Source organism: Pseudomonas sp. JZ134, assembly GCF_051027695.1.
Taxonomy (GTDB): domain Bacteria; phylum Pseudomonadota; class Gammaproteobacteria; order Pseudomonadales; family Pseudomonadaceae; genus Chryseomonas; species Chryseomonas luteola.
The window spans coordinates 1,093,836-1,150,812 of the sequence record NZ_CP069250.1; the positions used below are offsets into that span (position 1 = coordinate 1,093,836).

54 protein-coding genes, 1 tRNA gene and 1 other RNA gene (2 of these 56 only partly in view) are annotated in these 56,977 nt (G+C 54.5%); 36 read left to right on the forward strand and 20 right to left on the reverse strand.

What is annotated here, in order from left to right; genetic code table 11:
* Together JQR86_RS04960 and JQR86_RS04965 are read right to left on the reverse strand one after the other, a co-directional pair.
* A protein-coding gene (locus JQR86_RS04960) for a GGDEF domain-containing protein (RefSeq protein ID WP_037030444.1) crosses the window boundary here: on the reverse strand, positions 1–580 show its 5' portion. The gene continues 359 nt to the left of window position 1, outside the view; 580 of the gene's 939 nt are visible here — the first part of the coding sequence; the start codon lies at positions 578–580; the stop codon falls past the left edge of the window.
* Between the two features lie 205 nt (positions 581–785).
* Positions 786–1,445: an alpha/beta hydrolase gene (locus JQR86_RS04965; protein WP_125887746.1), complete on the reverse strand. Its 660-nt coding sequence runs from the start codon at positions 1,443–1,445 to the stop codon at positions 786–788.
* A gap of 402 nt (positions 1,446–1,847) precedes the next feature.
* Here JQR86_RS04965 and JQR86_RS04970 point away from each other — a divergent pair, with 402 nt between their 5' ends.
* From JQR86_RS04970 to JQR86_RS04995, 6 genes are all read left to right on the forward strand, one after another.
* Positions 1,848–2,876 (forward strand): amino acid ABC transporter substrate-binding protein, encoded by a 1,029-nt coding sequence (locus JQR86_RS04970; RefSeq protein WP_074824850.1) that lies wholly within the window; start codon positions 1,848–1,850, stop codon positions 2,874–2,876.
* Between the two features lie 71 nt (positions 2,877–2,947).
* Positions 2,948–4,123, forward strand: a complete 1,176-nt coding sequence (locus JQR86_RS04975; RefSeq protein ID WP_434154432.1) for an amino acid ABC transporter permease — start codon at positions 2,948–2,950, stop codon at positions 4,121–4,123.
* A 9-nt stretch (positions 4,124–4,132) separates the two neighbouring features.
* On the forward strand, positions 4,133–5,230 hold the full coding sequence (locus JQR86_RS04980; protein ID WP_150346835.1) for an amino acid ABC transporter permease: 1,098 nt from the start codon (positions 4,133–4,135) through the stop codon (positions 5,228–5,230).
* 13 nt (positions 5,231–5,243) lie between these two features.
* Complete coding sequence (locus tag JQR86_RS04985) at positions 5,244–6,011, forward strand: amino acid ABC transporter ATP-binding protein (protein ID WP_010795352.1); 768 nt, start codon at positions 5,244–5,246, stop codon at positions 6,009–6,011.
* Positions 6,012–6,142: 131 nt separating this feature from the next.
* Positions 6,143–6,409 carry a GIY-YIG nuclease family protein gene (locus JQR86_RS04990; protein ID WP_434154844.1) on the forward strand — a complete coding sequence of 89 codons (267 nt, stop codon included), beginning with the start codon at positions 6,143–6,145 and terminating at the stop codon, positions 6,407–6,409.
* Positions 6,410–6,462: 53 nt separating this feature from the next.
* Positions 6,463–7,398: a glutathione S-transferase family protein gene (locus tag JQR86_RS04995; protein ID WP_434154433.1), complete on the forward strand. Its 936-nt coding sequence runs from the start codon at positions 6,463–6,465 to the stop codon at positions 7,396–7,398.
* Positions 7,399–7,441: 43 nt separating this feature from the next.
* Here JQR86_RS04995 and yejK read toward each other — a convergent pair whose 3' ends face one another.
* From yejK to JQR86_RS05030, 7 genes are all read right to left on the reverse strand, one after another.
* Positions 7,442–8,449: a nucleoid-associated protein YejK gene (yejK, locus tag JQR86_RS05000; protein WP_434154434.1), complete on the reverse strand. Its 1,008-nt coding sequence runs from the start codon at positions 8,447–8,449 to the stop codon at positions 7,442–7,444.
* Between the two features lie 84 nt (positions 8,450–8,533).
* On the reverse strand, positions 8,534–9,523 hold the full coding sequence (gene rlmF / locus JQR86_RS05005; RefSeq protein WP_434154435.1) for a 23S rRNA (adenine(1618)-N(6))-methyltransferase RlmF: 990 nt from the start codon (positions 9,521–9,523) through the stop codon (positions 8,534–8,536).
* 16 nt (positions 9,524–9,539) lie between these two features.
* A complete protein-coding gene (locus JQR86_RS05010; RefSeq protein WP_010795347.1) occupies positions 9,540–9,836 on the reverse strand; it encodes a winged helix-turn-helix domain-containing protein in 297 nt (98 codons plus the stop codon).
* A gap of 74 nt (positions 9,837–9,910) precedes the next feature.
* Positions 9,911–12,730, reverse strand: a complete 2,820-nt coding sequence (locus JQR86_RS05015) for a valine--tRNA ligase (RefSeq protein ID WP_434154436.1) — start codon at positions 12,728–12,730, stop codon at positions 9,911–9,913.
* A gap of 94 nt (positions 12,731–12,824) precedes the next feature.
* Entirely contained in the window at positions 12,825–13,193 is a 369-nt protein-coding gene (locus tag JQR86_RS05020) for a hypothetical protein (RefSeq protein ID WP_010795345.1), read from the reverse strand.
* 5 nt (positions 13,194–13,198) lie between these two features.
* Complete coding sequence (locus tag JQR86_RS05025) at positions 13,199–13,627, reverse strand: DNA polymerase III subunit chi (protein ID WP_010795344.1); 429 nt, start codon at positions 13,625–13,627, stop codon at positions 13,199–13,201.
* Positions 13,628–13,696: 69 nt separating this feature from the next.
* Positions 13,697–15,196 (reverse strand): leucyl aminopeptidase, encoded by a 1,500-nt coding sequence (locus tag JQR86_RS05030; protein WP_239381386.1) that lies wholly within the window; start codon positions 15,194–15,196, stop codon positions 13,697–13,699.
* 156 nt (positions 15,197–15,352) lie between these two features.
* On the opposite strand from JQR86_RS05030, the gene lptF reads away from it, so the two are divergent.
* Positions 15,353–16,465, forward strand: coding sequence for an LPS export ABC transporter permease LptF (lptF, locus tag JQR86_RS05035; RefSeq protein ID WP_010795342.1), 1,113 nt, complete (start codon positions 15,353–15,355; stop codon positions 16,463–16,465).
* On the forward strand, positions 16,458–17,519 hold the full coding sequence (lptG, locus tag JQR86_RS05040; protein ID WP_010795341.1) for an LPS export ABC transporter permease LptG: 1,062 nt from the start codon (positions 16,458–16,460) through the stop codon (positions 17,517–17,519). Before lptF ends, lptG begins: the two co-directional genes overlap by 8 nt.
* 50 nt (positions 17,520–17,569) lie before the next feature.
* Here the strand turns inward: lptG and JQR86_RS05045 are convergent, their stop codons facing one another.
* From JQR86_RS05045 to JQR86_RS05060, 4 genes are all read right to left on the reverse strand, one after another.
* Positions 17,570–18,049 (reverse strand): RDD family protein, encoded by a 480-nt coding sequence (locus JQR86_RS05045; RefSeq protein ID WP_434154437.1) that lies wholly within the window; start codon positions 18,047–18,049, stop codon positions 17,570–17,572.
* 79 nt (positions 18,050–18,128) lie between these two features.
* The gene (locus JQR86_RS05050) at positions 18,129–19,049 is read right to left on the reverse strand and encodes a bestrophin family protein (RefSeq protein ID WP_074824824.1); all 921 of its coding nucleotides are present in this window, start codon (positions 19,047–19,049) and stop codon (positions 18,129–18,131) included.
* A 56-nt stretch (positions 19,050–19,105) separates the two neighbouring features.
* Positions 19,106–19,348 (reverse strand): hypothetical protein, encoded by a 243-nt coding sequence (locus JQR86_RS05055; RefSeq protein WP_010795338.1) that lies wholly within the window; start codon positions 19,346–19,348, stop codon positions 19,106–19,108.
* Positions 19,349–20,115: 767 nt separating this feature from the next.
* Positions 20,116–20,202: transfer RNA gene (locus tag JQR86_RS05060), tRNA-Leu, on the reverse strand.
* Between the two features lie 103 nt (positions 20,203–20,305).
* Here JQR86_RS05060 and queA point away from each other — a divergent pair.
* The 6 genes from queA (at position 20,306) to JQR86_RS05090 (ending at position 26,298) form a co-directional block, all read left to right on the forward strand.
* The gene (queA, locus tag JQR86_RS05065) at positions 20,306–21,349 is read left to right on the forward strand and encodes a tRNA preQ1(34) S-adenosylmethionine ribosyltransferase-isomerase QueA (RefSeq protein ID WP_434154438.1); all 1,044 of its coding nucleotides are present in this window, start codon (positions 20,306–20,308) and stop codon (positions 21,347–21,349) included.
* Between the two features lie 10 nt (positions 21,350–21,359).
* Positions 21,360–22,478, forward strand: a complete 1,119-nt coding sequence (gene tgt, locus JQR86_RS05070; protein ID WP_037030442.1) for a tRNA guanosine(34) transglycosylase Tgt — start codon at positions 21,360–21,362, stop codon at positions 22,476–22,478.
* Between the two features lie 30 nt (positions 22,479–22,508).
* Complete coding sequence (yajC, locus tag JQR86_RS05075; RefSeq protein ID WP_010795334.1) at positions 22,509–22,847, forward strand: preprotein translocase subunit YajC; 339 nt, start codon at positions 22,509–22,511, stop codon at positions 22,845–22,847.
* 63 nt (positions 22,848–22,910) lie between these two features.
* Entirely contained in the window at positions 22,911–24,779 is a 1,869-nt protein-coding gene (gene secD, locus JQR86_RS05080; RefSeq protein ID WP_286787456.1) for a protein translocase subunit SecD, read from the forward strand.
* 9 nt (positions 24,780–24,788) lie between these two features.
* Entirely contained in the window at positions 24,789–25,697 is a 909-nt protein-coding gene (secF, locus tag JQR86_RS05085) for a protein translocase subunit SecF (RefSeq protein ID WP_010795332.1), read from the forward strand.
* Between the two features lie 55 nt (positions 25,698–25,752).
* Positions 25,753–26,298, forward strand: coding sequence for a glycine zipper 2TM domain-containing protein (locus JQR86_RS05090; protein ID WP_010795331.1), 546 nt, complete (start codon positions 25,753–25,755; stop codon positions 26,296–26,298).
* 50 nt (positions 26,299–26,348) lie between these two features.
* Here the strand turns inward: JQR86_RS05090 and JQR86_RS05095 are convergent, their stop codons facing one another.
* The 4 genes from JQR86_RS05095 to JQR86_RS05110 are packed head-to-tail and all read right to left on the reverse strand — an operon-like array spanning position 26,349 to position 29,661.
* Entirely contained in the window at positions 26,349–26,921 is a 573-nt protein-coding gene (locus JQR86_RS05095) for a BON domain-containing protein (RefSeq protein WP_010795330.1), read from the reverse strand.
* Complete coding sequence (locus tag JQR86_RS05100) at positions 26,918–27,511, reverse strand: phosphoheptose isomerase (RefSeq protein WP_010795329.1); 594 nt, start codon at positions 27,509–27,511, stop codon at positions 26,918–26,920. The genes JQR86_RS05095 and JQR86_RS05100 overlap by 4 nt, the downstream gene beginning before the upstream one ends.
* 27 nt (positions 27,512–27,538) lie before the next feature.
* Positions 27,539–27,910 (reverse strand): YraN family protein, encoded by a 372-nt coding sequence (locus tag JQR86_RS05105; protein ID WP_407362161.1) that lies wholly within the window; start codon positions 27,908–27,910, stop codon positions 27,539–27,541.
* Positions 27,907–29,661, reverse strand: a complete 1,755-nt coding sequence (locus JQR86_RS05110; RefSeq protein WP_407362160.1) for a penicillin-binding protein activator — start codon at positions 29,659–29,661, stop codon at positions 27,907–27,909. The genes JQR86_RS05105 and JQR86_RS05110 overlap by 4 nt, the downstream gene beginning before the upstream one ends.
* Before the next feature lie 122 nt (positions 29,662–29,783).
* Between JQR86_RS05110 and rsmI the strand changes: the two genes are divergently transcribed.
* The 18 genes from rsmI to lpxC all read left to right on the forward strand — a co-directional run bounded on the left by rsmI (position 29,784) and on the right by lpxC (position 49,052).
* Positions 29,784–30,632, forward strand: a complete 849-nt coding sequence (rsmI, locus tag JQR86_RS05115) for a 16S rRNA (cytidine(1402)-2'-O)-methyltransferase (RefSeq protein ID WP_150346847.1) — start codon at positions 29,784–29,786, stop codon at positions 30,630–30,632.
* Between the two features lie 51 nt (positions 30,633–30,683).
* Positions 30,684–31,041, forward strand: an RNA gene (gene rnpB / locus JQR86_RS05120) — RNase P RNA component class A.
* A 289-nt stretch (positions 31,042–31,330) separates the two neighbouring features.
* The gene (gene mraZ, locus JQR86_RS05125) at positions 31,331–31,786 is read left to right on the forward strand and encodes a division/cell wall cluster transcriptional repressor MraZ (protein ID WP_010795325.1); all 456 of its coding nucleotides are present in this window, start codon (positions 31,331–31,333) and stop codon (positions 31,784–31,786) included.
* Positions 31,787–31,788: 2 nt separating this feature from the next.
* Positions 31,789–32,727 carry a 16S rRNA (cytosine(1402)-N(4))-methyltransferase RsmH gene (gene rsmH, locus JQR86_RS05130; protein WP_010795324.1) on the forward strand — a complete coding sequence of 313 codons (939 nt, stop codon included), beginning with the start codon at positions 31,789–31,791 and terminating at the stop codon, positions 32,725–32,727.
* Entirely contained in the window at positions 32,724–33,017 is a 294-nt protein-coding gene (gene ftsL / locus JQR86_RS05135; RefSeq protein ID WP_010795323.1) for a cell division protein FtsL, read from the forward strand. Before rsmH ends, ftsL begins: the two co-directional genes overlap by 4 nt.
* Positions 33,014–34,762 (forward strand): peptidoglycan D,D-transpeptidase FtsI family protein, encoded by a 1,749-nt coding sequence (locus tag JQR86_RS05140; RefSeq protein ID WP_019366780.1) that lies wholly within the window; start codon positions 33,014–33,016, stop codon positions 34,760–34,762. Before ftsL ends, JQR86_RS05140 begins: the two co-directional genes overlap by 4 nt.
* Positions 34,759–36,222 carry a UDP-N-acetylmuramoyl-L-alanyl-D-glutamate--2,6-diaminopimelate ligase gene (locus tag JQR86_RS05145; RefSeq protein ID WP_434154846.1) on the forward strand — a complete coding sequence of 488 codons (1,464 nt, stop codon included), beginning with the start codon at positions 34,759–34,761 and terminating at the stop codon, positions 36,220–36,222. Before JQR86_RS05140 ends, JQR86_RS05145 begins: the two co-directional genes overlap by 4 nt.
* Positions 36,215–37,582: a UDP-N-acetylmuramoyl-tripeptide--D-alanyl-D-alanine ligase gene (locus JQR86_RS05150; protein WP_026004074.1), complete on the forward strand. Its 1,368-nt coding sequence runs from the start codon at positions 36,215–36,217 to the stop codon at positions 37,580–37,582. Before JQR86_RS05145 ends, JQR86_RS05150 begins: the two co-directional genes overlap by 8 nt.
* Entirely contained in the window at positions 37,582–38,664 is a 1,083-nt protein-coding gene (mraY, locus tag JQR86_RS05155; protein WP_019366777.1) for a phospho-N-acetylmuramoyl-pentapeptide-transferase, read from the forward strand. Before JQR86_RS05150 ends, mraY begins: the two co-directional genes overlap by 1 nt.
* A gap of 7 nt (positions 38,665–38,671) precedes the next feature.
* Positions 38,672–40,018, forward strand: a complete 1,347-nt coding sequence (gene murD, locus JQR86_RS05160; protein ID WP_434154439.1) for a UDP-N-acetylmuramoyl-L-alanine--D-glutamate ligase — start codon at positions 38,672–38,674, stop codon at positions 40,016–40,018.
* Positions 40,018–41,217 (forward strand): putative lipid II flippase FtsW, encoded by a 1,200-nt coding sequence (gene ftsW, locus JQR86_RS05165; protein ID WP_019366775.1) that lies wholly within the window; start codon positions 40,018–40,020, stop codon positions 41,215–41,217. The genes murD and ftsW overlap by 1 nt, the downstream gene beginning before the upstream one ends.
* Positions 41,207–42,277 (forward strand): undecaprenyldiphospho-muramoylpentapeptide beta-N-acetylglucosaminyltransferase, encoded by a 1,071-nt coding sequence (murG, locus tag JQR86_RS05170; RefSeq protein ID WP_019366774.1) that lies wholly within the window; start codon positions 41,207–41,209, stop codon positions 42,275–42,277. The genes ftsW and murG overlap by 11 nt, the downstream gene beginning before the upstream one ends.
* Positions 42,270–43,724, forward strand: coding sequence for a UDP-N-acetylmuramate--L-alanine ligase (gene murC, locus JQR86_RS05175; protein ID WP_010795315.1), 1,455 nt, complete (start codon positions 42,270–42,272; stop codon positions 43,722–43,724). The genes murG and murC overlap by 8 nt, the downstream gene beginning before the upstream one ends.
* Positions 43,721–44,671 carry a D-alanine--D-alanine ligase gene (locus tag JQR86_RS05180; RefSeq protein ID WP_407362158.1) on the forward strand — a complete coding sequence of 317 codons (951 nt, stop codon included), beginning with the start codon at positions 43,721–43,723 and terminating at the stop codon, positions 44,669–44,671. Before murC ends, JQR86_RS05180 begins: the two co-directional genes overlap by 4 nt.
* A 1-nt stretch (position 44,672) precedes the next feature.
* Positions 44,673–45,533, forward strand: a complete 861-nt coding sequence (locus JQR86_RS05185) for a cell division protein FtsQ/DivIB (protein WP_010795313.1) — start codon at positions 44,673–44,675, stop codon at positions 45,531–45,533.
* Between the two features lie 24 nt (positions 45,534–45,557).
* Entirely contained in the window at positions 45,558–46,805 is a 1,248-nt protein-coding gene (gene ftsA / locus JQR86_RS05190; protein ID WP_010795312.1) for a cell division protein FtsA, read from the forward strand.
* Between the two features lie 53 nt (positions 46,806–46,858).
* A complete protein-coding gene (gene ftsZ, locus JQR86_RS05195) occupies positions 46,859–48,031 on the forward strand; it encodes a cell division protein FtsZ (RefSeq protein WP_010795311.1) in 1,173 nt (390 codons plus the stop codon).
* 109 nt (positions 48,032–48,140) lie between these two features.
* Complete coding sequence (lpxC, locus tag JQR86_RS05200) at positions 48,141–49,052, forward strand: UDP-3-O-acyl-N-acetylglucosamine deacetylase (protein ID WP_010795310.1); 912 nt, start codon at positions 48,141–48,143, stop codon at positions 49,050–49,052.
* Between the two features lie 40 nt (positions 49,053–49,092).
* Here lpxC and JQR86_RS05205 read toward each other — a convergent pair whose 3' ends face one another.
* On the reverse strand, positions 49,093–49,557 hold the full coding sequence (locus JQR86_RS05205; protein WP_010795309.1) for a DciA family protein: 465 nt from the start codon (positions 49,555–49,557) through the stop codon (positions 49,093–49,095).
* 205 nt (positions 49,558–49,762) lie between these two features.
* Between JQR86_RS05205 and secA the strand changes: the two genes are divergently transcribed.
* The 4 genes from secA (at position 49,763) to JQR86_RS05225 (ending at position 55,483) form a co-directional block, all read left to right on the forward strand.
* The gene (gene secA / locus JQR86_RS05210) at positions 49,763–52,504 is read left to right on the forward strand and encodes a preprotein translocase subunit SecA (RefSeq protein WP_434154440.1); all 2,742 of its coding nucleotides are present in this window, start codon (positions 49,763–49,765) and stop codon (positions 52,502–52,504) included.
* A 90-nt stretch (positions 52,505–52,594) separates the two neighbouring features.
* On the forward strand, positions 52,595–53,812 hold the full coding sequence (argJ, locus tag JQR86_RS05215) for a bifunctional glutamate N-acetyltransferase/amino-acid acetyltransferase ArgJ (protein ID WP_434154441.1): 1,218 nt from the start codon (positions 52,595–52,597) through the stop codon (positions 53,810–53,812).
* Positions 53,813–53,903: 91 nt separating this feature from the next.
* Positions 53,904–54,542, forward strand: a complete 639-nt coding sequence (locus JQR86_RS05220; protein WP_434154442.1) for a glutathione S-transferase family protein — start codon at positions 53,904–53,906, stop codon at positions 54,540–54,542.
* Positions 54,539–55,483, forward strand: coding sequence for a Nudix family hydrolase (locus tag JQR86_RS05225; RefSeq protein ID WP_434154443.1), 945 nt, complete (start codon positions 54,539–54,541; stop codon positions 55,481–55,483). Before JQR86_RS05220 ends, JQR86_RS05225 begins: the two co-directional genes overlap by 4 nt.
* Positions 55,484–55,522: 39 nt before the next feature.
* Here the strand turns inward: JQR86_RS05225 and JQR86_RS05230 are convergent, their stop codons facing one another.
* On the reverse strand, positions 55,523–56,578 hold the full coding sequence (locus tag JQR86_RS05230) for an ion transporter (RefSeq protein ID WP_434154444.1): 1,056 nt from the start codon (positions 56,576–56,578) through the stop codon (positions 55,523–55,525).
* Positions 56,568–56,977: the 3' portion of a cob(I)yrinic acid a,c-diamide adenosyltransferase gene (locus JQR86_RS05235; protein WP_434154445.1), read on the reverse strand. The gene runs 181 nt beyond the window's last position; only the last 410 of its 591 coding nucleotides appear in the window; its start codon lies off the right edge, out of view — the gene reads right to left on this strand; the stop codon is at positions 56,568–56,570. The genes JQR86_RS05230 and JQR86_RS05235 overlap by 11 nt, the downstream gene beginning before the upstream one ends.

Genomic DNA, 56,977 nt, shown 5'->3' on the forward strand with positions numbered 1-56,977 from the left:
TGAAATGATCCACATCGAGCATCAACAGGCAAAGCGGCTGCTGGTTGAATGCGCAGCGGGTACTTTCGCGCTCATAGAGTTGTTCAAGGCGCCTGCGATTGAACAGGCCGGTAAGCGTGTCGACATTCGCGTTACGCTCGGTATCCAGAATGATTCGATTGTTCTGGCGGACACGCTCACACAGGATTTCAAGCAGGTTCTGAGTGGTTTTAGGAGAATGCTCCATCAGTTGGAACAGGTCCTTGCGGTGCAGGCCTATGACTTCACAGACTTCATCGGCGATCACGTACGCCGTTGGCTTGTGATTGTCGAGAAAGCTGACCTCACCTGCACAGTCGCCCTCACTCAGAACGGATACAGGTTGATTATCCAGCGACTCCAGATGAACCCTGAAGCGGCCCTGGACAATCATATAAAGGTAGTGATTATGTTCGCTGGGCGACAGAAGCATCTCGCCTGGATTCAGAACACGCTTGGTCAGCGTGCGGGCCAGTTTTTCAAGGTGCGACAGATCAACATCCCGGAACAACCGTAGATGGCGTATATGCTGAAGGTTTTCCTGCCACTGAGGAATAGCCATCATCAGCATGGCATTACAAGAGTGAAAACGGCGCCAGAAGGCATGGTCGCTCCAAAACTACAGAAAGCGGACGTATAGAGATCACTTCTTGACTGAGATAAGTAAAGAAAGTTCTTCATCCATTGTTCAGTACTGTGAGCGTTATCTTGTTTTGTATATGAACTGGTACAAAGGCTCAACGACAACAGCCGTTAAGCCGTCCCTCTCAAGCCAAACGGTCCTGTAACCACTGAGCGATCAGGGCGATTTCTTCCTGTGTTACTTCATGGCCCATGGGGTAGTCCTGCCATTGAACAGGCACCTGCTCTTTGGCGAGAAAATCATAGGCTTCACGTCCCAACCCCAGTGGTACAACATCATCGAGCGTGCCATGAATGCATAGCACCGGAATGTCTCGCTGAGCCTCACTGGCAAGCGTTTCCTGGAAGCCGGGTGCATAGGTCGAAAGAGCCAGTACGCCACCCAGAGGTTTGTGGGCAATGGCGAAAGCAGTATGAAACACGACTGCTCCGCCTTGTGAAAAGCCTGCTAGCACAATGCGTCGGGCATCAATGCCCATGTCCATCTGCTGCGTGATCAACTCATCGACATAGCGGGCCGACTCATCCAGTTGTGAATGATCAATGGCGCGTGCAGGTGACATGGCCAGGATGTCGTACCAAGACGGCATGGCCCAGCCGCCATTGATACTGACTGGGCGTGAAGGGGCCTGAGGCAGTACAAAACGGGTCGTCGTGAGCACGCGCTGCACTATTTCGGCCACCGGCTGAAAATCGTAACGGTCTGCGCCCAGGCCGTGTAGCCAGATCACGCATGAGTCTGCGGGTTGAGGGGATTCGATGATCAGCGGAGTTATTTCAGGCATGTGTGCTCCATAAGAGTGCGTTCTGATCGGCAGCGGTAACAAATGGTGCGTTAAGGGAATGTCGCATTTATATAAATTCTTTTGCAGTCTCAGTGAAGTTTACTAAGCCGCTTCGATTCTGCCATGTCGCTATAAGTGGTCCGCCTTTTGCTGTATCTGCAATGTGTGCTTTTTGATGCACCGACAGGTAACACAACGTTGTCATGTTGTCTGGTGTATTAAAGGCCACTCGGTCAAGCAAATAAAAACAAATATTTCCAGCAGCGAGCCGAGAGCGAAGGGGTTGAACCTCTCAATTCCTCGATGGTTCTTGCGATGTATACGTTGCTCTCATGGCTGCGTACAAGCCCTAGAGGGCAAGCGGGACCGGATGCTGACTTTTATAACAACTGGAGGTTATCGATGAAAATGGTGAAATCCACCCTGGCGATTCTGACCACTGCGGCTGTATTGGGTGTCAGTGGCTTCGCCCATGCAGGTGCGACCTTGGATGCCGTGAAGAAAAAGGGCTTCGTGCAGTGCGGTATCAGTGATGGTCTGCCTGGCTTCTCCTATGCAGAGGCGGGTGGCAAGTATGCAGGTCTTGATGTTGATGTATGCCGGGCAGTGGCTGCTGCCGTATTCGGTGACGCCGAGAAAGTCCGCTATTCACCATTGACTGCCAAGGAGCGTTTCACGGCGTTGCAGTCTGGCGAAATCGATATTCTCTCCCGTAATACTACCTGGACCAGTTCACGGGACGCTGGCATGGGTATGAATTTCACGGGCGTAACGTACTACGACGGCGTTGGTTTTTTGGTCAATAAGAAGCTAGGTGTGTCCAGCGCTAAAGAACTCGATGGTGCAACGATCTGCATTCAGGCAGGTACCACGACCGAACTGAACGTGTCTGACTACTTCCGTGCCAATGGCATGAAGTACACCCCGATCACTTATGATCGTTCTGACGAAAGCGCCAAGTCCCTTGAAGCCGGACGTTGTGACGTACTGACGTCCGACCAGTCTCAACTCTATGCCCAGCGCATCAAGCTGGCGAACCCGGACGATTACGTGGTCCTGCCGGAAGTGATCTCCAAGGAGCCTCTCGGTCCTGCTGTACGTCGGGGCGATGATGAATGGTTTGCCATTGCAAAATGGTCACTATTTGCCATGATCGGCGCTGAGGAACTGGGTATTACCTCTGCCAACGTGGAAGACATGGCCAAGAACGCCAAGAATCCTGATGTGGCTCGTATGCTGGGTGCCGAAGGCAACTTTGGTAACGACCTGAAGCTGCCCAAAGATTGGGCGGTTCAGATCGTCAAGCAGGTTGGTAACTATGGCGAGGTCTTCGAGCGTAACGTCGGCATGGGTAGTGCGCTCAAGATCAAGCGCGGCCTGAATGCTCAATGGAACAAAGGCGGCATCCTGTACGCACCTCCCGTGCGCTGATTTGCCTATCGCCGCGGCCTGGTTAATAGCCAGGTCGCGGCGTTTTGTTTCATCGCATCTCGGAAAACATCATGTCTAAATCAATAGGCACGTCTGGGTCGTTGATCAACGATCCGCGCGCTCGCGCCTGGGCGTTTCAGATACTGGCTATTGTGGCGGTCGCTGCACTTGGCTGGTACTTATTCAACAACACACAAACCAACCTGGAACACCGGGGAATTACCTCCGGTTTTGCTTTTCTTGAGCATAGCGCAGGCTTTGGCGTTAGCCAGAGTCTGATCGACTACAAGGAATCAGATTCTTATGGACGACTCTTTCTGGTCGGCCTGGCGAATACGCTTCTGGTATCCATCCTGGGTATCATCCTGGCCACTGTGCTGGGCTTTATCATCGGTATTGCTCGTCTTTCGCCGAACTGGCTGGTACGTAAACTCGCCGCGATCTATATCGAGACCTTTCGCAACATTCCGCCACTGCTCCAGATATTCTTCTGGTATTTCGCTGTGTTGCGTCTGGTGCCTGGACCCCGACAGAGTCTCGGCTTCTTCGACACGTTGTTTTTGAACAACCGAGGACTGTACGTTCCAGCACCCGTGTCGGCAGAAGGTGTCGTACCGTTCCTGGTGGCGATTGCGCTAGCTGTTGTGGCCAGTATTGCCCTGGCGCGCTGGGTAAAGGTTCGGCGTGACAGGACCGGAAGAGGCTTTCCGCTGCTGATCTCGATTATCGCTTTGCTGATCGTTCTGCCAGGTTTGGCAGCCCTGATATTTGGTGCACCGTTCCATTGGACTGTTCCGCAGCTCAAAGGCTTCAACTTTCAGGGCGGCTGGGTGGTGATTCCTGAGCTGTTCGCCTTACTGGTGGCACTCTCCGTTTATACCGCAGCATTCATTGCTGAAACGGTACGTTCGGGTATCCAGTCGGTGAGCCATGGGCAGACCGAAGCAGCCAATTCCCTGGGGCTGAAGCCTAGTCGGACGCTACGCCTGGTCATCATTCCCCAGTCCATGCGGGTCATCATCCCGCCACTGACCAGCCAATACCTTAACCTGACTAAGAACTCATCATTGGCTGCCGGTATTGGCTATCCGGACATGGTGTCGCTGTTTGCCGGTACGGTACTGAACCAGACCGGGCAGGCGATCGAGACCATTGCTATCACGATGTCAGTCTATCTGGTTATCAGCCTGAGCATTTCGCTGTTAATGAACGTGTACAACAAGCGAATGGCTTTGCGTGAGCGATAAGAGGCGATCATGACTACACATACGTTCAAACCTGATCTGCCGCCGCCGAATCGCTCGATCGGTGCGTGGGCCTGGATGCGGACCAATCTGTTTTCCAGCGTTTACAACACGCTGCTTACGTTACTTGCTCTGTATCTGGTCTGGCTGTTGGTTCCGCCCATGATCAAATGGGCTTTCCTGGATGCAACGTTCAGCGGGACCGAGCGTTCCGACTGCACGCCAGGAGGCGCATGCTGGGTATTCATCAAGATGCGCTTTGGTCAGTTCATGTACGGGTTTTACCCGCCGGAACTGCGCTGGCGTGTGGATGTGGCGCTGGTTCTCGCGGTTCTGGGTGCTGCACCGCTGTTCATCAAAGCGATGCCCCGAAAGGTAGTTTATGGCATCGTTTTTCTGATCGTTTATCCCGTTGTTGCCTGGGTGTTGCTGCATGGCGGCGTGCTGGGGCTCGACGCGGTGCCTACCAGCCGTTGGGGCGGCCTGACGCTGACACTGGTCATTGCCTCTGTAGGTATTGCCGGTGCGCTGCCGCTGGGTATATTCCTGGCATTGGGACGTCGTTCGGAAATGCCGGCCGTACGCGTGTTGTGCGTGACCTTTATCGAGTTCTGGCGGGGTATTCCGTTGATCACGGTGTTGTTCATGTCATCCGTCATGCTGCCGTTGTTCCTGCCTGAAGGCATGAGCTTCGACAAACTCTTGCGGGCACTGATTGGCGTTATCCTGTTCCAGTCAGCTTACATTGCCGAAGTCGTGCGTGGTGGTTTGCAGGCGATCCCGAAAGGGCAGTACGAAGCGGCGTCAGCCATGGGACTGGGCTACTGGCGCGCCATGGGGCTGGTCATACTGCCTCAGGCATTGAAGCTGGTGATCCCGGGAATCGTGAACACGTTTATCGCGCTGTTCAAGGATACCAGTCTGGTGATCATCATTGGTCTGTTCGATCTCTTGAACAGCCTGCACCAGGCTACCGTTGATCCAGCCTGGCTGGGTATGTCGACCGAAGGCTATGTCTTTGGCGCATTGATTTATTGGGCTTTCTGTTTCGGTATGTCGCAGTACAGTCAGCGTCTGGAACGCCGTCTCGACACCGGCCATCGCCGCTAAGGAGCGAATCAGCATGAGTGAAAATGCCAAGACTCTGGGCATCGGTGACAAGATCATGATCCAGATGCAAGACGTGAACAAATGGTACGGTCAGTTCCACGTGCTTAAGGACATCAACCTGACGGTCCGACAGGGCGAGCGTATCGTGCTCTGCGGCCCGTCAGGGTCGGGCAAGTCGACCACGATCCGCTGTATCAATCGCTTGGAAGAGCATCAGAAGGGCAATATTGTCGTTGATGATGTAGAGCTTAATGGGGACCTGAAAAACATCGAGGCCATTCGCCGTGAAGTCGGTATGGTCTTCCAACATTTCAATCTGTTCCCTCATCTAACGGTACTGGAAAACTGTACGCTGGCCCCTATCTGGGTACGTAAGCTACCGAAGAAGGAAGCCGAAGAAGTCGCGATGCATTATCTGAAGCGCGTACGCATTCCAGATCAGGCTCACAAGTATCCGGGACAGCTCTCCGGTGGTCAGCAACAGCGTGTGGCCATTGCCCGTGCGTTGTGTATGAAGCCCAAGATCATGCTGTTTGACGAGCCTACCTCAGCGCTTGACCCGGAAATGGTAAAGGAGGTGCTCGATACCATGATCGGTCTTGCTCAGGATGGTATGACCATGCTGTGCGTGACTCACGAAATGGGTTTTGCCCGAACGGTAGCAAACCGTGTGATTTTCATGGACAAGGGTGAAATCGTGGAGCAGGCCCCGCCGGATCAGTTCTTCGATAACCCTCAAAACGAGCGTACCAAGCTCTTCCTGGGTCAGATCCTTCATTGATCTATCAAGAAAGGCGCCTCAGGGCGCCTTTCTTATAGGCTGTTCTTTTACCGGGCCAGGCGGGAGAATACAGCTACGCTCTCTGGTTGAATGGCTTGCTGTACGTGGACGCCTTACCCTTATCCTTGACCATGACTCATCCGCTGCGGCCATGGTTCGTCTATCTGGTCAGAGCTGAAAATGGCTCACTCTACTGCGGCATCAGCAATGACCCTCAGCGCCGTTTCAAGGCTCACCAACAAGGCAAGGGGGCTCGTTTTTTTCATTCAAGCCCTGCCAAGGCACTGGTCTATACGGAGCCGTGTGTAGACAAATCTGCAGCGCTTCGCCGTGAACGCGCCATTAAAAAATTCAAAAAGAACATCAAGGAAGCCATGATAGTGGCTCAGGGAGGATAGTCTTCAAGGGGGAGGGCGGTTACTCTGCGCTTCTCCAATAAGAGGGCGTGCGCATGACTGATCTCATCCTGCATCACTACTGGACCTCTCCGTTTGCCGAAAAAGTTCATCTGCTGATGGGTTTCAAGCAGCTGTCCTGGCGCTCCGTCATCATTCCCCGTGTCATGCCAAAGCCGGATCTCACCGCATTAACCGGCGGCTATCGTAAGACGCCTGTGCTTCAGGTTGGGGCAGATATCTATTGTGATACGGCGCTGATCGCGCAGCGCCTGGAGCAGGCTAAGGCCACTCCCACGCTCTTTCCAGAGGGCCAGGAGTTTGCCTGTCGCGCCTTTGCAGCCTGGGCCGATAGTGTAGTGTTCCAGCACGCCGTGGCATTGATTTTCCAGCCCGACGTCATCGCCGAGCGCATGGCCAATGTTCCGCCTGAGCAGGCTCAAGCGTTCATGGCGGACCGTAAGGCGCTTTTTGAAAAGGGAAATGCACCTCGGGTTACGGCAAGGCAGGCGGCCCAACATTGGCCCACCCTAATGGCACGACTTGAGGAGCAATTGGCGCGCAGCAGTGGCGAATACCTCTTCAATGCTCCCTCTATCGCAGATTTCTCGCTGGCGCATTGCCTCTGGTTTTTGCAGTCGGCCCGTCAGACTGCGCCTCTGGTGGACACTTATCCTGAAGTATCCGCCTGGCTAGGCCGCGTGCAGGGGTTCGGTCATGGCACTTATTCCGACCTGAGCGCAGAGGAGGCCATACGCATTGCGTATGATTCCGATCCTGCCCCTATTCCAGAAGGGGAAATGTTCTTGCCGGCGGGCCTTACTCAAGGCGATCGTGTAGCGATTTCAGCTCAGGATTATGGCCTGGAGACTGTAGAAGGTGAGTTGCTGTACGCAGGGGTGGAGGAAGTCATTTTAAGGCGCAGGGACGAGCGTGCCGGCACTGTGCACGTTCACGTTCCTAAAATAGGATTCAATATCGAAGCGTTATGAGTCTGGCAGGCAGAGCGATCAAACGTGTCGCCCTGCCTGGCGGTTAGTCCTTGCGACGCTTGATCTGATCCTTTAGCTGGGTAGGGACCTGCCGGATGATCAATACGTCCTGAGACTCGTCGTATTCTACCTTGGAGCCAAGCAGGTGAGCCTCGAAGCTGATGGACAGGCCCTCGGCGCGCCCCGTAAAGCGGCGGAATTGATTAAGGGTGCGCTTGTCTGCCGGGATTTCAGGCGCAAGTCCGTAGTCCTTGTTGCGGATGTAATCATAGAAGGCCTTGGGCTGCTCTTCACTCATCAGCTCCGACAGTTCATCCAGGGCAATGGGCTCGCCAATACGGGCCTGGGTGCTGGCATAGTCGACCAGGGTGTCGGTTTTTTCCTTGGCTTTCTCCTCAGGCAGGTCTTCGCTTTCTACATAGTCGCTAAAGGCCTTGAGCAGGGTGCGCGTCTCGCTGGGCGCATCGACACCTTCCTGGCAGCCAATGAAGTCACGAAAATAATCCGAGACCTTCTTGCCGCCCTTGCCCTTGATAAAGGAGATGTATTGCTTGGACTGCTTGTTATTACGCCATTCGGAAATATTGATGCGTGCCGCCAAATGAAGCTGCCCGAGGTCCAGGTGTTTGGCGGGCGCTACGTCCAGGGTGTCGGTTACGGTTACGCCTTCACTATGATGCAGCAGGGCAATGGCAAGGTAATCCGTCATGCCTTGCTGATAATGGGCAAAGAGAACATGGCCGCCTGTTGAAAGGTTTGAGCCTTCCATAAGCTGCTTGAGGTGCTCGACGGCCTGCTGGCTTAATGCAACAAAGTTCTTGCCGCCGTCCAGATACTCATTGAGCCAGCCACTGAAGGGATAGGCACCAGACTCCTCATGGAACAGCCCCCAGGCCTTGTTGGGTTTGGCGTTATAGCTTTCGTTGAGATCGGCCATCAGGTTTTCGATGGCCTGGGATGCCTCGAGCTCGGCTTCACGGGCATGCAGCGTAGCGGGCTGACCGTCGGGTTTCTTGTCGATCAGGTGAACGATAGCGTGGCGAATGGGCATGGGACTCTCTATCAATGAAGCGCAGGCGACATTGCCGCGAAAATCAGATGTGGCCTGATAGTGTAGCGCACCCGTGCGACGGGCTTAATCGGCATTCTTGATCCAGCGTGTGCGGCGCCATTGGTCTTGAGCATCCGGTGAAAGAAAAGTCCAGGCCACCAGCCGGCTACGTTTCTGACCTTGGGACATGTCGATCGTACGGATATCTACCGCATGGACCTGCTTTAGAGCAGCCACCAGACTGTCGACATTAGAAACCTTGGACACCAGAGTACTAAACCAGAACACCTGCGGACCATAGCAGGCACTGTCTTCTGCCAAGGTGCGTACAAAGCGGGCTTCACCGCCCTTGCACCATAGCTCAGCGCCCTGACCGCCGAAGTTGAGTACGGGCAACTTGCGTTTCGGATCCAGTTTGCCAAGGTTTTTCCACTTGCGCTGACTGCCGCTGCGTGCCTCTTCCAGAGAGGTATGAAAGGGCGGATTGCAGAGGGTTATATCGAAACGATCATCTGGGGCGATGATGTTTCGAAACGTGCGGTTCGGCTCGGTCTGCTGCCGTAACGATATAGCCTTGGTCAGCTGATTGCTTTGCAGGATGGTCTTGGCGGAGGCCAGCGCCGTTGCGTCGATATCGGCCCCAACGAAATGCCAGCCGTACTCGTGATGGCCAATCAGCGGATAGATGCAGTTGGCGCCAACCCCTATATCCAGCGCCTTGATCATGGCGCCACGAGGAACAATATCCTCATTACGTTCAGTCAGCAGGTCTGCCAAGGAATGAACATAATCTGCGCGGCCTGGAATAGGGGGGCATAAATAGCCTTCCGGGATGTCCCAGTGGGCAATTCCATAATATTGCCGGAGCAGGGCGCGATTGAAGACTTTGACAGCGGCAGGATCGGCAAAGTCGATGCTTTGCTTGCCGTAGGGGTTGATGATGACGAAGGGCGCCAGTTCAGGACAGGCCTTGATCATCTTGGCAAAATCATAGCGCCCCTGGTGACGGTTGCGGGGATGCAGAACCCCTTTATTCAGGTTGGGGGCAGCGGGGCGCTTGGGTGGCTGAGTCATGAAAAGGCTCGAACGATTAGGGGTAGCCCAGCAGGGCTTTTATGGTGGGGAGGTTGGAGCGGATCCAGCGCTTATCGATAGCGCCCCAATCACGGATGACATAATGTCCTGCATGGTTGCGAGCGCCTTCGGTCTGCTCAAATGCACAGTCGATATCCAGATCGCTCAACGCCGAAAGGGTGTCCTGTGCAGTACGTCTGGGCATGCCTGTCGCTTCCATCAGGGCCGGTACACTCGTTGCGACTCCAGAGTCGACCAGCCAGGCGACGTACAGGCGGCGGTAGAAGCTTGTCTTGGTTTTGCTTACGTCCATTGTCCAATCCTTGAGCATCCATCGATAACAAATCAAAAGGCCCGCCTAAGCGGGCCTATGGTGGCATTCAGCCGTTACAGGCTGGCGATTCGTCCACGCTGTTCGGCCAGCTTGGCGAGCGCCTGCTCGGCTTCGGCCAGCTTGGCGCGTTCTTTGGCAATCACCTCGGCTGGCGCCTTGTCCACGAAGCCGGCGTTGTTCAGCTTGCCTCCGACGCGCTTTACCTCGCCTTCCAGACGCTGGATTTCCTTATCCAGACGACCCAGTTCAGCAGCCTTGTCGATCAGACCTGCCATCGGTACCAACACTTCCATCTCGCCAACAAGCGCTGTAGCAGAAAGCGGTGCCTCTTCATCGGCAGCCAGAATGCGGATCGACTCGAACTTGGCCAGCTTCTTGAGCAGGGGCTCGTTTTCGCTCATGCGTCGCTGATCTTCAGCGCTAGCATGCTTGAGCAGAATGTCGATGCGCTTGGCCATGGAGATGTTCATCTCACCACGAATCTGACGCACTCCTAGCATCAGCGCCTTGATCCACTCGATATCACCCTCAGCCGCGCTATCGATACGGGCCTCATTGGCAACGGGCCAAGTCTGCAGCATGAGGGTTTCGCCCTGTTGGCCGGCAAGCGGTGCGATGCGATGCCAGATTTCTTCCGTGATGAAAGGCATGAACGGATGCGCCAGACGCAGTGCAACCTCCAGCACACGTACCAAGGTACGGCGTGTGCCGCGCTGACGTTCGATAGAAGCGTTTTCATCCCACAATACCGGCTTCACTAGCTCCAGATACCAAGCGCAGTATTCATCCCAGATGAATTCATAGAGTGCCTGAGTAGCCAGGTCGAAGCGGAACTGTTCCAGCTGGCGAGTCACTTCAGCTTCTGTACGCTGCAGTTGAGAGATGATCCAGCGATCCACAGAAGACAATTCGACCGGTTCGTCATTGACGCCACAGTCCTTGCCTTCGGTGTTTTCCAGCACGAAGTTGGCCGCATTCCAGATCTTGTTGCAGAAATTGCGGAAGCCTTCGACACGGCCCATATCGAATTTGATATCGCGGCCGGTGGAGGCCAGGGAGCAGAATGTGAAACGCAGGGCATCAGTACCGTAGCTGGCAATGCCTTCCGGGAATTCAGCACGGGTCTGCTTGGCAATCTTTTCCGCCAGCTTGGGCTGCATCATGCCGCTGGTGCGCTTCTGCAGCAGGCTCTCCAGATCAATGCCATCGACGATATCCAGCGGGTCAAGCACGTTGCCCTTGGATTTGGACATCTTCTGGCCCTGACCGTCGCGTACAAGACCGTGAACGTAGACGGTTTTGAACGGAATCTGCCCAGTCAGGTGAGTAGACAGCATGATCATCCGGGCGACCCAGAAGAAGATGATGTCAAAGCCGGTTACCAGAACGTCGGTGGGGTGGAACGTCTTTAAAAATTCGGTCTGTTCCGGCCAGCCGAGGGTAGAGAATGTCCACAGACCCGAGCTGAACCAAGTGTCGAGTACGTCGTCGTCCTGGCGCAGCGCGATCTCGCCCAGATTGTGCTTGCTGCGGACTTCCGCTTCATCGCGACCAACATAGACGTTGCCAGCCTCGTCATACCACGCCGGAATACGGTGACCCCACCAGAGCTGACGGCTGATGCACCAATCCTGAATATCACGCATCCAGGAAAAGTACATGTTCTCGTACTGTTTGGGTACGAACTGAATAGAGCCGTTTTCCACGACCTCAATGGCTTTTTCAGCCAAAGGCTTGGTGGAGACGTACCATTGATCGGTCAGCCACGGCTCAATAACAGTGCCGGAGCGATCGCCCTTGGGTACTTTCAGCGCATGGTCTTCAATTTTTTCTAGAAGACCGGCAGAGTCGAAGGCCGCTACGATCTGCTTGCGGGCTTCGAAACGATCCAGGCCTGCGTATGCGGACGGAATCCCTGCGTCGACTTCAGTGTTTACGCTGCCATCCAGGTTGAATACTTGTGCTGTAGCAAGTACCGCTGCGTTTTTGATCAGGGGCAGGTTATGGCGCTTGCCGACCTCATAGTCATTGAAGTCGTGAGCAGGGGTGATCTTGACGCAACCTGTGCCAAATTCTGGATCACAATAGTCGTCGCCCACGATCGGGATGCGACGGCCTACCAGCGGCAGCTCGATGAATTTGCCGATCAGTGCCTTGTAGCGCTCATCTTCAGGATGTACCGCTACGGCGGAGTCGCCCAGCATGGTTTCCGGGCGGGTCGTGGCAACGATCAGGTAATCCTTGCCCTCTGCTGTCTTGGCACCATCAGCCAGGGGATAGCGCAGGTTCCACAATGAGCCTTTCTCATCATGGTTCTCGACTTCCAGATCGGAGATAGCCGTATGCAGCTTGGTATCCCAGTTGACCAGGCGCTTGCCGCGATAAATCAGGCCGTCCTCGTGTAGACGGACAAAGGCCTCCTTGACTGCTTCAGACAGACCGTCATCCATCGTGAAGCGTTCGCGTGACCAGTCTACGGAAGAGCCCAGGCGACGAATCTGGCGAGTGATGTTGCCGCCAGACTCGTTTTTCCATTCCCAGACTTTCTCTAGAAACTTCTCGCGACCCAGATCATGACGGCTGACGCCCTGCGCACTCAATTGGCGCTCCACCACCATCTGGGTGGCAATGCCTGCGTGGTCCGTGCCGGGCTGCCACAGGGTATTGCGGCCCTGCATGCGGCGGAAGCGGATCAGGGCGTCCATGATGGCATTGTTAAAGCCATGGCCCATGTGCAGGCTGCCGGTGACGTTGGGCGGCGGAATCATAATGGTATAGGGCTCGCCGGAGCCCTGAGGCGCGAAGTATCCCTTGGATTCCCAGGTCTGGTACCAAGAGGTTTCGATGTCGTGTGGCTGGTAAGTCTTGTCCATGTACGTTGGCAAAGGCGTCTGAAGAGGGAAAGCCTTTGAGTATAACGGGGATAACGGTCAGGTGCGATTGATCGCAACACTGACCGTCTTGTAATCAGACCTGCTCGCGCTGCCTGATCAGTTCATCGAGGCGGGCATCCAGGCGTTTTTGCAGTTCGGCTTCAACTTTAGGTGCGAATTCGGCAATGACCTCCTGGAGTATGAGGCGCGCTTCCTGGCGAAGTAGCTCCTCCAGGGATTCCTCATCCTGTCGAGAAACGCGCTCCGGCTCGATCTGATCAAGCAGCGGAGGAATAGCGCTTAGCCGTTCAATAGAGGGTACGACTACATCGGACAGTACAGGAATACCATCCTGGTCCAGCCGGTCGGTAAGCATGGGAAGGTCGTGTTTATCCAGTAGCTGGCGGATCGATTCCAGATCATTCATGAGATGTGCCGGGCGAGGCGGGAGGTCTTTGTCCATGATTGTCAGACTCGCGGCAGACGATGGTCTTGTAAAGCATAGCCGCGCTCTCGGTAAAAGCGGAAATTCTCACGAGCCGCTTTGCGTATTGAAGCCTCTTCGATGACCAGTTCGGCAATTCTGCTGAAGCCGGCAAAAAAAGCAGGAATACGAGTATCCAGGTTGATCAACAGTTCGCCGGTTCGCTCCTGTTGGGTGTCAATACCCAGCAGGACTGGGCTATCCGGCTTGTCCTCGGCAAAATCGTGAGGCAGGAAGCTGTCGGGACGGAAGTCCCAAAGCCGTTCGTCCAGCTGACTGCGTTGGGCTTCGTCAGCGCAATGGATATACGTCTGCATCTGCTGTCTCCACGCTTTTTCGGCGAGGCGGCATGCAAACGTCAGTCGGGCGTCAGGGTCGTCGCTGGGAAGAACATAGAAGTCGACACGGGTCATGTCTGGCTCCGGAGTATGGCTGGCAGCAGCGGCGCGATAGGGAAGCGAACCCTATCGCGCTGCACCGATTCAGCCTTGGCTGCGGTCTAGCAGATACTGCATAAGCAATGGGACGGGGCGGCCGGTAGAGGCCTTGTCCTTGCCACCACTGATCCAGGCTGTGCCAGCGATATCCAGGTGAGCCCATTTGTAGTTCTTGGCAAAGCGCGACAGGAAGCACGCTGCCGTAATGGTGCCTGCTTTAGGGCCACCAATGTTTGCGATATCAGCGAAGGGACTGTCGAGTTGCTCTTGATACTCATCATGCAGAGGCAACTGCCATACGCGGTCATCAGCCGCATCGCCGGCGGCTTTGATCTGCTGGATCAGGTTGTCATCGTTACCTAGCAGGCCAGAGACAACCGACCCCAGGGCTGTGACGCAGGCGCCGGTCAGTGTAGCGATATCGATCACGGACTGGGGCTTAAAGCGCTCGGCATAGGTTAGTGTATCGCACAGCACCAGACGGCCTTCAGCGTCTGTGTTGAGGATTTCCACCGTCTGACCGCTCATGGTTGTGACGATGTCGCCAGGGCGGGTCGCCGTTCCACTAGGCATGTTTTCGGCGCAAGCCAACAGGCCTACCAGGTTGATTGGGAGCTTGAGCTCGAGCGCGGCACGGAATGTACCCAGTACGCTGGCAGCACCACACATGTCGTATTTCATCTCATCCATGCCCTGGCTGGGCTTGATGCTGATGCCGCCGGTATCGAACGTAATGCCTTTGCCGACCAGAACATGGGGGGCTGTGTCTTTTGCAGCACCCTTGTATTGAAGCACTACCAGGCGGGGCGGTTGCTCGCTGCCTTGTGCCACGGCGAGAAACGAACCCATGCCCAGCTCGCGCATCTTCTTTTCGTCCAGTACATCGACTTTGAGGCCGGTTTCCTTGTACTGCTTGCCAAGTGCTTTGGCTTCGTCCGCAATGTAGGCGGGGTTACAGATGTTTGGCGGCAGGTTGCCAAAATCCTTGGCATAGGCAACGCCTGCAGCAATGGCCTGGGCATGGACAAGGCCTCGCTCCATATCAGCTTGAGCGGCCTTGCTGCCTGCCAGAATGATTTTCTTCAGAGCACGAGGCTCGGCTTTCTTGCTCTTGAAACGATCAAAAACATACAGGCCATCCGCCAGCGTTTCAGCCAGCAGGCGAGCCTTCGCATAGCCGTCACGCTGTTTGACGTTGACATCGCCGAGGAGGAAGGCGGCATCAGTACCGCCCAAACCTTTGAGTACGCCTAATGCTGCGCTGACCACTTTGCGATACGTGCGATCGCCCAGGCCTTCTTCGGTATTTCCAGTGCCCACCAGCAAAACGCGCTCGGCTTTCAGACCGGTAAGGCCGGTCAGCAGCAGCGTCTGCCCCGGTTTGCCTGCCAGATCACCGCGCTTGACTGCAGCGCTCAGGGCGCCACCGGTAGCGGTATCGACCGTGGCCGCCGAAGCGTCCATATAACCATGTTCACCAACAGCAAGAACCAGTGTGGCTGTTTTCAGTGTTTCCGGACTTGCACTTTTAACGAGAAATTCCATTACGAGAAGCTCCCCAAGACAAACGAGTAGGTTTGCAGGATAATGCCAGCTATTTTCGCCGGGGCCGCCCTGCGGGCTGCCTTGCGCGGGTCGGTTTAGCAACGGCGGCTAGTTTGAGCGTACGCGCCTGAGCCTGACAACCCTGGAGAGCCTTGTTTGATCGTCTTTCGTTATCTAGCACGTGAAGTTCTCACCACCATGGGCGCGGTAAGCGCCGTTTTGCTGGTGATCATCATGAGTGGTCGCTTTATTAAATATCTGGCTCAAGCTGCGCAGGGTATCCTGGATCCTGGCGCCTTGATGATGATCATGGGATACCGGATTCCCGGTTTCCTAGAGCTGATTCTGCCGCTTGGTCTATTTTTGGGGATTCTGCTCTCCTATGGCCGTCTGTACCTGGAAAGTGAGATGACGGTCCTTTCCGCTACCGGAATGAGTCAGCAACGCCTCCTGGCCTATACGATGGCACCGGCAACACTCATTGCGCTTGTTGTTGCCTGGTTGAGTCTGTCGCTGACCCCTATGGGCGTTCAGCGTGTGGGTGAGATCCTGAATCAGCAGGATGCGCTGACCGAGTTCGACACCCTGGCGCCCGGTCGCTTCCAGTCGCTGCGTGATGGCTCGCGGGTGACCTATACCGAAGCGCTCAGCAATGATCGTACCCAGCTCTCGGGCGTCTTTATTTCTGAAAAGAATGAAGCCAAGGCCGGGTCTGATCGGGGCATTGGTGTGCTGATCGCCGATAAGGGCCACCAGGAAATCCATTCCGATGGCAGTCGTTACCTGATTCTGGAAAATGGTTTCCGGTATGACGGTACCCCAGGCCAGGCGGACTATCGTGCGGTTCAATACGATACCTACGGAGTGTTGCTTCCTAAACCTGAAGTCAGTACGGATGTAGGTGCACGCGAAGCGATTCCGACACGTGCCCTGATGTCCAGTGATGACATCCGTCAGAAGGCCGAGCTGCAGTGGCGTCTTTCCATTCCGGTGCTGGTTTTCATCGTGACGCTGATTGCCGTGCCGTTATCGCGTGTCAATCCACGTCAGGGACGCTTCCTTAAACTACTGCCCGCCATCCTGCTTTATATGGCCTACCTTTCCCTGCTGATTGCCGCCCGTGGCTCGCTCGATAAGGGCAAGCTTCCGCCTGCCATCGGTCTTTGGCCGGTTCATCTGTTGTTTCTTGCGTTAGGTTTGCTGCTGGCCTTCTGGGAGCCGTTGCGCCTGTCCATGCGCCGCCGTGCTACGGAGAGAGGTCATGAGTAAACTCGATCGTTATATAGGTCGCTCGGTTCTAGTCAGTATTCTGGCTGTTCTTGGCGTTATTCTTGGATTGGCCTTGCTGTTTGCCTATATCGATCAGCTAGGGGATTTCGATGATAACTACGGCGCCCTGCAGGCGCTTACGTATGTACTGTTGACTGGCCCGCGGCGGGCTTATGAGCTCCTGCCCATGGCAGCGCTGATAGGCTGTCTGATTGGCCTGGGCTCGCTGGCCAGTAGCAGCGAGCTGATCATCATGCGAGCCGCTGGTGTCTCGCTGGCTCGAATTGTCTGGGCTGTCATGAAGCCTATGCTGCTGATCATGCTTGCAGGCGTGCTTATTGGTGAATATGTCGCTCCCTGGTCGGAAAACATTGCTCAGAGCAACCGTGCAATGGCGCAGGGCGGCGGTGATGCCCAGAGTTCCAAGCATGGCCTGTGGCATCGTCAGGGACGTGAGTACGTTCATATCAATGCGGTGCAGCCCAACGGTGTTCTGTTTGGTATTACACGTTATCAGTTTGATGAGCAGCGCCATTTGCTGTCGGCAAGTTTTGCCAAGCGTGCCGAGTACCGAGGCGACCATTGGGAGCTGCAAACGATCTCCACGACCCACTTCCGTGATCGTCACACCGAGGTCATAACAGCTCCAACAGAAAATTGGGACATCGAACTGACACCACAAATACTCGACACCGTTGTGATGGAGCCCGATGCTTTGTCCATTTCTGGTTTGTGGTGGTACATCCATTACCTGGCGGATCAGGGGCTTAATAATGCCTCTTACTGGCTGGCGTTCTGGGGCAAGGTATTCCAGCCGCTGGTGACAGCAGCACTTGTATTAATGGCCATTTCATTCATCTTCGGCCCGCTGCGCTCGGTAACATTGGGTCAGCGTATTTTTACCGGTGTGGTAGTAGGATTCGTATTCCGTATTGCTCAGGACCTGTTGGGGCCCTCCAGTCTGGTATTTGGATTCTCACCCATATTGGCGGTCCTGGTGCCTGCAGGAGTCTGTGCATTGGCAGGCATATGGTTATTGCGTAAAGCGGGCTGATGTCCTCACGAAAAAGGCTGAACATTCATCTGTTCGGCCTTTTTTGTGTCCTACTCCAAGATATGTATGGTTTGGCTCTTGGAAGCCAGATCAGACCAGCTTCGCCTGCGTGTATCGACGAGTATCCATAAAAGGCCTACCCCTAGGCAGAGATACGAGAAAAGAGCGGCGGCGAAGCGCATGGCGGCTTGAGGCAGACTAATCCTTGTGCCGTCGGTATTTTGTATTCGGATCTTCCAGGCCTGCATGCCGAGCGTTTGGCCGTTATGTATCCAGTAGCCCGCAAAGTAAGCAAAGCTGACCAATACAATCAGGATGCTCAATATAGGGTCGCCTATCAGCTCCCCTTGTTCGGCCATTGCCTTGAGGCGGGAACCTCCCATCCAGGCCGCCAACCCGCCGAAATAACCCAATGTAGCCACCATTACCAAGGCAACAAGCAGGATGCTGTCATAGAGGCTTGCAGCTAGTCGCCTGGCAAGACCGGCGGATGGGTATTTTCTGGTAGGCAGGGATAGGGTTCGTGGCATGAGGCGTTGCTGTTCGTAATAAGCGTTCTACTGCAACACCTGGTAGTTAGCATGGCAAGCCTGTCTTTCCTCGAAAGGCTTACAGCAATAAACCGTCCTGAGGATGTAGAGGGGGCGGGAGGTCTCGTTCATCCAGCAGTTCAAGCAGGGAGATTTCCAGACCTCTGCACATGGCATTGAGTGGCAGGTCGTTTGGCATCTTATCGAAAGGGTCCGCTATCTGATCTCCCAGGGCATCCAGTCCAAAAAAGGTATACGCCAGTACGCAAACAGCAAGTGGGGTAAACCAGCCAATGCTATCCACCAGGCAGAACGGTAGTAGAAAACAGTAAATGTGTACGGTGCGATGCAGCATCAGAATATAGGGATAGGGGATAGGTGTATTTCTGATGCGTTCACAGCCTCCCAGCACATAAGAGAGGCGACTGATCTGTTGATCTACAGAGCTAAGAAGAATTTCGCTGGAGTTGTGTTGCCGCATCAACTGACTGATGTTCTGTCCAATAAGACCCAGTATCACATTAGGCCGATTGGCGGCTGCCAGCGCCCGGGCGCAATCGTTCTGTATCAGAAGGCGCTTCAGGTCGGGCGTTGGGTCATCGTTTCTCAAGTGGTCGCGAAGCGCATGGCTGAATGCGGTTAGTTGAAGGGCTATGGAGCGTCGCTCTTCAACAGTCATTCCAGGAAAAAAACTCAACGTTTGCCGCACTAGGTTGCGAGAGACGATGAGCAGTTCTCCCCACAGGGTCCGCGCTTCCCAAAAGCGCTGGTAGGCCACGCTATTACGAAAGCCCAAGAATATCGCCAGCGTCAGTCCCCAAAGTGTAAAAGGCGTAGCTGTCAAAATAACCTTGTAGTGGTAGAGGGTGCCATGCGTGGCTACGACAAAGGAGCTTAGCAGCACCGTGTAGAGCACTCGCTTCCAGATGGCGGGAATAATGGAGCCTTTCAGAGAAAACAGCAGCACCCATAGCGATGGGGTCTGAGGGCGTACGATCATGCTAACCCTTATGCTCAAATACCAAACGGTGGGAAGTGGGCGTCAGCCGAGTGCCGCTAGCATTCGGAAATATCACCATAAAGACGCAGGGTTCGTTCCTGAATTTCTTCTTTTATCTCATCGGCGACAGCCTTGAGCAGAACGGCATGATGAAGCTGGGTGGCGTGTAGATCCCTCTCGACAATGATGCCGTGGGGTGTCGTGACAATGACTCTGGCGAAATTCTCATCTCTTTCCAGGCATTCCACCTTGCCTTCGCAAGCGAGTTGACTGACTAATGCGGCCAGCAGGTTCTTCATATCCATATCCCCTCAGATGTATCAGAATGACATGACTTCCGGTCCCTGAGTTCTCGCCGTTTGGCGGAAGAGGCTTGGAGGAGTGTGCCTGGCGTTCATGCACTATTAAAAAGCCTCGTGCAAGACGAGGCTTTAAGACAAAGCGTCAACTGGCTTTTAATCACCATTGGAAAGCGGGCCTGTAATACGTCGGCGCAGGCTTGTGATAATGGGCACGATGACGTGGCGGCGGAGCGTAATAGTGTCTTGCGTGGAGCCTATGGTAGTGCAGCCTTTGAAGCTGACGGTAAGTAATAGGGGCTTTGTAATTCTCATGGTGAGGCGGCGGCCCATAAACCCGCTCACGCTCAAAAGCCGCGGCTTCACCTGCACTGATAAGGCAGCCGATGAGTAAGGTTACCTTCAATATTCGACCTGGCATACGTACCTCCTTCAGCAAGAGCTTTTGCCTCGCTGCTATAAAGCACCGTACGGCTGTCGCGTGACGTCAAGGCAGGTAAAGGTTGGGTAAAGCGGTGAGGCAGGAAGACCGCTCAAGCCTGCGTTAAACGGTGCAGAACGATGCATAGAGAGATCGGGAGGATGAATCTTTCGCGTTGGCTTGTAATGATCTACTCCAAGGCACGCCTGAGGCGCTTTATACCAAGGAAGTAGTTATTACTTGGGAGAGCCAGAAGAGGGCAGGATAGAGAGACACAAAAAAACCGGCTCTAAGGCCGGTTCTTCTGATGTTTCGGGACTTGGTGGGAAGTCCTGAAAACTTTGTATGGTGCCTCGGGAGAGACTCGAACTCTCACTCTGTCGCCAGAAACGGATTTTGAATCCGCCGCGTCTACCGATTCCGCCACCGAGGCAATGGCGGCGCAGTATAGGGATGAGATTGTTTCGAGTCAACGCTTTAAATGGTCTTATTTCATCTCTTCCGGTAAGCTGTGCGACCTTTCGAGATGAGCCTGCATGCAAGTTTCCGATTTTTATTTTGAACTACCTGAATCGCTCATAGCACGTCATCCGCTATCCGAGCGCCGCGCAAGCCGGCTGCTGGTGCTGGACGGCCCTTCTGGAGCGATCAATCATCAGCAGTTTTCCGACCTGCTGGACTATCTGCGTCCAGAGGATCTCATGATCTTCAACGATACGCGGGTTATTCCTGCGCGATTGTTTGGGCAAAAAGCCAGTGGCGGAAAGCTTGAAATACTTGTCGAGCGTGTCCTGGATGAATTCAGGGTCTTAGCTCATGTGCGTTCCAGCAAGTCTCCCAAACCGGGTGCAGTCATCCATGTCGAGGGTGGCGGAGAGGCGGAGATGCTGGCGCGGCATGATGCGCTGTTTGAGCTGCGCTTTGCAGAGCCTGTGCTGGGGCTTCTGGAGCGGGTAGGGCACATGCCGCTGCCGCCCTACATTGATCGCCCGGACGATGAAGAGGATCGTGAACGGTATCAGACCGTTTATGCCCGCAATGCAGGGGCTGTGGCTGCACCGACGGCAGGGCTGCATTTTGACGAAGCCATGCTGCAAGCCATTCGCGAAAAAGGTATCGAAACCGAATTCGTGACGTTGCATGTGGGGGCCGGTACGTTCCAGCCCGTTCGGGTTGATCGCATCGAAGATCATCATATGCATCGAGAGTGGTTGCAGGTCAGTCAGGCGGTTGTTGATGCCATCGAGCGCTGCAAGGGCCGTGGCGGGCGCGTCATTGCAGTGGGCACGACCAGTGTCCGCTCCTTGGAAAGCGCTGCGCGTGACGGTCAACTCAAGGCTTTTAGTGGCGATACGGATATCTTCCTTTATCCTGGCAAGCCTTTTCACGTTGTCGATGCGCTGGTGACCAACTTTCACCTGCCCGAGTCGACGTTGCTGATGCTGGTTTCGGCTTTTGCAGGTTATCCCGAGACAATGGCCGCCTACGCCGCTGCCGTTGAGCAAAACTACCGTTTCTTTAGTTATGGTGATGCCATGTTCATTACCCGTAACCCAAACGCCAAAGGGCCAGAGTCCTGAAATGAGTTTCATGAAGTTTGAGTTGCTGGCGACCGAAGGCCGGGCCCGTCGAGGCCGACTGAGCTTTCCTCGCGGCGTAGTCGAAACCCCTGCGTTCATGCCGGTTGGCACATACGGCACCGTCAAAGGCATGCTGCCACGGGACATTGAGGCGATTGGGGCACATATCATCCTGGGGAATACATTCCACCTATGGCTGAGGCCCGGGGTCGAAGTCATTGGTCGTCACGGCGATCTGCATGATTTCATGCAATGGAAGGGCCCTATCCTTACGGATTCTGGCGGCTTTCAGGTATTCAGCCTGGGGGCGCTGCGCAAGATCAAGGAAGAGGGCGTCTACTTTGCGTCGCCAGTCGATGGTGCCAAGGTCTTCATGGGGCCGGAAGAGTCCATGGCCGTTCAGCGAGCGCTGGGATCGGACATCGTCATGATCTTTGATGAGTGCACGCCGTATCCTGCCGACTTCGATACAGCCAAGCGCTCCATGGAGCTGTCGCTGCGCTGGGCCAAGCGTTCACGTATTGCCCATGGTGATAGCCCTTCGGCGTTATTTGGCATTGTCCAGGGCGGAATGCATGAGGAGCTACGTCTGCGTTCGCTGGAGGGGCTGGAAAACATCGGTTTCGATGGTTACGCCATCGGCGGGCTTTCAGTGGGAGAGCCGAAGGAAGAAATGATCAGGGTTCTGGACTTTCTTCCGCCGCATCTGCCTGCTGACAAACCTCGTTACCTCATGGGTGTTGGAAAGCCGGAAGATCTGGTCGAAGGTGTGCGGCGTGGCGTCGACATGTTTGATTGTGTAATGCCTACACGTAACGCACGTAATGGGCACTTATTCATTGATACCGGCGTTCTCAAGATTCGTAATGCTGTCCACCGGCATGACGATTCACCCTTGGATCCGACCTGCGACTGCTATACCTGCCGCAACTTTTCCCGTGCTTATCTGCATCACTTGGATAAATGCGGCGAAATGCTAGGCAGCATGCTGAATACAATCCATAACCTGCGTCACTATCAACGGCTGATGTCTGGTTTACGTGATGCTATTCAACAGGGTAAATTGGCCGACTTCGTCGATTCCTTCTATGCGCGCCGCGGCTTGCCTACCCCGCCGTTGGCAGATTGATTTCCAGACTTTGCAACAGGAGTTATTGCAATGAGCTTTCTGATCCCCGCTGCCTATGCCCAGGAGACTGCTCCGGCGGCTGCCGCACCAGGTGGTGAATATATTCAATTCATTTTCCTGATCGGTTTCGTGGTCATTTTTTACTTTCTGATCTGGCGTCCACAGGCCAAGCGTGCCAAGGAGCACAAGAACCTGCTGGGCAATCTGCAGAAGGGTGACGAAGTGGTAACGTCCGGTGGTATCGCTGGACGTGTAGTAAAGGTGACGGATGATTTCGTGGTTATCGAAGTATCCGATACTGTCGAACTCAAGTTCCAGAAAGGTGCGATTGCCGCTACGTTGCCCAAGGGCACGTTGAAAGCAATCTAATCCTACCTCTAGGTATATGCACGGGGCGCGCAAGGCGCCTCGTTTCTTAATCCGGGCGGTGTCATGCTCAATAAATATCCCTTATGGAAATACCTGCTGATCCTGGCAGTGCTGGTGGTCGGCTTCATTTATTCCGCGCCCAATCTCTACCCCGATGATCCTGCTATTCAAATCAGCAGCTCAAGCACGGAGCTGACGGTGAGTCAGGCGGAATTGGATAACATTACCAAGGCGCTGGCCGACACCAATATCAGCGTAAAGGCTGTCGATCTTGCCAGTGACGGTAAGCGTGGGCTCATTCGGTTGAGTAAGGCAGATGATCAATTGCCGGCTCAGGACGTAGTGCGCAAGACCTTGGGTGATGACTATGTCGTTGCGCTTAACTTAGCCCCGACTACGCCCGAATGGCTGCGCAAGCTTGGCGCAAGTCCAATGAAGTTGGGTCTTGACCTGTCGGGTGGTGTGCATTTCCTGCTATCCGTTGACATGGATAAGGCTGTCGATGCGCGTATGAAGGTGTACGACAGCGAAGTGAAGACACTGCTTCGTCGCGAGAGAGTCCGCTACCGCAGTCTTCCCCAGCAGGGCAATGTCATTCAGCTGGGCTTTGCTGATGCGCAAGCTCTGGAGCAAGCGTCCGATCTGATCCGAAAGAATTACAACGACTTCGTTCTGACAAATGAAGCGCGTGACAATCTTCAGGTGCTACGCCTTGAACTGTCTCAGGCGAAGCTGACGGAGATTCGTGAATATTCCATCAAACAGAACCTTACTACTGTTCGTAACCGTGTGAACGAGCTGGGTGTGGCCGAGCCGCTTGTTCAGCGTCAAGGCGCCAACCGTATTGTAGTAGAGTTGCCTGGCGTACAGGACACTGCAGAAGCGAAGCGTATTCTCGGCAAGACGGCGAACCTGGAGTTCCGTCTGGCAGCAACGCAAGACACTCCGCGCAGTGCTACAGAAAGCTTTGAGTTCCGTGATGCCGGTCGTCAATCCGTTCCGCTGGAACGCAGTGTAATCATCACGGGTGATCAGGTTACAGACGCTTCTGCAAGCTTTGATGAAAATGGTCGCCCGCAAGTGAACATCAAACTGGATGGTCACGGTGGTGATCTGATGAGTCGTGCTACGCGTGGAAACATTGGACGCAGCATGGCCGTTGTGTTCATTGAGCAGAAGCCGGTGACTCGCTACGAGCGTCAGACCGTTAATGGTGTTGAAAAGGATGTCGCTGTACCAAGCTTCCAGGAAGATCGCCGTATTATCAGTCTGGCTACCATCCAGTCAGCGCTGGGCAACAGTTTCCGTATTACAGGGCTGAATGGTTCTGGTGAAGCCTCCGAACTTGCGCTGCTGTTGCGTGCTGGTGGTCTTGCCGCGCCCATGTATTTCGCTGAGGAGCGAACGCTGGGTCCAAGCCTTGGTGCAGATAATATTGCCAAGGGCCTTAATGCTGCGCTCTGGGGAATGGCTTTTGTCTCCCTGTTTATTATCGTGATCTACCGCGTCTTTGGTGTGATCGCGACAGTGGCGCTGGGCTTCAACATGGTTCTTTTGATCGGGTTGATGTCTGTCCTTAATGCAACGCTTACGCTGCCAGGTATTGCCGGTATCGTTCTGACAATGGGTATGGCGGTTGATGCCAACGTATTGATCTTCTCGCGTATCCGCGAAGAGCTGGCGAATGGCATGCATGTACAGCGAGCCATTCATGAAGGTTTCAGCAGGGCGTTCAGTGCGATTGTTGATGCCAACCTGACTACGCTTCTCGTCGGCGCGATCCTGTTTGCAATGGGCACCGGCCCGGTCAAGGGCTTCGCTGTCACAATGTCGCTCGGTATTTTCACCTCCATGTTCACAGCCATCATGGTGACTCGCGCAATGGTCAACCTGAGCTTTGGCGGCCGTAACATCAAGAAGCTGTGGATTTGAGGAGCTGCGATGAAACGAACCATTAATTTCATGGGCGTGCGCAATGTTGCGTTCGCCCTGACACTGGTGCTTACATTGATTGCCATTGGTAGCCTGGCTATCAAGGGACTCAATTTCGGCCTGGATTTCACAGGCGGAACCCTGATTGAGCTGCGTTATGAGAAAGCAGCGGATTTGGGAAGCATTCGTACTCAACTGGAGCGTTCAGGCTTTAAGGATGCTGTTGTTCAGAGCTTTGGTGCGACTACCGATGTGCTGGTACGTATGCCTGGCGATGATGCGCAGCTAGGTCAGAAGGTTGCGGCTGCGCTGCAGCAGGCCAGTAACGACAATCCGGCTTCTGTTACGCGTGTCGAGTTCGTAGGTCCCCAGGTAGGGGAAGAGCTGCGGGACCAGGGTGGACTCGGAATGCTTCTGGCGCTGGGCGGGGTATTGCTTTACGTCGGTTTTCGTTTCCAATGGAAGTTTGCGTTGGGGGCGATCCTGTCTCTCGTGCACGACGTTATTGTTACGCTTGGCGTGCTGTCGTTCTTCCAGGTTACGTTCGATCTGACCGTTCTGGCCGCAGTACTGGCTATCATTGGCTATTCATTGAACGACACCATCGTGGTGTTTGACCGGGTGCGTGAAAACTTCCGTGTTTTACGCAAAGCAAGCCTGATCGATAACATCAACATCTCTACTACGCAGACACTTCTCAGAACCTTGGCGACCTCCATTTCCACATTGTTGGCAATTACAGCATTGCTGGTCTTTGGAGGCGATAACCTCTTCGGTTTCTCGGTTGCCTTGTTTATTGGTGTGCTCGCAGGGACTTATTCTTCGATCTATATCGCAAACGTTGTGTTGATCTGGCTGAATTTGAACTCGGAAGACCTGATACCACCAGCAGCAAAGGAACTTGATGACAGGCCTTGATGTCCAAGGCTTGGAATAAGGTGGATGCCTTGTTGGTGAATCAGGAGAGATTGACGTGAATAAATCGATGCTCGTTGGAACGGTATTGGGCGCAGTTCTGGTTACGGCTGGAGGTGCTGTTGCCTATGGTGTTTCAGATCGAGGTCCAAAGTTCGCTGAGGTCGTAGCCGTCCAACCGGTCAAGGAAACGATCAAAACGCCCCGTGAAGTCTGTAAGGATGTAGCGGTTACACATCGCCGGCCTGTACAGGATCAGCATCAGATTGCTGGGACTGCCATCGGCGCTGTAGTCGGTGGTCTGCTGGGTAATCAGGTCGGTGGGGGTAATGGCAAGAAGCTTGCTACTGTCGCCGGGGCTGTGGGTGGAGGTTACGTAGGTAACAAAACCCAGGAGCACATGCAGAACTCCGATACCTATACCACCACGCAAAAGCGCTGCAGCACGGTTACAGACGCGAGCGAAAAAGTGGTGGCTTACGACGTCAAGTATCTGCTGGATGGCAAGGTGGGGCAGGTCCGCATGGATCGTGATCCCGGTAAGCAGATCCCCGTACAGGGTGGTCAGCTGGTATTGGCCGAGCAGACTGCTTCCGTACAGTAAAAAAGTAACCACAAAAAAACCCGCCATATGGCGGGTTTTTTATGCTCGAATCAGTCAATGTACTCGAAGAGTTTCACGATCCTTTGAACACCAGAGACGCTCTGAGCAACGTTTGTGGCCAGATTGGCTTCTTGGTGCGTCACCAAGCCAAGCATGTAAACAATGCCATTTTCCGTGACTATCTTGATGCGAGAGGCAGGCACACTGTTATCAGTAAGCATCTTACTTTTGATCTTGGTGGTGATCCAGGTGTCGTTGTTGCGAGCCAGTAGTGAGGAAGGCTCAAGTACCTGGAGTTCGTTATGAACCAGCTTTACACGTTGTACATTGCGCGCAACCTGCTCGGCTTGTGCCTTGAGTTCTGGACGTGGAGTCTGGCCGGCCAGTAGAACTACTCCGTTATAGCTGACAACGACAATGTGCGACTTATCCAGGTCAGGGTTGGCCTTGGATATATTCACTTTTGCCTTGGTCTCGATCAGTGAGTCATCAATCTTGCTACCGATGGTCCGCGTGCCGCGGTTGTCCGCGATGGGGTCGTCACGGGTTGCGCTTAGAAAGCCGCTGCAGCCGCTGAGTACGACGGTGAGGGCGAGGCAGGAAAGTGCCAAGCATTTTTTCATTCTTCACTCCCGAACAGTTGCTGATCTATCTGGTCGCACAGGCAGTGGATGACTAGCAGATGCACTTCCTGAATGCGCGCTGTGACTTTGGCTGGGACGCGAATCTCGATGTCCTCTGGCAGAAGCAGCGAGGCCATGCCTCCCCCGTCTCGCCCGGTAAGCGCCACAACGGTCATCTCGCGGTCATGGGCGGCTTGTATGGCCTGGATTATATTGGCTGAGTTTCCGCTGGTGGAAATGGCAAGCAGTACATCGCCAGGCTGGCCCAACGCCCGAATTTGCTTTGAGAAGACTTCGTTGTAGCTATAGTCGTTCGCAATTGAGGTCAGAGTCGAGCTGTCGGTCGTCAAGGCGAGAGCGGGCAGGCTTGGACGCTCTCGCTCAAAGCGATTGAGAAGCTCTGATGAAAAATGCTGGGCATCTCCTGCGGAGCCACCGTTTCCACAGGACAGGATTTTTCCTTCATTCAATAGTGCATTGACCATTACTTGGCTGGCATGCTCGATGTGAGGAACAAGCACATCCATGGCCTGACGCTTGGTCTCAATGCTGTCCAGGAAAAGTTTGGTAATGCGGGCTTGCGTGTCCATCGGGTTTGCTTGACCTTGTAAAACTACTCAGGAATCGAATGCGTTCTTGATCCATTCGAGATGCGAAGAGGTACTGCCGGCAGCAGGGCTGAGCGCAACAACATCAAAGCGGCAAGGGGATTTAGCCCAACGAGACTCGCTTTGAAGAAAAAGCTGTGCGGTTGCAATCAGACGTTGACGCTTTCTGGCGTCAATGCTTTCAACGGCTCCGCCCCAGGCAATATGACGCCTGGAGCGTACTTCCACAAATACTACTGTATCCCTGTCGAGCATGACCAGATCAAGCTCGCCGCTACGTCGCGACCAGTTGCGGACTATAAGTTTGAGCCCTTGTTTCTGCAGGTAGGCAAGCGCTTGATCTTCGGCGGCCTGCCCCTTTTCTCGCGTCGTGGTTTTCACAGCGTACCGGATTGTGAAACAGGCTGAACCTGCCCATTGACGAACTGGGCCCAAGGTAGTCTGCGCACCACGCGCTGCGTCGGGCTTAGTGTCAGGTCACCTGACAGGCCATTTATTTGCGTATTGGGGAGCGCCTTGAGCTGTGGCAGACGAGTAGAAAGCAAGTAGGCATCTGCTCCCATGGCATATAGGCGACCCAGGCTGCTGGACGCTTGGGGCCACTGAGTGACAACTTTGCGGCGAACAGGATCGTTGGTATTGAGCAGCCACGGTGTTTCGCAGAACTGAATTCCGTTCAGGTCCTGATCCTGAGCAGGGTTGCTGCTGCCGGAGTACAGGTGTGAAGTGGCATAGACGGGAATATCTCCAGCATATTGATATGCCAACGTAGGCTTGATCTGGCGAGCCTGTTGGGGTGTTGCTGCAAGGAAGATAAAGTCGATGCTTTGCCCGCCCTGACGGTTTTGCAGCAGACGCGTAATCTGGCGTGCCAGCTCTACCGGCTGATCGATTCGCTCGGCTCCAAGCAGCATGCCGCCCTTAGCCCGCCACTCCTGGTCAAAGGCTGCCAGTACACGGTCGCCCCAATCGCCGCGCGGAACCATCGCTACCGCAGTGTGCTTGCCTTCTTCTGCTGCGCGGTCGGCCGCTTCGCGTGCCTCATCCTCTGCCGCCAGACCGAACTGATAGAGCTGTTTTGGGCCTACGCCTTGGCTGTCGCTGTAGTTGAGCGCAAGAGTAGGCAAAGGTAGCTGTTGATGATCGCTGAGTTGCTTGACCAGGCTTTTCTCTAACGGACCAACCACCAGCTGGGCGCCGTCGGCTTTGGCCTGACGATAAAAGTCGTCAATGGAGCGGACCTGTGTGCTGTCGTAAAAGGATACGGCAGGAGCTATCTGGCCGTTTTGCTGACTCTCGTAAAGCGAAGCCATGAAGCCGTCCTGTAAGGCGCGGGATACATTGGCAAGTTGTCCCTGTTGCGGTAGCAGCAAGGCGATATGTGTCAGCGGCTGCTGCTCCAGGTTGCGCAGCTTTTCAAGCGCTTGCGGAAGATGCGAGGCGGCTGGATGATTTGGATTCTGCTTGCGCCAGTCATCAATGGCGGCGAGCTGATCATCCAGTGAGCCGTTTGAATGAGTGATAGCGGCCAGTGCCAGCCAGCCATTAAGCTCATTGTTGCCTCCCACAGGTTGGAGTTGGTCGGCAGGAAGAGCCGAAATCAGGCTCCAGATGGCTTCGTGGTTGGCGCTGGCCTGATCACTTTTGAGAAGCGGGGCAATAAAAATGCGCTCCTTAGCTGCCGCCAGGGTCTGGTTGTCTGCCTGCAGGGCGCGTGCCTTTATCATGGATACACTGATCTGCTGCTCGACAGGCAGCTCGCTCAGGTGTTCGAAGCCAGGCTGTTGGAGTGCTTTCAGAGCCTCCTTTGGCTGATTTTCCGCTAAAGCAATTTCACCTCTCAGGGTGCCGGCGTATACCTGCGGTATAGGCTTCAATTGCTGCAGTTGAATGCTGCCCAGTATCTGCTTGGCCTGCGTGAAGTTTTGCTGCTTGTAGGCAATCTCGGCAGCGGAGAGGCGCAACATGTTGGCCTTCTCTGATGTATCACTACCTGCCTGCTCAAGCAATTGCTGTATGTTGGCCTGGGGGATACGAGGCAGCTCACCCAATGTGTTGGAAGGCGAGCTTGCACAGGCGGCAAGTAGGCTAATAAGTGGAACGCTAACTAGCGTACGCAGGCGAACAGTCATGGCGTAATTCCTGGCGCAAAACAATTAATTGGCTGGATTGTAGCGAGTGCTGGTGAGCGGCGCGAATAGCGATGCCTCGAAACGCGTACAATGGAGGCCTTTATTGATACAAGAGTTTCATTATGAGCACTCCCGGCACGCTTTATATCGTCGCGACCCCCATAGGTAATCTGGAGGACATCAGTGCTCGGGCGCTTCGCATTCTGAAAGAAGTGTCGTTGATTGCCGCTGAAGATACGCGCCATTCTTCGCGCTTGTTGCAGCATTTCGGGATCAATACCCCTCTGGCCGCTTGCCATGATCATAATGAGCGCGAGCAGGGTGGGCGGTTCATCAACCGTTTGCTCGAAGGGGGAAGTGTTGCTCTGGTCTCCGATGCAGGAACACCCCTGATTTCCGATCCGGGTTTCCATCTGGTGCGGCAGGCGCGTGCTGCACAAATCCCTGTTGTGCCAGTTCCGGGAGCCAGTGCTGTCATAGCGGCACTATCAGCGGCCGGGCTCCCATCTGACCGGTTTATTTTCGAGGGCTTTCTGCCTGCAAAGGCCACGGCGCGACGAAGCCGCCTGGATGCCTTGAAGCAGGAAGAGCGGACCTTGATTTTCTACGAGGCGCCCCATCGGTTGCTGGAAAGTGTTGAAGATCTTGCTGCAATCATGGGAGACGAACGCGTTGCTGTATTAGCCCGTGAACTGACCAAGACGTTTGAAACCATCAAGGACGCACCGCTTGGTGAGCTGGTCGACTGGATCCGATCCGATTCCAATCAACAGCGCGGAGAGTGCGTTTTATTGATCTCCGGTTACGAGTCGCCTGAAAAGGATTCCCTGACGCCCGAGGCGGTGCGAATTTTAAATATATTGCTCGCTGAAATGCCTCTCAAACGCGCGGCTGCGTTGGCCGCTGAAATCACAGGAGAGCGTAAGAACATGCTGTACCAATTTGCTTTGGAGCAACAGAACAAGCATTAGGAAAAGATCAAGGTTGTTATACGCCTGGCATCTAGGTACCCTTGCGCCCGGAGAGTCGATCGGACAGTCGCTGCTCCCGCTGCGCAAGCAGCAGGAGGGGAGGAAAGTCCGGGCTCCATAGGGCAAGGTGCCAGGTAACGCCTGGGAGGCGTGAGCCTACGGAAAGTGCCACAGAAAATAACCGCCTAAGCGCGCAAGCGCCGGTAAGGGTGAAAAGGTGCGGTAAGAGCGCACCGCACGGCTGGCAACAGTTCGTGGCTAGGTAAACCCCACCTGGAGCAAGACCAAATAGGAATCCATAGGCGTGGCCCGCGCTGGATTCGGGTAGGTTGCTTGAGGCAGTCAGTGATGGCTGTCCTAGAGGAATGACTGTTCTCGACAGAACCCGGCTTACAGATCGACTCTCCACTCACTCTCCCTTCTCCTGCTTCACATCCTTACTGATAACCCTATCTGAGAAATTACTTTAACTAGTCGAGGCAATTAGTTGAGTTAATTTCCGTTTGTCGGAAAAGTATGTTCGTCACCGTTTCGCTAAAAGCCCCATAATTTCTGTAACTCCTTAGTCTGCAAGCCTTTTTGTGCAATGGCCTCGCCTTGACGGTGGGGGGAGCGCGTCAATATAGTGTGCCCGGTGGTACGAAGTGGTTAAAAGTGGGATTTAATGGTAGGGAAAGCCAGCCAAAGGAAGAAGCAACTTGTTCCGTGGAGCGAATGCCATCAGCCTTGACGCCAAGGGGCGCCTTACGATGCCGAGCCGGTATCGTGATGAGCTTCTAGAGCGCTGTGCCGGCCAGCTCATCGTAACGATTGATGCCATTGATACTTGCCTTTGCGTTTATCCCCTTCCCGAATGGGAAATCATCGAAAGCAAACTCCGTGAACTTCCGTCTTTAAGAGAAGAAACACGTCGTTTGCAGCGTTTGCTAATCGGTAATGCGGTAGACCTTGAGCTTGATGGGAACGGGCGCTTTTTAGTGCCGCCCCGCTTGAGGGATTATGCTCGTCTGGATAAGCGCGCTGTACTGGTAGGGCAGCTGAACAAGTTTCAGCTGTGGGATGAGGATGCCTGGAATGGTCTGTGTGAAAGCGACCTCAAGGCAATCAAGGAACCCGGCGGTTTGCCGGAAGAACTGCGCGATTTAATCCTGTGAATATGACCACTACGTTCAGCCATGTCACTGTCTTGCTCGACGAAGCCGTCGAAGCCCTGGCTGTGCGTCCCGAAGGCCTCTATGTCGATGGCACATTTGGCCGCGGAGGGCATAGCCGTGCAATTCTTGCACGACTTAAAAGCGGAAGCCTGCTTGGTTTCGACAAGGATCCCCAAGCGATCCAGTCGGGACAAGCACTGGCGGCCGAAGATGGCCGCTTTGTCATTGTGCAGCGAAGCTTTGCCGACATAGGCGAAGAACTGTTGCAGCGCGCCTGGATGGGACGTACGGATGGCGTGCTTCTCGATTTGGGCGTGTCCTCTCCTCAACTGGATGATCCCGAGCGCGGGTTCAGCTTCATGCATGATGGTCCTCTGGATATGCGTATGGATCCCTCTCGCGGTATAAGCGCCGCCGAGTGGATTGCAACCGCACCGGAAGATGAAATCAGTCGCGTATTCAAAGAGTACGGTGAAGAGCGATTCGCCAAGCGGATGGCCAGGGCTGTGGTACAGCGCAGGGACGTCACACCCTTTACGCGTACGGCTGATCTGGCCCAGGTATTGACTGACGCGAATCCTGCTTGGGAAAAAGGCAAGCATCCTGCCACGCGAGCGTTTCAGGGTATCCGGATTTTCATCAATAACGAGTTGGGCGATCTGGAAAGAGGTCTGGAAGCGGCCTTTGAAAGCCTGGCCATAGGCGGCCGGCTCGTGGTGATCAGTTTTCACTCTCTGGAAGACAGAATCGTCAAGCTCTTCATGCGTCGCCTGGCTAAGGGTGAGGCCGATAAACTTCCACGAAATCTTCCTATTCGTACGCAGGCTTTTGAGCCCCGCGCCTTGCTGGTAGGCAAGCCTGTGTATGCCTCCGAGGCTGAACTGTCCGTCAACCCTCGGTCCCGAAGTGCAGTCATGCGTATTGCGGAGAAGCTGCGATGAGTAGTCTCTTTGTAAAGCGTCTGCCCAAGGGCAGTACGACCATGTTGGTTCTATTCATAGCCGTCCTGCTGTCCGCTGTTGCTGTCGCTTACAGCGCCCACTGGAACCGGCAGTTGCTTAATACCCTGTATTCCGAGTTGAGCGTTCGAGACAAGGCCCAGGCGGAATGGGGGCGTCTGTTGCTTGAGCAAAGCACCTGGACGGCTCACAGCCGCATCGAGGCATTAGCCAGCGATCAACTCAAGATGCGCATTCCTGATCCTGAAGAGATCAAGATGGTGGCGCCATGATGAAGCTGGGGGGCATTCAACATCCATGGCGATTTCGCCTGGTTGTCATTGGCTTGGCAGGTATGGTCGCCGCTATTGGCTGGCGTGTCGTTGACCTGCACGTCATTGATCGTGCCTTCCTCAAGGGGCAGGGAGATGCCCGAAGCGTCAGAACCATTCCCATTGCTGCCCACCGTGGCCTGATCACGGATCGTAATGGTGAGCCGCTGGCTGTCAGTACGCCTGTCAGCACACTCTGGATAAACCCCAAGGAGCTGGCTGGTGCCAAAGATAAATGGTCGATTCTGGCGGAGTCTGTAGACCAGCCTTACGGTGATTTGGCAAAGCGGCTGGAGCAGAATTCCAATCGAGAGTTCCTTTACCTGGTTCGGGGAATAACACCGGAGCAGGGCGAAGCCGTCATGGCTACGGTCAAGCAGCACAAGATTCCTGGTGTTTATGACATCGAGGAATTTCGCCGTTTTTATCCGGCGGGTGAAGTGGCTGCACATGTCGTGGGGTTTACTGACATTGATGATCGCGGCCGTGAAGGCGTTGAGCTGGCGTTCAATGACTGGCTGGCTGGTGTCCCAGGCAAACGGCAGGTTCTGAAAGACCGGCGAGGTCGGGTCATCAAGGACGTTCAGGTTGCAAAAAACGCCAAGCCGGGCAATTCGATTGCCTTGTCCATTGACCTGCGCCTTCAGTATCTTGCAAATCGCGAATTGCGCAACGCACTGGCGCAGTTTGGCGCAGTGTCCGGTAGCCTGACGATGGTTGACGTCAAGACTGGCGAGATCCTCGCCATGGTTAACCAGCCTACCTACAATCCGAACAACCGTCGCAATCTGAACCCGGCCAGCATGCGCAACCGGGCCATGATCGATGTGTTCGAGCCAGGATCCACCATGAAGCCGCTTTCGATGAGCGCTGCTCTTGAAAGTGGACGCTGGAAGCCATCGGACACAGTGAATGTTTATCCTGGTTATCTGCAGATCGGCCGTTACACGATCAAGGACGTGGCTCGCAGCCAGGGCCCCCTGGACCTGACAGGTATCCTGATCAAGTCCAGTAACGTGGGCATGAGCAAGATTGCTTTCGATATCGGCGGCGAAACCATTTACAACACCATGCGCCAGTTCGGCCTTGGGCAGGACACTGGTCTGGGCTTTCCCGGTGAGCGTGTAGGTAATCTACCCAACTACCGTAAGTGGCATCCGGCAGAAACAGCCACATTGTCATATGGCTATGGTCTTTCCATCACCGCTATCCAGCTGGCGCATGCCTACGCCACGTTAGCCAATGATGGAAATTTTATCCCGCTGTCCCTGACACGCGTCGAACGTTCCCCTCAAGGCTCCCAGGTGGTCCCTCAACAGGTAGCTAAAACCCTTCAGGGAATGCTGCAGCAGGTAGTTGAAGCGCCTACCGGCGTGTTCCGTGCTCAGGTGCCGGGATATCACGTGGCTGGCAAGAGTGGTACCGCCCGTAAGGCCGCAGTGGGTGCCAAAGGATATACACAGAATTCCTACCGTTCCCTTTTTGCCGGCTTCGGGCCGACCAGCAATCCGCGTATTGCCATGGTGGTCGTCATTGATGAGCCCAGCAAGGGCGGATATTACGGCGGCGTGGTCTCTGCGCCTGTTTTCAGCCGAGTCATGGCGGGTGCTTTGCGACTCATGAATGTTTCCCCCGACAATGTCGCTCCGTTGCCAGAGCAGGAGCAAGCCAGCGCTACTGAAGTATCCAGTGGAGGGCGTGGCTGATGATGTCTCTCACCCGGTTGATACCGCAGGCCAGTAGTGATGTTTCTGTAAAAGCACTTTGCCTGGACAGTCGACGTATCCAGCCAGGATCCGTTTTTTTTGCAGTACCTGGCGGAGTGCGTGATGGGCGTTTACATATTGCCGAAGCGATTGCCAATGGTGCCTCGGCAATCGTCTATGAGGCAGATCAAGCCCCCGATTTGCCTCCCGCTTCGGTACCTCTTGTGCCAGTCAAAGAGCTTGGCGCCGAGCTTTCAGCCATTGCAGGGCGTTTTTATGGCGAGCCCAGCGCTGCTCTTACGCTGATAGGCGTTACCGGTACCAATGGTAAGACCAGCGTGACGCAGCTAATCGCCCAAGCTTGTGATCGCCTAGGGCAGCGCTGCGGCATCGTAGGCACGTTGGGGACAGGGTTTTGGGGAGCACTTGAGGCCGGTCGGCATACCACGCCGGATCCCTTTGCGGTTCAGGCAGCGTTGGCTGCACTCAAGGAGCAGGGTGCTCAAGCTGTTGCAATGGAGGTTTCTTCTCATGGTCTGGAGCAGGGCCGTGTGGCGGCTGTGCAGTTTGATGTGGCCGTGTTCACCAACCTGTCTCGAGATCATCTTGATTATCATGGCACGATGGAGGCTTACGCCGCCGCAAAGGCCAAGCTTTTCCAGTGGCCGTCTTTACGGGCACGTGTAATCAATTTGGATGATGAGCAGGGCTGTCGTCTGGCTGAAATCGAGCATGCCTCTCGGCTTATTACGTTCAGCCTGAAAAATCCCGCCGCTACGCTGTATTGCAAACACATCGCTTTTAGCGATGCGGGTATCGAGGCGAGTTTTGTAACGCCAGAGGGAGAGGCCCGGCTGGTCAGCTCATTGATTGGTCGCTTCAATCTCAGCAACTTGCTCGCAGCGATAGGGGCTCTGCTGGGTATGGGGTTCACTCTCAGCCATATCCAGCGTGTAATGCCTGAGCTTCAGGGACCCGTCGGGCGAATGCAGCGTCTGGGAGGCGGTACGCAACCCCTGGTCGTTGTCGATTATGCCCATACTCCTGACGCGCTTGAGCAGGTTCTGGTTGCCTTACGCCCTCATGCCAAGGGGCGATTGATTTGCGTGTTTGGCTGTGGCGGCGATCGAGACAGTGGCAAGCGCCCGCTGATGGCTCGCATTGCTGAGCGGCTGGCCGATGCCGTTATCGTTACCGATGACAATCCTCGTACCGAGTCCAGCGCTCGAATTATCGACGATATTCGTGCCGGCTTTAATGAACCGGCGCGTGCCACATTTATACCCGCTCGCGACGAAGCCATTGCGTATGCCATTGGAGAGGCTTCCCGTGACGACGTAGTGCTCATTGCTGGAAAAGGGCATGAGGACTATCAGGAGGTCAACGGGGTCAGGATGCCTTTCTCTGATCTGGAGCAGGCCGCTCGCGAGCTGGTTGCAAGGGATGAAAGCCATGCTTAAACCAATGTTTCTCCAGGATTTGACCGAGCCGCTTTCAGCTTCCCTGAAAGGTGGAAATGTAAGTTTTACAGCGGTCTCTACGGACAGTCGTACACTTGAGGCTGGACAGCTCTTTGTTGCACTTACAGGGCCTCGGTTCGATGGTCACGCGTATCTATCCAGCGTAGCGGCGAAAGGCGCTGTCGCTGCATTGGTAGAAAAAGCGCAGCCTGACCTGAACATTCCTCAGCTGATCGTCAAAGACACCCGTGTCGCCCTGGGGCAGTTGGGTGAGCTTAACCGGCTCTCGTTTTCTGGCCCTGTGGTTGCCGTGACGGGGTCAAGCGGCAAGACCACAGTCAAGGAAATGCTGGCTGCCATTTTGAATACGCTGGGCTCGACACTGGCAACTCAAGGCAATCTGAACAACGACCTGGGTGCTCCGCTGACGCTATTGAGGCTGGAGCAGAGCCATCAGTATGCCGTTATCGAGCTGGGAGCCTCACGCCTAGGCGAGATCGCCTATACCGTAGGACTGACCCATCCCCACGTCTCGATCATTACCAATGCAGGACGAGCCCATGTAGGAGAGTTTGGTGGCGTCGAAAAGATTATCGAAGCCAAGGGTGAAATCCTGGAGGGGTTGGCAGCAAACGGCACTGCCATATTGAATCGAGACGATCAGGCCTTCGAAATATGGAGAAAGCGTGCCAAGGGGCGCAACGTTATCAGCTTTGGCCTGAATGACACGGCTATGTTCCGGGCTGCGAATATTGTTCGTGATGCTCGTGGCTGCCCTTCCTTCACGCTGCTCAGCCCGGCGGGTTCTGCTGACATTCAGCTAAATCTGCTGGGCGAGCACAATGTTGTCAATGCACTGGCCGCGGCCGCGGCTGCCCATGTCCTGGGAGTGGAGCTTGCGCATATTGTCCAGGGGCTTGAGGCGTTGCAGCCGGTCAAGGGGCGGACGGTAAGCAAGCTGGGTATCAACGATTCACGTGTTATCGATGACAGCTATAACGCCAACCCCGGCTCCATGAAAGCTGCTGTCGATGTACTGACAGGGTTTTCTGGCCGTACCGTTCTTGTCTTGGGCGATATGGGTGAATTGGGCGAATGGGCCGAATCTGCTCACCGCGAAGTCGGCGAGTATGCGAAAGGTAAGGTATCCGCTTTCTACGCCGTAGGTCCTCTCATGAAGCATGCCGCTGAGGCATTTGGGGCCGATGCACGGCATTTCGATGATCGGGCTGCGTTAATCGAGGCATTGCTTCTCGAGGCGGCTCCTGAATCCACATTTTTGATCAAAGGTTCGCGTAGTGCGGCGATGGATAACGTCGTTTTCGCGCTGTGCAATAAAGATGTTGAGGAGAAACACTGATGTTGCTGCTGTTGGCGGAGTTCCTGCAACAGTTTTACAAGGGCTTCGCGGTCTTTCAGTACCTGACCCTACGCGGCATTTTTGGCGTGTTGACAGCGCTCGTGCTTTCGCTTGCCTTGGGCCCGTGGATGATCCGTACCTTGCAGATACGGCAGATTGGTCAGGCAGTACGTAACGATGGCCCGCAGTCGCACCTTTCGAAGTCGGGTACGCCTACGATGGGGGGCGCGCTGATCCTGACGTCGATTGGTATCAGCACGCTGCTTTGGGCTGATCTTTCCAACCGATATGTATGGACCGTGCTAGCTGTTACATTCTTGTTTGGTGCCATTGGTTGGGTGGATGACTATCGCAAGGTAATCGAAAAAAATTCTCGAGGCTTACCCAGCCGGTGGAAATATTTCTGGCAATCGGTCTTCGGCTTGGGAGCAGCAATCTTCCTTTATGTGACAGCCAAGACACCTATCGAGACGACATTCATTGTCCCGCTGCTGAAAAACATCGAAATCCCGCTTGGGATTTTCTTCGTTGTGCTGACCTACTTTGTGATCGTCGGATCCAGTAACGCCGTTAACCTGACTGATGGCCTGGACGGTCTGGCCATTATGCCGACCGTAATGGTAGGTGGTGCCCTGGGTATTTTTTGCTACCTATCCGGTAACGTAAAGTTTGCTGATTATCTGCTGATTCCCTACGTAGAAGGTTCTGGTGAGCTAATCGTCTTTTGTGGCGCGCTGATCGGAGCCGGACTGGGCTTTCTGTGGTTCAACACCTATCCCGCCATGGTTTTCATGGGTGATGTGGGCGCACTGGCGCTGGGTGCGGCACTGGGCACCATTGCGGTCATCGTCAGACAGGAAATTGTGCTCTTCATCATGGGTGGGGTGTTTGTGATGGAGACCTTGTCAGTAATGATTCAGGTTGCCTCCTTCAAACTCACCGGCCGTCGTGTTTTTCGCATGGCACCGATACACCACCATTTTGAACTCAAAGGCTGGCCTGAGCCGCGCGTTATCGTCCGGTTCTGGATCATCACCGTAATTCTGGTGCTGATCGGCCTGGCTACGTTGAAGCTGAGGTAAGACAACCATGAGCCTGATCGCTTCCGACCAGTTTCGCATTGTTGTAGGCCTTGGCAAGAGTGGCATGTCGCTGGTTCGCCATTTGGCGCGCCAAGGTGTTCCATTCGCTGTGGTGGACACGCGGGAAAACCCGCCTGAGCTGGAAACACTGCGCACCCACTATCCACAGGTAGAAGTGCGCTGTGGTGAATTGGATGTCGATTTCTTGAGCCGCGCCAGTGAGCTTTATGTCAGCCCCGGCTTGTCATTGCAGACGCCTGCAATTCAGAAGGCGGCGGAGCAGGGCGTCAGGCTTTCCGGTGACATTGAATTGTTTGCCCGTCTGGCCAAGGCGCCTATCGTTGCGATTACTGGGTCCAACGCTAAAAGTACCGTAACGACCCTTGTTGGTGAAATGGCCTGCAAGGCGGGCAAGCACGTCGGCGTAGGCGGAAACCTTGGAACGCCAGCGCTGGATCTATTGGACGACAATGTCGACCTTTATGTGCTTGAGCTGTCCAGTTTTCAATTGGAAACCTGTGAGCGGTTGAATGCTGAGGTGGCCACGGTATTGAACGTCAGTGAAGATCACATGGATCGCTACAGTGGTATGGCTGCTTACCATCTGGCCAAGCACCGGATCTTCAGAGGCGCACGTCAAGTGGTCGTCAATCGGGATGATCCCTTGTCTCGCCCGTTGGTGTCCGAGCAAGTCCCATGTTGGACATTTGGTTGTGGTCAGCCGGATTTCAACGGCTTCGGCCTGCGTGAGCACGACGGTGAGAAGTGGCTGGCTTTTCAGTTCGATCCGCTCATGCCTGTAAAGGACCTAAAGATTCGTGGCGCCCATAATCAGGCCAATGCCTTGGCTGCGTTAGCCTTGGGACATGCTGCCGGATTGCCTTTCGAGCCGATGCTGGAAGCACTTCGCGAGTTTTCAGGTTTAGCTCACCGTTGCCAGTGGGTAGGTGAGAAGGCTGGTGTGCACTATTACAACGATTCAAAAGCTACCAACGTAGGTGCTGCGTTGGCTGCTATCGAAGGATTGGGAAGCGACATCGCAGGCAGGCTGGTGCTTTTGGCTGGCGGCGATGGCAAAGGAGCCGATTTCGAACCGCTCCGCAAACCGATAAGTGCTTTCTGCCGCGCAGTCGTTCTGCTTGGACGGGACGCTGAACGCTTGGCTGAATCCTTGAATACCGATATCACGATCGTTCATGTCTCCACACTAGAGCAAGCCGTCGAGAGAGCCGCAGCGTTAGCCGAGCCTGGTGATGCTGTTCTCTTATCTCCAGCGTGCGCAAGCCTGGACATGTTCCGTAATTTTGAAGAGCGTGGGCGGTTGTTTGCTCAGGCCGTGGAGGCGCTTAATTGATGTTTTCCTTGCTGCGCCCTTATCCTTCGCCGCTCATCAGCCGGAACGGTGTTGATCTTGACTTTCCTTTGCTGGCTGGCTGTCTGGCCTTGCTTGGTTTGGGCTTGGTCATGATCACTTCCGCATCGTCGGAAGTAGCAGCCGCTCAGGCTGGAAATCCGCTGTACTACATGATTCGTCATCTGATCTATCTGGCGATAGGTGTCGTGGGTTGCGGAGCCACGCTCATGATCCCAATGGCTACCTGGCAGCGTTTTGGTGGAACTCTGCTAATTGCCGCATTTGCCTTGCTGATTATGGTGTTGATTCCCGGAATTGGCCGTGAAGTAAATGGATCGCTGCGCTGGATCGGCTTCGGTTTGTTTAACGTTCAGCCTTCCGAAATAGCCAAGGTATTTGTTGTTATTTACCTGGCCGGCTATCTGGTGCGGCGAGAGCAGGAAGTGCGACGTAGTTGGGCCGGTTTTTTCAAGCCTTTCATTGTGCTGCTTCCGCTGGCCATGCTCCTGCTGCGTGAGCCGGACTTCGGTGCGACGGTCGTTATGATGGGGGCTGCCGCTGTCATGCTGTTTCTGGGTGGCGTAGGGTTGTTCCGTTTCATTCTGATGGTGGCCCTGGCTGTTCTGGCGGTGTTTATCCTGGTTCAAACCCAGGAATACCGTATGCAGCGTCTCATCACCTTCACCGATCCCTGGGCTGACCAATTCGGCTCGGGCTACCAGCTCACTCAGGCATTAATCGCTTTTGGCCGAGGAGGCTGGTTCGGGCTTGGCTTGGGTAACAGCATCCAGAAGCAGTTCTACCTGCCAGAAGCTCACACTGACTTTGTATTTGCCGTTCTGGCAGAAGAGTTGGGGCTTGTCGGAGCCTTGGCCACCGTCGGGTTGTTTCTCTTTGTATGCGTACGCGGCCTTTACATTGGCTATTGGGCAGAGCAGGCCAAACAGTATTTTGCAGCCTATATGGCGTATGGACTTTCCATGCTCTGGATTGGCCAGTTCCTGATCAATATCGGCGTAAATGTCGGGCTATTGCCTACCAAGGGACTGACACTGCCATTTTTAAGCTATGGCGGAAGTTCGCTGATCATCTGCTGCATCAGCATGGCATTGTTGCTTAGGATCGAGTGGGAAAGACGGACACTCATGAACGACGAGGAAGTTGAGTTTTCGGAAGAGGATTTTGCTGATGTCCGGTAATGTCCTCATCATGGCAGGCGGTACTGGGGGACACGTTTTTCCCGCGCTGGCCTGCGCCAGGGAGTTTGAAAGTCGGGGATATACCGTTCATTGGCTGGGTACGCCTCGTGGTATCGAAAATGATGTCGTCCCGCAAGCAGGTCTTCCCTTGCACCGCATTACCGTTACCGGACTGCGTGGTAAGGGCATGCAGTCACTGCTGAAAGCTCCCTTTCAGCTCAGCGGAGCCCTAATGCAGGCGCTCGGCATCATGCGTACTCTAAAGCCTGTCTGTGTGTTGGGTATGGGTGGCTTCGTCACGGGGCCTGGCGGTATGGCGGCTCGTTTGTCTGGCGTCCCCCTGATTATTCACGAGCAGAATGCAGTTGCCGGTACTGCAAACCGCCTGCTTGCGCCTATCGCAAAAAAAGTATGCGAGGGTTTTCCTGCCACGTTCGCCGCGTCTCCCAAGCGGTTAAGTACAGGTAACCCTGTTCGCAAGGAGCTTTTCCTGCAAACCGTGCGGCCTTCTTTTGAAGGGCGTAGGGCCAATCTGCTGATTTTGGGTGGCAGCCTTGGTGCAGAGCCTATCAATAAACTTGTGCCTGAAGCGCTTGCTCAGGTATCCGCCGGCCTGCGTCCTAACGTGAAACACCAGGCAGGGCGGCAACATGCTGAAGTAACACTGCAGCGCTATAGCTCCTCGAATCTTGATGCAGAGGTGATGCCATTCATCTCGGATATGGCTCAGGCTTATGCCTGGGCTGACCTTGTGATCTGCCGCGCAGGTGCACTGACGGTAAGTGAGCTTACGGCCGCAGGCTTGCCGGCATTTCTGATCCCACTGCCTCATGCCATTGATGATCACCAGACACGCAATGCTGAATTTTTGGTGAACGAGGGCGCAGCCCTTTTGTTCCCGCAGAAAATGACTGATGCGACGGCGATTGCCGCACAGCTAACTGAGGTTTTGATGCAACCCGAACGATTGACTGCCATGGCCACTCGTAGCCATGCCCTGGCTAAGCCTGATGCAACCCGAGCCGTGGTAGATGCCTGCCTGGAGGTGGCCAATGGTTAAATCCCAGAGCGCAATCCAGGCAGAAGTGCGTCGTATGCGTAGCATTCGGCGAATTCATTTTGTAGGAATCGGCGGCGTAGGCATGTGTGGAATTGCCGAGGTTCTGCTCAATCTGGGGTACGAAGTATCCGGCTCCGACCTCCGGGCTTCTCCTGTTACCGAGCGCTTGCAGCAATTTGGTGCCAAGATTTATATAGGTCATAGCGCCGAAAACCTTGAGCGCGTGGACGTACTAGTCGTTTCCAGCGCTATCAACAAGTCCAACCCTGAAGTGGCAGCCGCCCTGGAAAACCGTATTCCTGTGGTTCCTCGCGCTGAAATGCTGGCTGAGCTGATGCGGTACCGGCATGGAATTGCAGTAGCAGGTACTCATGGGAAAACCACAACTACAAGTCTGATTGCTTCCGTGCTGGCGGCCGAAGGCCTCGATCCTACCTTTGTCATCGGTGGTCGCCTGAATGCAGCGGGGACTAATGCTCAACTTGGAACCAGTCGTTATCTCGTTGCCGAGGCTGATGAAAGTGATGCGAGCTTTCTGCATCTTCAGCCTATGGTGGCGGTAGTAACCAATATCGACGCCGATCACATGGATACGTATGAAGGGGACTTCAGTCGGCTGAAGAAAACCTTTATCGATTTTCTGCATAATCTGCCCTTCTATGGACTGGCTGTATTGTGCGTTGACGATCCGGTCGTGCGTGAGATTATTCCTCAGGTTGCGCGTCCCACGGTGACTTACGGCACCAGCGAGGATGCAGACGTACGCGCAGTCGATATCCGTCAAAAAGGCATGCGTACCTATTTCACCGTACTTCGCAATGGTCGTGAACCCTTGGCGGTGTCTGTGAACATGCCAGGAGTACACAATGTACTCAACGCCCTGGCGACTATCGCCATTGCAACAGATGAAGGGCTTAGCGATGACGCCATCGTGGCGGGCCTGTCTGAATTCCAGGGAGTAGGTCGTCGCTTTCAAGTATACGGTGAACTGCCTGTCGAAAATGGCAGTGTGATGCTGGTAGATGATTATGGTCATCATCCCCGTGAAGTGGCTGCGGTAATAAAGGCCGTTCGTGGTGGTTGGCCTGAGCGCCGCCTGGTCATGGTTTATCAGCCCCATCGCTATAGCCGTACACGTGATTTGTACGATGATTTCGTGCAGGTCCTGGCTGATGCCAATGTATTGTTGTTGATGGAAGTCTATCCGGCAGGTGAAGAGCCGATTCCAGGTGCCGACAGCCGCCGTCTCTGTCATAGTATCCGTCAACGTGGTCAGCTAGACCCAATCTACATCGAGCGTGGTACCGAGCTTGCTCCTCTTATCAAGCCTCTCCTGAAGGCTGGGGATATTCTCCTCTGCCAAGGTGCTGGTGATATCGGCACTCTGGCTCCGCAATTGATAAAAAGCCCCTTGTTCAATTCTGACTTTCTGAGGAAGTCGCTATGAGCGCCATCCTTGATCCAATGTCGATCCAGCCAGCCGATTACGGTCGTGTTGCCGTGTTGTATGGTGGCAAGAGTGCCGAGCGCGAAGTTTCCCTTAATTCAGGGAAAATGGTGCTGGCTGCGCTGCAGGCTGCGGGCGTTGATGCGTTCGGTATCGATGTTGGTCAGGACCTGCTGCAGCGTTTGAACACTGAACAGGTAGACCGTGCCTTTATCGTCCTGCATGGACGGGGTGGGGAAGACGGTAGCATGCAAGGGCTGTTGGAGTGCCTGGGTATACCCTATACGGGAAGTGGGGTGCTGGCTTCCGCATTGGCCATGGATAAGCTGAAAACAAAACACCTCTGGTTGAGTCAGGGCCTGCCCACGCCTAAATACGCCGTTTTGTGCTGTGAGTCTGATTGTCGGAAGGCTGCTGAGGAACTCGGGTTTCCACTTATCGTCAAACCCGCCCATGAAGGTTCCAGCATTGGTATGGCCAAGGTGAACAGTGTTAATGAGCTGATCACTGCTTGGCAGTCCGCCTCGACGTACGATTCGCAAGTTCTTGTCGAACAATGGATTAGCGGTCCTGAGTTTACTGTCGCCCTGTTGGGCGATCAGGTACTGCCGCCTATTCGTCTGGGTACTACCCACGACTTCTATGACTATGACGCCAAATACCTGGCATCCGACACTCGCTATCAGGTTCCGTGTGGCCTTGATGAGGAGCGTGAGTTGGAGCTCAAGGTATTGGCTCGTCATGCCTGTGAGGTCGTGGGGACTGCTGGCTGGGCGCGCGTTGATGTCATGCAGGATAAAGAAGGTCGGTTCTGGCTGCTGGAAGTCAATACTGTCCCTGGCATGACGGACCATAGCCTTGTTCCCATGGCAGCCAAGGCCACAGGCCTTGATTATCAACAACTTGTCCTGACGGTTCTGGCAGGCACAATGGAGTCGAGGGGCTAACATGGTCACGACACTTCGTCATACACAACCTGGATTGGGTCGCACGCCACTTCGTGGCAAGGTACCACCGCGTGGTGCAAGCCGCCTGGTGGAAAAGGAGCCTGTCTCGGCTCGGCTGCCAAAGCCCAGCTTCAATCTCTTCAAGCGTGTGGCCTGGCCACTTCTGCTGGTAGGGCTTGGCTTCGGCACATATGAGCTGTCTCAACAGCTGCTGCCTTATGCGGATCGTCCAATCACGAAGGTGAATGTCGAAGGTGACCTGAGCTACATCAGCCGAGAGGCTGTGCAGCAACGTATCGCGCCCTATGCTGACGGGACATTCTTTTCAATCGATCTGGCCAATATGCGTCAGGCACTTGAGCAGATGCCCTGGATTGCCCATGCAGAGGTTCGCCGTGTTTGGCCGGATGAAGTCGCCATCCATCTTGAGGAGCAGCTCCCTGTTGCGCGCTGGGGGGACGAAGCCCTGCTGAATAATCAGGGCGAGGCCTTTGCACCCAAGGATTTGGCACATTACGACAACCTGCCACGCCTCTATGGGCCGCAACGTGCGCAGCAGCAGGTGATGCAGCAGTATCAATTGTTCAGTCAGATGCTGCGTCCACTTGGATTCACGGTTACGCGGCTAGAAATGCATGATCGGGGGAGTTGGTTCCTGACTACGGGTCAGGGCGTTGAATTGATTTTTGGTCGTGATGACCTCGTGGACAAGATGCGGCGCTTCGTCAAGATGTATGACCAAGTACTCAAGGATCAGATGGCCAATATTGCTCGCATCGACTTGCGTTATCCAAACGGGCTGGCGGTGGCGTGGCGTGAGCCGGTAGCTCCCACAACTGTAGCGTCAGCCCGTGCCGAATAAAGAATTGAGGAGAATTCAATAAACATGGCGAACGTGCAGAGCGGCAAGATGATCGTCGGACTGGACATCGGAACCTCAAAGGTTGTGGCCTTGGTGGGTGAGGTGTCTTCCGATGGTCAGGTCGAGATTGTGGGCATCGGCACGCATCCTTCCCGCGGTTTGAAAAAAGGCGTAGTGGTCAATATCGAATCCACGGTCCAGTCGATTCAGCGCGCAGTAGAAGAGGCCCAGCTCATGGCGGGCTGCCGTATTCATTCGGCATTTGTAGGCATTGCAGGCAACCATATCCGTAGCTTGAATTCCCACGGTATCGTGGCTATTCGTGATCGGGAGGTCAGCCCTGCTGATATCGATCGTGTTCTTGACGCAGCTCAAGCTGTGGCGATACCAGCTGATCAACGGGTCTTGCACACTTTGGCTCAAGACTATGTCATCGATAACCAGGAAGGTGTACGTGAGCCGCTTGGTATGTCCGGTGTTCGTCTGGAGGCTAAAGTCCACGTAGTGACCTGTGCCGTAAATGCTGCTCAAAATATCGAGAAATGTGTTCGTCGTTGCGGATTGGAGGTCGACGACATCATTCTTGAGCAACTGGCTTCTGCATATTCCGTCCTGACGGATGATGAGAAGGAGCTAGGCGTATGCCTAGTAGACATCGGTGGGGGAACCACTGATATAGCCATTTTTACAGAGGGAGCCATTCGTCATACAGCAGTCATTCCCATTGCAGGCGATCAGGTCACAAATGACATCGCCATGGCTTTGCGAACGCCTACACAATATGCGGAAGAGATCAAGATTCGGTATGCTTGTGCTCTGGCAAAACTGGCGGGGGCTGGGGAGACCATCAAGGTGCCCAGTGTGGGAGAAAGGCCGCCTCGCGAACTTTCGCGTCAGGCATTGGCTGAGGTAGTAGAGCCGCGTTACGATGAGCTCTTCACGCTTGTTCAGGCAGAGTTGCGCCGCAGCGGATATGAAGACTTGATTCCGGCAGGGATCGTATTAACCGGCGGTACTGCAAAGATGGAAGGGGCAGTTGAACTTGCCGAGGAGATTTTCCATATGCCGGTGCGTCTTGGCGTACCGCAGACGGTCAAGGGGCTGACCGATGTTGTACGTAACCCAATTTATTCAACAGGTGTAGGCCTGTTGCTCTATGGGTTGCAGAAGCAATCCGACAATGTGCCGGTTGTCACCGGCGGATACAGCAGTGACGAACCCAAGAATTCAGTCCTGGAGCGTATAAAGCGCTGGGTCCAGGGCAATTTGTAATCTAATTCAATCGCGGCAGCAGTAGGCGAAAACCGAGAGGAAGAGAGGGGATTATGTTTGAGCTCGTAGACAATATTCCACAGAGCGCAGTCATTAAGGTCATCGGTGTAGGCGGTGGTGGCGGTAACGCCGTTAACCACATGGTGAAGAGCGGCGTGGAAGGCGTCGAATTCATCTGTGCCAACACGGATGCCCAGGCGCTAAAAAATGTGAGCTCTCGTACAGTGCTGCAACTTGGCCCAGGGGTAACGAAGGGCTTGGGCGCAGGTACGAACCCTGAGATTGGCCGTCAGGCAGCCATGGAAGATCGCGAGCGTATCGCGGAAGTTCTGGAAGGCGCCGATATGGTTTTCATCACTACTGGTATGGGTGGTGGTACAGGTACGGGTGCCGCCCCGATTATTGCTGAAGTTGCCAAGGAGATGGGTATCCTCACCGTCGCCGTGGTAACTCGCCCGTTCCCCTTTGAAGGTCGCAAGCGCATGCAGGTGGCTGATGAGGGTATTCGCTCCCTTTCCGAATGCGTCGACTCTCTCATTACCATCCCCAATGAGAAACTGCTGACCATTCTCGGCAAGGATGCCAGTCTGCTGGCCGCTTTCGCCAAGGCTGACGATGTATTGGCTGGCGCAGTTCGTGGTATCTCGGACATCATGCAGCGTCCTGGCTTGATGAACGTTGACTTTGCTGACGTCAAGACGGTTATGGGTGAGATGGGTATGGCCATGATGGGAACTGGTCATGCCAGCGGCCCGAACCGTGCACGTGAAGCGACTGAGGCCGCTATCCGTAATCCACTCCTGGAAGACGTCAACCTGCATGGGGCTCGCGGTATTCTGGTCAACATCACTGCAGGTCTGGATCTATCCCTGGGTGAGTACGCCGCAGTGGGCGAGATCATTGAGGACTTCGCTTCTGAGCATGCAACCGTCAAGGTTGGCGCAGTAATCGATCCGGAAATGCGTGATGAGCTCCACGTTACTGTGGTTGCTACCGGTCTGGGTGCCCGTCTTGAAAAGCCGGTCAAGGTGGTCGATAACTCTACTCAGCAGGCTAACGTTGCGCCGCGTCAGGAGCATGCTGCCGTCAACTATCGTGATCTGGATCGCCCGACCGTCATGCGTAGTCAGAACCATACAAGCTCTGCTGCTGCAGCCAAGATGAATCCAAACGATGATCTGGATTATCTTGATATTCCGGCGTTTCTGCGTCGTCAGGCTGATTGAATAGATTAATCGATGCAATCTGTGTGATTGGTGGGAATTAATGGGTCGTTCTGTTATGATCGACCCATTATTGACAACTATTCGCGATCAGCGATGAACGGCAACTGTCATGATTAGACAACGCACATTAAAGAACACTATTCGCGCTACAGGCGTTGGCCTGCATTCGGGGGAGAAGGTATATCTCACTCTGAAGCCAGCGCCCGTAGACACCGGAATCGTGTTTCGCCGCATTGATCTGGACCCGGTCGTGGAAATCCGCGCCTGGGCTGAGTATGTAGGCGAAACCACGATGTCGACCAATCTCATTCAGGGTGGTGTCAAGGTCGGCACTGTGGAGCATTTGTTGTCTGCACTGGCAGGTCTGGGCATCGACAATGCGTATGTAGAACTGTCCGCCGCTGAAGTTCCAATTATGGATGGAAGCGCCGGTCCGTTCGTGTTCTTGATCCAGTCCGCTGGCATCGAAGAACAGGAATCTGCAAAGCAGTTCATTCGTATCAAGCGTGAAGTCAGCGTCGTAGACGGTGATAAGCGTGCGACGTTTGTACCGTTTGACGGGTTCAAGGTCAGCTTTGAGATCGATTTCGACCATCCAGTGGTCAGCGGTCGTACTCAGAAGGCTTCCGTAGATTTTTCCAGCACCTCCTTCCTCAAGGAAGTCAGCCGGGCTCGTACCTTTGGCTTTATGCGGGATCTGGAATTCCTGCGCTCTCATAACTTGGCTCTGGGCGGAAGCGTTGAAAACGCTATCGTTGTTGATGAGCACGGTGTACTCAACGAAGACGGTCTTCGTTATGAGGATGAGTTTGTAAAGCACAAGATACTAGACGCCATTGGCGATCTTTATCTGCTAGGCAAAAGCTTGATTGGCGAGTACCGGGGCTATAAGTCCGGGCATGCCATGAACAACCGCTTGCTACGTGCATTAATTGCTCAGCCTGATGCGTGGGAAGTTGTAACGTTCGAAGGCTCTAGCGATGCTCCTATTTCTTACATGCGGCCAGCTGCTGCGGTGTAAGGAACGCGTGTTAAAAAAAGCCACCTTTAAGGTGGCTTTTTTATTCTTCTGTCTTTTTCGGCTGCGCTCTACTGGCCAGTCGCTCAAGCGCGGCGCGCAGTGAAGGGTCTGAGATACCTTCAGCCGTGGATAGCAGGCTTTCTGCAGCGACATTGGAAAGCTCGCGTCGCGGGCCTGGCTTTCGATTTGGATCAGGGTTGGGTTTGACCTTGAACAGTATCTTTTGAAGAGCTGTAAATTCTGAAGACTGCTGAAGCTGTCGAAGCAAGCGGCGCTGCTGGTAACGCAAACGTGTAGCCCAATGTCCATCCGTAATAATGAGCAGAAGACACCCGTCCTGCCAGGTTGCGACTTTACAGTGCTCGCGTGCTGCAGGTTGTAGCTGTGCATCGACTAGGCGTTGTAGGCGTTCGAGACGCTCTGCCTGATATAGTAGTGGTTTCAAGGGTTTGGCCTGCCGAAGCAAGGTGGCAGGCGCTACGGCAACAATAGGACGAAAAACCATGTGTGCGCACTCCAGACAGGGGTTGGCATGTTAACAGATGAACCTCATGAGTCGGATAAACCTATTCAGAAATCCGACCTTTGAGTGATGTCAACCTTTTCTCGTCGGCGTTTCCGAGTAGAATGCCCCATTGTCTTTTTGACGGCGCGGGCGATGGCACCGATCCGCCGCCCCCCATTTCTCCGAGTGGAAGACCCAAGTCGATATGTTTGCGCCTTTGTTAAAGAAACTCTTTGGAAGTAAAAACGAGCGAGAAGTAAAGCGCATGAGCAAGGCCGTACAGGCCGTTAATGCGTTGGAACAGCAGATTATTGGGTTGTCTGACGAGCAATTGCGTGCCAAGACGTTCGAGTTCAAAGAGCGTTTGGCTAAAGGCGAGACACTGGACGATATCCTGCCTGAAGCCTTTGCCGTAACTCGTGAAGCGGGCAAGCGCGTAATGGGTATGCGCCATTTCGACGTCCAGCTCATCGGCGGTATGACGCTTCACGAGGGCAAGATTGCCGAGATGCGTACCGGTGAAGGTAAGACGTTGGTAGGAACGCTGCCGGTATATCTGAATGCCTTGTCTGGTAAAGGCGTCCACGTAGTCACCGTGAACGACTATCTGGCTCGCCGTGACGCTAACTGGATGCGCCCGCTGTATGAATTTTTAGGGCTGACGGTAGGCATTGTCATGCCTTTCCAGCCGCCGGAGGAAAAGCGTGCGGCTTACGCAGCGGATATCACCTACGGTACCAACAATGAATTCGGCTTTGATTATCTGCGCGATAACATGGCGTTCAGTATCGAAGAGAAATATCAGCGTGAGCTGAATTTTGCCGTTGTCGACGAAGTAGACTCCATTCTTATCGACGAGGCGCGTACGCCACTGATTATTTCTGGTCAGGCGGAAGACAGCTCACAGCTGTACATCCAGATCAATAAGCTCATTCCTCATCTTCAGCAGCACGTTGAGGCTGTGGAGGGAGAGGAGGAGAAGGAAGGCCATTACACCATTGACGAAAAAACACGTCAGGTGGAAATAACCGAGCAGGGGCACCAGTTCATTGAGGAACTGCTTACCCAGGCGGGTCTGCTGGCTGAAGGTGAAAGCCTGTACTCAGCGCATAATCTTTCTCTTCTCACTCACGTCTACGCAGCGCTTCGTGCACACAAGCTGTTCCACCGTAACGTGGAATATATTGTTCAGGACAACCAGGTCCTGCTCATTGATGAGCATACCGGCCGCACGATGCCTGGGCGTCGTCTGTCCGAGGGCCTGCATCAGGCGATCGAAGCGAAAGAAGGTCTGCCTATCCAGGCTGAAAGCCAGACATTGGCTTCTACTACCTTCCAGAACTATTTCCGGCTGTATAACAAGCTGGCTGGCATGACCGGTACGGCGGACACCGAGGCGTTTGAATTCCGTCAGATCTATGGTCTGGACGTTATTGTGATTCCAACCCACAGACCGCTGGCACGTAAGGATTTCAACGACCTGGTGTATCTGACTCAGGAAGAGAAATATGCGGCGATTATCGCTGACGTCAAGCAATGCCAGGAGGCAGGTCGTCCGGTACTGGTAGGTACCGCGTCGATTGAAAGCTCCGAATACCTGTCTCATCTGTTGCAAAAGGAAGGTATTGAGCACAAGGTATTGAACGCCAAATACCACGATCGTGAGGCTGAGATCATTGCTCAGGCGGGGCGTCCCGGTATGGTAACGATTGCTACCAACATGGCTGGCCGTGGTACAGACATCCTCTTGGGGGGTAATTGGGAAGCTGAAGTTGCAGCCCTTGAGAATCCTACTGAAGAACAGATTGCTCAGATAAAGGCCGAGTGGCAGAAGCGTCATCAGCAGGTCATCGAGTCGGGTGGCCTGCATGTGATTGCCTCTGAACGCCACGAATCACGCCGTATCGATAACCAGCTGCGTGGTCGTGCAGGCCGTCAGGGTGACCCGGGCTCCAGCCGTTTCTACCTGTCCCTTGAAGATAACCTGATGCGTATCTTCGCGTCTGATCGCGTGAAGAATTTCATGAAGGCGTTGGGCATGGAAGCAGGCGAGGCCATCGAGCACCGCATGGTAACCAATGCCATCGAGAAAGCTCAGCGCAAAGTGGAAGGTCGGAACTTCGATATTCGTAAGCAGCTGCTCGAATATGATGATGTCGCCAATGAACAGCGTAAGGTGATCTATCACATGCGTAACACCCTGCTGGAATCGCAGGATGTGGGTGAGACGATCAACGAGTTCCGCCGTGATGCGTTGGCGCAAACATTCAGCGCTCATATTCCACCGCAATCCTTGCCTGAGCAGTGGGATGTGGCAGGGCTTGAAGAAGCGATCTATAACGACTTCGGACTCAAGCTACCGATTCAGCAGTGGCTGGATGAAGACGACAAGCTGTACGAGGAAACACTTCGCGAGAAAATTCTCGAAACGCTGGTGGCGGCCTATTATGAGAAGGAAGAGATGGCAGGTGCCGAGGCTCTGCGCAGCTTCGAGAAGCAGATGCTGCTGCGTGTCATGGACGATCTGTGGAAAGATCACCTGACTACAATGGACCATCTGCGTCACGGTATTCACCTGCGTGGCTATGCGCAAAAGAACCCGAAGCAAGAGTACAAGCGCGAGTCCTTCAACCTGTTCCAGGAACTTCTGGAAAGCGTCAAGCGTGACACGATTCGTGTACTCTCTCACGTTCAGGTTCGTCGTGAAGACGCTGCCGAAGAAGAGGCGCGCATGCGTCATGAGGCCGAGGAGCTGGCCAAGCGTATGCAATTCCAGCATGCCGAAGCGCCTTCCATTGCGCAGCCTGAGGTACAGGTACCGGAAGAGGGCGAAGACACGGTCGTACCCCTTGAGCCTGCACGCAACGAGCAGAAAATAGGCCGTAACGAGCCTTGCCCGTGCGGATCCGGTAAAAAGTACAAGCATTGCCACGGCAAGCTGGACTAATGCCCGGCTGACGTGCACACGTTATGACCCTATCGCCGCGACCGGCTCAGCCGCTCGCGGCGTTTCATTGTTAGCTACAGGAGAAACCTCATGGCTGTTGGTCTCGGCCCGTTGTCTACGTTACATCCTGTTCCAGGATTCGAGCTTGGTATTGCATCTGCCGGCATCAAGCGTCCTGGACGCAAGGATGTGGTTGTAATGCGTTGTGAAGAGGGTGCGCGGGTCGCTGGGGTTTTTACGACCAATGCATTTTGTGCCGCTCCGGTTGTTTTGGCGCGTAAACGATTTGCAGGTAATGTGCGTTATTTGCTGACCAACACAGGTAACGCCAATGCAGGTACCGGCGAGCCTGGAATGGCCGCTGCGGAACGTACCTGTCAAGCGCTTGCCGATTTGGCCGGGGTGGAGGCCTCAGCCATTCTACCGTTTTCAACAGGCGTGATTGGTGAGCCGTTGCCTGTCGAGAAGATCGAAGCTGCACTGCCTGCAGCGCTGGCTGATCTTAAGGCAGACAATTGGGCCCAAGCGGCCAGCGGTATCATGACGACTGATACCCTGCCCAAGGGGGCTAGCCAACAGTTCACCTTTGACGGGCAAACCGTCACCGTGACGGGTATCAGCAAGGGCGCCGGGATGATTCGTCCCAACATGGCTACCATGCTGGGCTACATTGCGACGGACGCAAAGGTGGCTCAACCCGTTCTGCAGGATTTGTTGCGTGACGCTTCCAATAAATCCTTCAATCGCATCACCATCGATGGCGATACCTCCACCAATGATTGCTGCATGCTGATCGCTACCGGCAAGTCATTGCTCCCCGAGATTGATAGAGCCGAAGGCGAACTGTTCGCACAGCTCAAACGAGCGATTTTCGAGGTGTCCATGGAGCTTGCCCAGGCCATCGTTCGAGACGGCGAGGGTGCAACCAAGTTTGTAACGGTGGAAGTCAACGGCGGCAAGAATCATCAGGAATGCCTGGACGTAGCCTATGCTGTGGCACATTCCCCACTGATCAAGACAGCATTGTTTGCCTCTGACCCCAATTGGGGACGCATTCTGGCGGCAGTTGGCCGGGCAGGCGTTCCGGAGTTGGATGTCAGCCTGATCGATGTTTTCCTTGGTGATGTCTGTATTGCTCAAAAAGGCGGTCGCGCCGCGACCTATACCGAGGCGCAAGGCACTGAAGTCATGAGCAAAGAGGAAATTGGCATTCGTATTGAATTGGGTCGTGGACATTGCAGTGAGACGATCTGGACAACGGATCTGTCCCATGAATACGTGAAGATCAACGCGGAATACCGCACCTGACGCGAAACATTCCCGATTTATTGAGGAATCGTTTCATAACGCGCCTCTCTTGTGCTCCTATAGATGCATGATTGTGGATAAGGAGAGGCGCGTGTCTCTTACCCTGGTTATCGGTAACAAAAATTACTCGTCTTGGTCGCTTAGAGCCTGGCTGGTCATGGAGCTGTCCGGTGCTACCTATGACGAGCTCCAAATTCCGCTCTACACACCAGACAGCCGTGCGCGGCTTAGACAGCACTCTCCTACCGGTAAGGTGCCTGTCCTGAAGACCCCGGAAGGCGTCATCTGGGATTCTCTAGCAATTGCCGAGTATATGGCCGAAAACTACTCGCAAGCAGGACTGTGGCCGTCTGACGCTGCCGCGCGGGCAATGGCCCGTTCATTGTGTGCTGAAATGCACAGCGGTTTTTCAGCGTTGCGTAATCATCTGCCCATGGACCTGAAGCGCCGCCAACGGCTCGCGACGATACCTGCCGAAGCTGAAAGTGACATCAAGCGTATCTGTTTCTTATGGGCAGAGTGCCGTGAGCGTTTTGGTGCAGAGGGGCCGTTCCTGTTTGGTCGTGCCAGTATTGCTGACGCTTTTTATGCCCCTGTCGCTACACGCCTGAGAAGTTATTCTGTGCCTCTTGCATCCGATGCTGATGGATATGTAGATGCCATTTACGCATGGCCTGCATTCCAACGCTGGTATGAGGAGGCATTGAAAGAGAAAGAGGTTATTTCATGAGTCGAGTTCACGTCGCAGCAGCGGTTATTCGCAATCCTCAAGGTGAAATCCTGATAGCAAAGCGATCAAAGGAGCAGCACCAGGGTGGTTTGTGGGAGTTTCCAGGTGGAAAGGTCGAGCCTGGCGAGGATGTTCAGGTCGCCCTGGCTCGTGAGCTGAGCGAAGAGTTAGGCATTCAGGTAGAGACCTGCCGTCCATTGATCCAGGTTTGCCATGACTATACGGATAAGTCGGTTCTACTCGACGTATGGGAGGTCACTTCATTTGCAGGGGAGGCCAAAGGACTCGAAGGCCAACCGTTGGCTTGGGTACGGCCACGTGACTTGCCCGACTATGAATTTCCTGAGGCAAACATTCCTATCGTCAAGGCTGCCCGGCTACCACGCACCTATCTGATCACGCCAGGGGATCTTGAGCCGAAGGCGTTGCTTAATGGGCTTGCCAGAGCATTGGATGCAGGTATCGAGCTGGTTCAGCTGCGCACGCCTGCCTCATTCGATCCTCAATACCGAGACCTCGCAGTGGATGCGCAAGGACTCTGTGCTGGCCGTGCTCAGCTCATGCTCAAGGGGCCATTGGAATGGTTGGGTGACTTTCCGGCTGCCGGATGGCATATAACCAGCCAGCAGCTGCGCCGTTACGCTGACAATGGGCGGCCTTTTCCTGAGCACCGTTGGCTGGCAGCGTCTTGTCATAATGCTGAGGAGCTTGAGCTTGCCAGGCAGATGGGAGTGGACTTCGTAACGCTTTCTCCTGTTCAACCTACCGAGTCTCACCCAGGAGCGTCGACGCTGGGATGGGAAGCCGCGGAAGCGCTTTTGAAGGCATTTAACCATCCTGCATATCTGCTAGGCGGCCTAGGGCCGGCTGACTTGTCCCGTGCCTGGGCGTTGGGTGCCCAGGGGGTAGCGGGTATCCGCGCTTTTTGGCCTGCGGAGTGAACGTTGAGTTCCGGTGCTGATACGGTCACCGGAATCTATCTAACGAGGTCTGTCTGGCCCCGTTAGCTGAGAGGAGTCAGCCAGCGGGGTGGGCAGCAGTAGTTCACCCAGCTCGCTAGCTCGGCGAGCAATAACCTTTTGCTTGAATACTTCAAGAATTTCGACCAGTACTTCATCAAGATCCGTTTGTCCTCGAGGCAGACTTTCATCGAAGCTACGATCAGCAATACGGCTGGCCAACGCCTTAAAGTCTCTTGACTGCAGACCAACAACCGCCTCACGGATCAGGCGATTGACGATATCGGCAAGCGTATTGTCGAGAGACTTGGCGAGGCGATCGCCCATGGGAAGTCGCTTCAGGGATTTGATGTCCTCGTTTTCGGTTACTGCCGAGCTGATCAGTTCGCTGATATAGCGATGCAGCGTAGCCTGGTTATGAGCATAGCTTTCATTGATCATGCGTTGTAACCGCGAGGCGACCGCATCTATCAGTTGCTGTTTGCGTGGTCGAATGACATCGTCGATCACGCGGCTGGAAAAGTCGTCCTGCGTACGAAGCTCTTCCTGTATCTCGCCGAAGATTTTAATCATGACGCGATCGGAGATTTCCTCCATCAAGATCTGATAGTAGTGATTAAGAAACTCGTAGAGGCGCCAATGACGAATGTCGATGAGGCCCAGCCGTTGCAGACGAATAAGCAGGGAGGCGACGCGCAAGGCTCTCAGGAGGCGGAAGCCACTCAGCGGAATGCAACCTAGAACGTCATACCAGTGAATAAAAGGGTAGTACCACCACTTGCCATGACACCGCTCTGCAATGGCAATCGCCCAGCTCAGCAGTACATCCAGAATGAAAAATGCAACAAAGCAGAGATCGATTGTCTGGAAGTGTGCATGCACATAATGAGCATACCAGCCATGTGCAGTGGGGCTGGCCAGCTCAACCAGACGATTCAACGGGCCAATTGAATAAAGGCTATCAAACAGAATCAACGCCAGATTGGCGCATACCAATACGAGAATGAATCCATCCCAGGCGGCATGGAGTCCTTCGCGGCGACGTGTCGGTGGAATGGCGGTGGGATCAGCCATCATGATGTCCCGCTTTCTGAGCCGGCTTCCACAAGTGCTCGGCAATACCCTGACGCCTACCAATAATACGTGCGACAACAAACAGCAAGTCCGAAAGGCGGTTGAGATAAGCCATCCCTACACCTTCGAGCGGCTCGCTTAGGTTTAACGTCTGGCAACGCCGCTCGGCACGTCGAGCGATGCTGCGTGCGGTATGAGCCAACGCAACGGCGCGTGAACCGCCGGGCAGGATGAAGTTCTCGAGAGGCCCCAGCTCTTCATTCCAGGTATCGATCGCCTGCTCCAGTCGTTCGATCTCATCGTAGTCCAGCGCGCGATAATCTGGCATGGCCAACTCACCACCCAGATCGAACAGGCGATGCTGGCAGGGTGTCAGGACGTCAATGACGGAGACAAGCTCGG

Bases quoted from the DNA above. Each gene is read 5' to 3' on its own strand.
- JQR86_RS04965 (WP_125887746.1), bottom strand. From the start codon at position 1,445: ATGCCTGAAATAACTCCGCTGATCATCGAATCCCCTCAACCCGCAGAC.
- JQR86_RS04970 (WP_074824850.1), top strand. From the start codon at position 1,848: ATGAAAATGGTGAAATCCACCCTGGCGATTCTGACCACTGCGGCTGTA.
- JQR86_RS04975 (WP_434154432.1), top strand. From the start codon at position 2,948: ATGTCTAAATCAATAGGCACGTCTGGGTCGTTGATCAACGATCCGCGC.
- JQR86_RS04980 (WP_150346835.1), top strand. From the start codon at position 4,133: ATGACTACACATACGTTCAAACCTGATCTGCCGCCGCCGAATCGCTCG.
- JQR86_RS04985 (WP_010795352.1), top strand. From the start codon at position 5,244: ATGAGTGAAAATGCCAAGACTCTGGGCATCGGTGACAAGATCATGATC.
- JQR86_RS04990 (WP_434154844.1), top strand. From the start codon at position 6,143: ATGACTCATCCGCTGCGGCCATGGTTCGTCTATCTGGTCAGAGCTGAA.
- JQR86_RS04995 (WP_434154433.1), top strand. From the start codon at position 6,463: ATGACTGATCTCATCCTGCATCACTACTGGACCTCTCCGTTTGCCGAA.
- yejK (WP_434154434.1), bottom strand. From the start codon at position 8,449: ATGCCCATTCGCCACGCTATCGTTCACCTGATCGACAAGAAACCCGAC.
- rlmF (WP_434154435.1), bottom strand. From the start codon at position 9,523: ATGACTCAGCCACCCAAGCGCCCCGCTGCCCCCAACCTGAATAAAGGG.
- JQR86_RS05010 (WP_010795347.1), bottom strand. From the start codon at position 9,836: ATGGACGTAAGCAAAACCAAGACAAGCTTCTACCGCCGCCTGTACGTC.
- JQR86_RS05015 (WP_434154436.1), bottom strand. From the start codon at position 12,730: ATGGACAAGACTTACCAGCCACACGACATCGAAACCTCTTGGTACCAG.
- JQR86_RS05020 (WP_010795345.1), bottom strand. From the start codon at position 13,193: ATGGACAAAGACCTCCCGCCTCGCCCGGCACATCTCATGAATGATCTG.
- JQR86_RS05025 (WP_010795344.1), bottom strand. From the start codon at position 13,627: ATGACCCGTGTCGACTTCTATGTTCTTCCCAGCGACGACCCTGACGCC.
- JQR86_RS05030 (WP_239381386.1), bottom strand. From the start codon at position 15,196: ATGGAATTTCTCGTTAAAAGTGCAAGTCCGGAAACACTGAAAACAGCC.
- lptG (WP_010795341.1), top strand. From the start codon at position 16,458: ATGAGTAAACTCGATCGTTATATAGGTCGCTCGGTTCTAGTCAGTATT.
- JQR86_RS05045 (WP_434154437.1), bottom strand. From the start codon at position 18,049: ATGCCACGAACCCTATCCCTGCCTACCAGAAAATACCCATCCGCCGGT.
- JQR86_RS05050 (WP_074824824.1), bottom strand. From the start codon at position 19,049: ATGATCGTACGCCCTCAGACCCCATCGCTATGGGTGCTGCTGTTTTCT.
- JQR86_RS05055 (WP_010795338.1), bottom strand. From the start codon at position 19,348: ATGAAGAACCTGCTGGCCGCATTAGTCAGTCAACTCGCTTGCGAAGGC.
- queA (WP_434154438.1), top strand. From the start codon at position 20,306: ATGCAAGTTTCCGATTTTTATTTTGAACTACCTGAATCGCTCATAGCA.
- tgt (WP_037030442.1), top strand. From the start codon at position 21,360: ATGAAGTTTGAGTTGCTGGCGACCGAAGGCCGGGCCCGTCGAGGCCGA.
- yajC (WP_010795334.1), top strand. From the start codon at position 22,509: ATGAGCTTTCTGATCCCCGCTGCCTATGCCCAGGAGACTGCTCCGGCG.
- secD (WP_286787456.1), top strand. From the start codon at position 22,911: ATGCTCAATAAATATCCCTTATGGAAATACCTGCTGATCCTGGCAGTG.
- secF (WP_010795332.1), top strand. From the start codon at position 24,789: ATGAAACGAACCATTAATTTCATGGGCGTGCGCAATGTTGCGTTCGCC.
- JQR86_RS05095 (WP_010795330.1), bottom strand. From the start codon at position 26,921: ATGAAAAAATGCTTGGCACTTTCCTGCCTCGCCCTCACCGTCGTACTC.
- JQR86_RS05100 (WP_010795329.1), bottom strand. From the start codon at position 27,511: ATGGACACGCAAGCCCGCATTACCAAACTTTTCCTGGACAGCATTGAG.
- JQR86_RS05110 (WP_407362160.1), bottom strand. From the start codon at position 29,661: ATGACTGTTCGCCTGCGTACGCTAGTTAGCGTTCCACTTATTAGCCTA.
- rsmI (WP_150346847.1), top strand. From the start codon at position 29,784: ATGAGCACTCCCGGCACGCTTTATATCGTCGCGACCCCCATAGGTAAT.
- rsmH (WP_010795324.1), top strand. From the start codon at position 31,789: ATGACCACTACGTTCAGCCATGTCACTGTCTTGCTCGACGAAGCCGTC.
- ftsL (WP_010795323.1), top strand. From the start codon at position 32,724: ATGAGTAGTCTCTTTGTAAAGCGTCTGCCCAAGGGCAGTACGACCATG.
- JQR86_RS05140 (WP_019366780.1), top strand. From the start codon at position 33,014: ATGATGAAGCTGGGGGGCATTCAACATCCATGGCGATTTCGCCTGGTT.
- JQR86_RS05150 (WP_026004074.1), top strand. From the start codon at position 36,215: ATGCTTAAACCAATGTTTCTCCAGGATTTGACCGAGCCGCTTTCAGCT.
- mraY (WP_019366777.1), top strand. From the start codon at position 37,582: ATGTTGCTGCTGTTGGCGGAGTTCCTGCAACAGTTTTACAAGGGCTTC.
- murD (WP_434154439.1), top strand. From the start codon at position 38,672: ATGAGCCTGATCGCTTCCGACCAGTTTCGCATTGTTGTAGGCCTTGGC.
- ftsW (WP_019366775.1), top strand. From the start codon at position 40,018: ATGTTTTCCTTGCTGCGCCCTTATCCTTCGCCGCTCATCAGCCGGAAC.
- murG (WP_019366774.1), top strand. From the start codon at position 41,207: ATGTCCGGTAATGTCCTCATCATGGCAGGCGGTACTGGGGGACACGTT.
- murC (WP_010795315.1), top strand. From the start codon at position 42,270: ATGGTTAAATCCCAGAGCGCAATCCAGGCAGAAGTGCGTCGTATGCGT.
- JQR86_RS05180 (WP_407362158.1), top strand. From the start codon at position 43,721: ATGAGCGCCATCCTTGATCCAATGTCGATCCAGCCAGCCGATTACGGT.
- JQR86_RS05185 (WP_010795313.1), top strand. From the start codon at position 44,673: ATGGTCACGACACTTCGTCATACACAACCTGGATTGGGTCGCACGCCA.
- ftsA (WP_010795312.1), top strand. From the start codon at position 45,558: ATGGCGAACGTGCAGAGCGGCAAGATGATCGTCGGACTGGACATCGGA.
- ftsZ (WP_010795311.1), top strand. From the start codon at position 46,859: ATGTTTGAGCTCGTAGACAATATTCCACAGAGCGCAGTCATTAAGGTC.
- lpxC (WP_010795310.1), top strand. From the start codon at position 48,141: ATGATTAGACAACGCACATTAAAGAACACTATTCGCGCTACAGGCGTT.
- JQR86_RS05205 (WP_010795309.1), bottom strand. From the start codon at position 49,557: ATGGTTTTTCGTCCTATTGTTGCCGTAGCGCCTGCCACCTTGCTTCGG.
- secA (WP_434154440.1), top strand. From the start codon at position 49,763: ATGTTTGCGCCTTTGTTAAAGAAACTCTTTGGAAGTAAAAACGAGCGA.
- argJ (WP_434154441.1), top strand. From the start codon at position 52,595: ATGGCTGTTGGTCTCGGCCCGTTGTCTACGTTACATCCTGTTCCAGGA.
- JQR86_RS05225 (WP_434154443.1), top strand. From the start codon at position 54,539: ATGAGTCGAGTTCACGTCGCAGCAGCGGTTATTCGCAATCCTCAAGGT.
- JQR86_RS05230 (WP_434154444.1), bottom strand. From the start codon at position 56,578: ATGATGGCTGATCCCACCGCCATTCCACCGACACGTCGCCGCGAAGGA.